We start from the raw sequence: 41,158 nt of genomic DNA on the forward strand, positions 1-41,158 counted from the left end.
TGCGAGGACAACGCAGATTGAGAAATGTGCAATTTCTGCGCAGCCTGAGTCAGGTTCCCTTGCCGGGCAACCTGCCAGAAGTAATAGAGGTGATGATAATTGAGTCTGCTCATTAGATTCCAACCATTCTGTAAAACAGAACGTTTTTTTATTTAATATATATTTTACTTAATTTAAACAACATTCCAAAATACGGCTACTGTCAATTATGTGAGATCTATCATGTTTTCTTTATTCCTGGTCACACCGCTCAAACTGATGCTGCTGGGATTGATAGCCATTCTGGGTATCACTATCGTGCGTTACAGTTGGGTGGCGTTCAGTGGAGAAAGTGAACGGGGCCGCTTCTTGCGCGCGTTACTCATGACCATCACCGCAGTTGTTGTGGTGATCATCAGTAACCACTTACTCCTGTTTTGGGCCGCCTGGGTGAGTGTCAGCCTGTGTCTGCATCGCCTGATTTTGTTCTACCCGCAGCGCCCCAGGGCACAACTGGCGGCACATAAAAAATTTCTGCTTGCCCGCCTGAGTGAACTGCTGCTTGCTGGCGCTTTTATAGCCCTGTACAGCCAGTTCCACACTGCCACTATCAGTGAAATTGTATACCGTGCCAGCGAAAGCGCTGGCAGTGTTCAGCTCACTATTGCTGCACTATTACTGTCTATGGTGGCGCTGATTAAATGCGCGCAGCTGCCGGTTCATGGCTGGCTGATTCAGGTTGTAGAAGCACCCACGCCAGTTTCTGCACTGTTGCACGCCGGTATCGTTAACCTTGGCGGTATCCTGCTACTGTTTTTTTCCCCTGTCCTGGCTGCAAGCCCGGCTGCATGCTGGTTTCTGGTGATTCTGGCCGGAGTCAGCACCACTATTACCGGCCTGGTGAGCACCACACGCATCAGCATAAAGGTGAAGCTTGCCTGGTCTACCAGCTCGCAAATGGGGCTGATGCTGGTGGAGATTGGTCTCGGATTATATGAAATGGCGCTGTTACACCTGTTTGCGCACTCGTTTTATAAATCGTTTTCCTTTCTCAATAGCGGAAATACCGTTAACCACTACCTGGCGGCAAAACTGGCGGGTGGCGTTAAGCCCCGGGTGCGGCACTGGGTACTGGCGCTCACTTTCGCACTTATCCTGATTGGTATCGCACAGTGGCAATTCGCCATGATGACCAGCCTGGCGGCTACAGTGCTGATTTGGTTTGCGCTCAGTGCGTTGGTTCTGCCAAGCGTCAGCCGCTGGGACGCAGGTAGCCTGCCGCGTATCGCCATCTCTCTGGCCTTCGCCGCAGGGCTACTGACCCTCTATACCACAGCAAAACACCACTTAAGCACACTGGTGGGGATGGACGCGCCACTGAATATTTACGCAGACAGTTTTGTCGCCCTGCTGTTCTTCAGCCTGTTTGCCCTCTCTATTGCCTTACAGTACTGGCCCCATATCAGTTGGGTTAAACGCTTGTTTATCTGGCTCAATGCCGGTGCTTACCTTGATGAATGGGCAACCCGCCTGACACTGAAATTATGGCCGAGTGAGTCACTGATTAAACTTCAGAATGCGCAATGGCAGCAGGTAAAAACGGAGGCCAAATAATGACTGAACAATCAACTGAACTGGCCTGGTCAGATATCGCCCTGAAGGTTGCCGCATCTATTGCGCCCGCCTGGCCACTGGACCAGTCTGTCGCCGTCAACCCCTGGTGGCAACAACGCCATAGCAATATCGCTCAGATTTTTGCGAAGCAGGCGGTTATTTGCGGCATTACCGGGCTGATGAACAAAAGCTACTACCGCAAGTTGTGGGGTAAACAAATCACCCCACAGCATTTATCTCAGGCGCTGGCAGAACTGCACAGCCCACTGACGCCGGCACAACTGGAAGAAGACCTGCAGCATAATGATACTGAGCTGACTTTCCGCTGGAAAACACTGGCTATGTTGATGGATGAGGTTATCCCTTCGCAGCAAGGTCATAGCTGGGCTCAGGAAATCGTTCAGCAGGTGAGCCAGTTTATTGCGCTCTACCACCAGTACCCGGAGCGGTTTGATTCAACCGGGAAAAATGGCGAGCATCTTTACCAAAGCTGGTTAGAAGTGGTGGCACGGGATAAGGGCATCAAAACCTTGTTAGGCGTGGATTTGCTGGCTGGTTTCCGTGCACTGCCAAAGACAATTAACGGGTTATTTGAGGAAGCAGGCAACCGCTGGCAAAACACCTGGGAAAACAGTGCAGGGGCTGAAGCATTTATGCTGGCATCGTTGCACCAGTTATCGGGCTGGGCAGGCTGGCAGTCCTGGCTCGACTGGCAGGCAGGCCTTGAAAACCAGCACATTGATGTGCCACACACACTCGGGTTAAGCGCCATACTGCTGGCCTGGGATACCGTATTAATGCAGTGGTTACGCCAGCACCATGGGAATACTGCCGCAACTATTCGCCAGGCGATTCACCACCAGGCGAGCCATATTGGTGCGTCTTACCTCCTTGCACAACAACAACTGGCGCCGCTTTGGGTGTGGCAGCGAGCACTGGAGCTTAGCGTACAATGCCCCTGGATTGCGCAAATTAAAGCAGCAAAACCGGTTCGCGAACTGGACAGGCCAGAATTACAGGCAATTTTTTGTATTGATGTACGTTCAGAGCCCATGCGTCGGGCGCTGGAAAGCCAGAGCAGCGGGATTGAAACATTAGGCTTCGCCGGGTTCTTTGGTATTCCTGTTCGTTACCAAACCTGGGATGGCAGCCTTTCCCGGCCACAATTACCAGGTTTACTGGCTCCCAATTTAGTCGCCCGCCAAACTCACAAACAGCCAGAGCGTATTTTGCGCCTGACCAAACTCGGCTGGCAAAATAGCCTGGAAAAACCCTCTTCCAACCTGGGTATGGTTGAAGCGGGTGGTTTACTGAAGCTTATCAGTTTGTTTAAGCGTGTTGTGTTGCAGCACGGTACAGAAAACCCCGTCAACCGCGATGTTCGCAATAATGCGCAGTGGGATTTGGAGCGCAATCAGCAGCCATTAACCGCCAGTGAAAAAGCTGAGTTGGGTGCCGGTATTCTGAAAGCGATGGGGATAAGTAAGCGGCTGGCAAAAGTGGTTCTGCTGAGCGGGCATGGCAGCCAAACCTGCAATAACCATACGTCATCCAGCCTTGATTGTGGTGCCTGTGGTGGCCAGACTGGCGAAGTGAATGTCAAAGTGCTGGCCTGGTTGTTAAATGACCCGGCTGTCAGAGCAGAAATGCCTGCATTTGGTGTAACGGTGCCTGCGGATACGCATTTCTACGCAGCCATGCACAACACCACAACCGATGACCTGAATGTGTTTGATGCACCAGACGCTCCCTGGAACACCTGGATTAACCAAGCCAGTAACCAGGCAAGGATTACCCGGGCAGCGCAGTTCGCCGTTCCTGATGCGCCTGATGCGCCTGATGCGGCACAAGCCCACCGGTTCTTTAAACAGCGTGCGACTAACTGGGCTCAAATGCGGCCAGAGTGGGGGTTGTGTAATAACGCCGGGGTGTTTATTGCGCCCCGCAGCCTGACACGCAACCTGAACTTTTCCGGGCGGGCGTTTTTGCACGAATACCATGTCAGTGAAGACCCGGAATTCACCCAACTGGAAAAAATTATGACTGCGCCCCTGTTGGTGATGAACTGGATCAACCTGCAATATTACGCCTCGGTTACGGCACCAGAGAAATATGGCAGTGGGAATAAGCTGCTGCACAATGTCGTTGGCGGCCATATTGGGGTGTTTGAAGGGAACGGCGGGGATTTGCGGATTGGTTTATCGAACCAGTCGGTTCATGACGGGAAACAGTATCGCCACCAGCCCGTACGGTTAAGTGCTTTTATTCAGGCTCCGCAGGCGGCAATTGAAGCGATTATGTTGCGCCACCAGGTTGTTGCGGACCTGGTGAATAACGGCTGGTTGTTTCTGTACCAGTTGGATGAACACCAGCAAGTGTGGCAGTACCACCAGCACCAGTGGGTGGCGAAGTAAAAATAACGGCGAGTGAATCATGATGTCAGATTCACTCGCCGTGAAGAAAACCGCAGCTTATAAGCCCCGAAATTACTCTTTCGGGTCTTTACCCGCCAGCAACTTATCCAGTTCGTCGCCGCCAACATGGCGGAAATCCTGGCCTTTAACGAAATAGAAGATAAATTCGCAAATATTCTGGCAACGGTCGCCAATACGCTCAATGGAACGTGCGCAGAACAACGCTGTCAGAACGCTGGGGATCGTGCGTGAATCTTCCATCATGTAGGTCATCAGTTGGCGCACGATGCCTTCGTATTCCTGATCCACTTTTTTATCTTCACGGTAAATACGCACCGCTTCGTCGATATCCATACGGGCAAAGGCATCCAGAACATCGTGAAGCATTTGCACGGTATGGCGACCTAACGACTCCAGGCTAACCAGCAAAGGCTGGTGCTGCTGGGAAAATTTCTCCAGCGCCGTGCGGCAGATTTTGTCAGCCACATCACCAATACGTTCCAGTTCAGCAATCGTTTTAATGATGGCCATCACCAGGCGTAAGTCACTGGCGGCTGGCTGGCGTTTGGCGATGATGCGCACGCAGGCTTCATCTATCTCCACTTCCATCATGTTGACTTTTTTGTCGCCGTCTACCACGCTTTTTGCCAGTTCGCTGTCCTGGTTATGCATTGCAGTAATGGCATCGGAGAGCTGTTGTTCAACCAGCCCACCCATCGCCATCACCTGGGTGCGGATATGTTCCAGCTCGGCATTAAACTGACCAGAAATATGTTTGTTGAGATTGAGGTTATCCATTCAGAACTCCTTTATGCCCGACAGGCTTTGTCAGATTGCAACACACTTGCTTTACAGCAAAGCGGTGATAACACCGCCAAATGGGTTGCTTTTTCAGTTTCAACACTGCCAGACACATCAACCATAACGGCCAGTGATGTAGTCTTCGGTTTGTTTCTTCTGCGGTGTGGTAAACAGATTATCGGTATTACTGAATTCGATAAGCTCACCCAGGTACATAAACGCTGTGTAGTCAGAACAACGTGCAGCCTGCTGCATGTTGTGGGTAACAATCACTACGGTATAGTCCTGCTTGAGCTCGGTAATCAGCTCTTCAATACGCCCGGTGGAGATAGGGTCCAGTGCGGAGCAGGGTTCATCCAGCAGCAGCACTTCCGGGCGAATGGCGATACCACGCGCTATACACAGACGTTGCTGCTGACCACCAGATAAAGAGTAGCCGCTCTGGTGCAGTTTATCTTTGGTTTCCGTCCACAGGGCCGCTTTGGTCAGGGCCCACTGCACACGCTCGTCCATATCTGCGCGGGATAATTTTTCAAACAGGCGCACACCAAACGCGATGTTATCGTAGATGGACATCGGAAACGGAGTGGGTTTCTGGAACACCATACCAACTTTGGCACGCAACAATGCAATATCCTGCCGGTTGGTGAGAATATTGTCGCCATCTAACAGAATCTCCCCTTCAGCACGCTGTTCAGGGTAAAGCTCGAACATTTTGTTGAAGGTGCGCAGCAGCGTGGATTTACCGCAACCAGACGGGCCGATAAATGCCGTTACCTGGTTCTGAGCTATGTCCAGGTTGATGTTTTTCAGGGCATGGAATTTCCCGTAATAGAAGTCCAGATTACGCACCTGAATTTTGCCCGGGTTGTTGTCAGCCATACTCATGTATCTCTTTTCCTTATTCGCTGCCGCAAAGTTAGCCTCTGCGACAACGCTAAAAATGAATTAACCGTGTTTACGCTTCGCGAACAGCACGCGAGCCAAAATATTCAGTAACAGGACGCACAGTGTGATAATCAGAACCCCGGCCCAGGCCAGTTGCTGCCATTCAGCAAAGGGGCTCATGGCGAACTTAAAGATAGTGACAGGTAAGTTCGCCAGCGGTTGCATCATATCGGTGCTCCAGAACTGGTTGGACAGCGCGGTAAACAGCAATGGCGCGGTTTCACCAGCAATACGGGCTACGGCCAACAACACCCCGGTAATAATCCCGGAGACAGACGCTTTCAGGGTAATAGCCCCAATCATTTTCCACTTAGGTGTGCCCAGTGCATAAGCCGCTTCACGCAGGCTGTCCGGCACCAGTTTCAGCATGTTTTCCGTAGTACGAATAACAATAGGCACCTGCAGCAACGCCAGGGCAATCACACCCGCCCAACCGGAGAAGTGCTGCATTTGCGCCACCACAATGGTGTACACAAACAGGCCGACCACAATAGAAGGCGCAGAGAGCAGGATGTCGTTGATAAAACGAATAACCTCAGCAAGGACAGACTTACGCCCATATTCCGCCAGGTAAACCCCCGCCAGAATGCCCAAAGGTGTGCCAACTGCTGTTGCCCAGAGGATCAATAAGCCACTACCGGCAAGGGCGTTAGCTAACCCGCCGCCAGGTGTGTTAGGTGGCGGCGTCATCTGGGTAAACAGTGCCAGCGACATACCGTCTATCCCGCGGGTAACGGTCGAGAACAGGATCCAGATAAGCCAGAACAAACCAAACGCCATGGTCGCCATGGACATGGTAAGAGCAATGCGATTTTTAAAGCGGCGGCGAGCCTGCATTTTGCGGCGGGTTTCCGCCAGTGCCTGGGCATTTTGCATTTCTAACGTTGCCATTAGCGTGCCCCCTCGTTCTTCGACAGCCGCATAATCATGAGCTTAGAAATCGCCAGTACAATAAAGGTGATAACAAACAGAATCAGGCCCAGTTCCATCAATGCTGCAACGTGCAGGCCAGACTCTGCTTCAGCAAATTCGTTGGCCAGCGCAGAAGTAATACTGTTGCCAGGCATATACAGAGAAACGCTGTCCAGTTGGTAGGTATTACCAATAATAAAGGTGACAGCCATGGTTTCACCCAGGGCGCGCCCGAGCCCCAGCATCACCCCGCCAATTACCCCATTTTTGGTAAATGGCAGAACAATACGCCAGATAACTTCCCAGGTTGTGCAGCCAATACCATAGGCTGACTCTTTCATTAACGTAGGAGTCTGTTCGAACACATCACGCATAACAGCCGCGATGTAAGGGATAATCATGATGGCCAGAATCACACCTGCGGCCAGGATCCCGATACCGAAAGCCGGGCCAGAAAACAGTGCGCCAACAAAAGGTATAGCAGAGAGGATATCGCCCACGGGTGCCTGGAAATAGGTCGCGAACAGGGGCGCGAAGATGAACAACCCCCACATGCCATAAACGATACTGGGGATAGCAGCCAGCAATTCAATGGCAATACCCAGCGGGCGGCGCAACCAGCCAGGAGCGAGTTCAGTAAGAAATAACGCAATACCGAAACTCACTGGCACCGCAATCAGCAGAGCAATAAACGATGTCACTAATGTGCCGTAAATAGGCACCAGCGCACCGTAAATATCATTCGGCGCATCCCAGTCTTTGGTCCACAGGAATGAAAAGCCGAACTTCTGGATACTTGGCCATGAGGAAAAGATAAGGGAGACAATAATGCCACCCAGCAGAAATAACACAATCAGCGCAGCCAGTCTGACCAGTGCGCTGAAGATCATATCGCCCTTTTTGCCTGGGGGATTAAACGCAGGCTTTGTTGCAGCCATATATTACTCTTCTGATTGAGCCCGGAAAGCCAGCTATTATGCTGATTTTCCGGGAAAGGTAACATCCAAATTACTGATACAACGGTTTACCGTCGCTGTCTTTTACGCTGGTTTTCCATGCCGCGCGAACCTGCTCGACAACGCTGTCAGGTAAGGTTGCATAGTCCAGGTCTGTAGCCTCTTTACCACCTTGCTTATAAGCCCAGTCAAAGAACTTCAGCACTTCGATACCGCTTTCGGGTTTCTTCTGCTCTTTGTGAACCAAAATAAAGGTAGTAGAGGTGACAGGCCACGCATCAGCCCCTTTTTGATTAGTCAAATCCTGTGCAAAGGATTTGCTCCAGTCAGCCCCTTTCGCCGCATTGGAGAAACTTTCTTCCGTTGGGCTAACAGGCTGGCCATCTGCTGACACCAGTTTGGTGTAAGCCAGATTGTTCTGTTTGGCGTATGCGTATTCCACATAACCAATCGCGCCAGGCAGGCGCTGTACGAAAGCAGCAATACCATCGTTACCTTTGCCGCCCAGGCCAGTTGGCCATTTCACGGTGGTTCCGGTGCCAACTTTCTCTTTCCACTCATCATTAACTTTTGCAAGGTAGCTGGTGAAAACAAAAGAGGTACCTGAACCGTCGGCACGGCGAACCACAGCGATATTCTGCGCAGGCAGTTTCATGCCAGGGTTGAGTTTGGCAATGGCCGGGTCATCCCACTTTTTAATATTGCCCAGATAGATATCGCCCAGTGTTTTGCCATCCAGCACCAGTTCGCCGGATTTCAAACCAGGCAAGTTAACGGCCAGAACAACACCACCAATCACTGTCGGGAACTGGAACAAACCTTCTTTTTCCAGCCTTTCATCAGACAATGGGGCGTCTGAGGCACCAAAATCAACGGTATGAGCAGTAATCTGTTTTACACCACCAGAAGAACCAATCCCCTGGTAATTTACTTTGTTGCCTGTTTCTTTCTGGTACGTGTCAGCCCATTTTGCGTAAACCGGTGCAGGAAATGTAGCCCCGGCTCCGGTCAGGCTGGCTGCTGCTAACGCAGAGAAAGCACTCAGAGATAAGGTCGCGGCGACAACAGTTGCGACGGTGGTACGCATAATGTTCATAATGTCTCCTGCAGAGGTAATGAGTCTGTCTTCTATTTAGAATGATTACGCTGTGCAAAATAGGACAAAGAGATGACAGTAAAATGTATTAAATATTACAGTTTTATGACAACAAGAGATTTACCTGTTTTTATCCTTATAGATCAAGGATAAACACTGTAATAAAAACATCACATTCTTGTCAGAGGAGTATAATTCATGCTCATCGCCCCTGCTGATTATCCTCGTAATTTTTGATTTAAGGACAAAAACAGGGGCTAAAAAACAGGTGGCAGATCAGGCTTGTTTGATTTCCGGCTCACATAAAACCGGGAAATTGAGTGAGTTAGCAATAAAGCAGTATTGATGCGCCTTATGATGCAGGCTGCGAGCGAGTTCCGCATCATCCTGCGCTCGAATCGTCACGCAGGGTTTTAACTGGATTTGAGTAAACCGCCCTTCTGGCTCTTCAACCATCGTACCTTCCGGGGTGTCTGTGTAGGACTGAACCACAATGCCGGCATCAGCACATAAATGCAGGTACCACAATTTATGGCAGGCAGATGTTGCCGCAACTAATAGTTCTTCCGGGTTCCAGCGGGTTGGGTCACCTAAAAAGGCAGGGTCTGCTGACCCGGCTATGGCGGCTTTATCTCCACCTCCGGCACTGATGATATGGTCACGGCTGTAGGTGCGGTAAGAGGATGTTCCTTCGCCGGTATTACCCGTCCATTCAACATTAACAGCGTAATGATGCTGTATACGTTTCATCACGTTCTCCTTTTCAGACTCTTTTGTGTGTTTAAAAGATAGTGTCTGGCGCGTAAAAAAGCCCATCTGAAGATGGGCTTTAATTTACAGGTAAGGCAGAACGAATAAATAATTATTCGACGGTAACGGATTTTGCCAGGTTACGCGGCTGATCCACATCGGTGCCTTTAATCAGGGCTACGTGGTAAGCCAACAGCTGCAACGGCACGGTGTAGAAGATAGGGGCAATCACCTCTTCAACGTGTGGCAGAGAAATAATGTGCATGTTGTCGCTGCTGGCAAAACCAGCATCCTGATCAGCAAACACATACAACTGGCCGCCACGGGCACGCACTTCTTCGATGTTGGATTTTAATTTTTCCAACAGATCGTTATTGGGTGCCACAACAATAACCGGCATATCTGCGTCAATCAGCGCCAGCGGGCCATGTTTGAGTTCACCAGCCGCATAAGCTTCAGCGTGAATATAGGAGATCTCTTTCAGTTTAAGCGCGCCTTCCAGCGCAATCGGGTACTGATCACCACGCCCAAGGAACAGCGCATGGTGCTTGTCTGAGAAATTCTCCGCCAGTGCTTCAATACGCTTGTCCTGAGAGAGCATTTGTTCAATGCGGTTTGGCAGTGCCTGCAAACCATGCACGATATCCTGCTCAACAGAAGCATCCAGGCCTTTCAGACGGGAGAGTTTACCCACCAGCATCAGTAAAACTGTTAGCTGTGTAGTAAACGCTTTGGTGGATGCCACACCAATTTCGGTGCCTGCTTTGGTCATTAACGCCAGGTCAGACTCACGCACCAGAGAAGAGCCAGGTACGTTACAAATGGCCAGTGACCCCAGGTAGCCCAGTTCTTTTGATAGACGCAATGCAGCCAGCGTATCAGCAGTTTCACCAGACTGAGAAAGAGTGATCATCAGGCTGTTATGGCGTACAGCTGATTTGCGGTAACGGAATTCAGAGGCAATTTCGACATCGCAAGGAATACCTGCCAGCGACTCAAACCAGTAACGAGAAACCATCCCGGAGTTATAGGATGTGCCACAGGCGATGATTTGAATGTGCTCAACCTTAGCAAGCAGTGCGTCGCCCTGCGGCCCCAGTTCGCTAAAATCAATGGCATTATGCGCAATACGGCCAGTCAGTGTGCTTTTGATAGCATTGGGCTGTTCGTAGATCTCTTTTTGCATGTAATGGCGGTAAACGCCTTTATCACCGGCGTCATATTGCAGGCTGGATTCGATATCCGGGCGGGTTACTTCTTTACCTGTGGTATCAAAAATCGTCACACTGCGGCGCGTTACTTCAGCAATATCGCCCTCTTCCAGGAAGATAAAACGGCGGGTCACCGGCAACAGTGCCAGTTGGTCTGAAGCGATAAAGTTTTCGCCCATACCCAGGCCAATCACCAGCGGGCTGCCAGAACGGGCTGCCAGAAGGGTGTCTGGGTGACGAATATCCATAATGACCGTGCCATAAGCACCACGGAGTTGCGGAATTGCCCGCATAACCGCATCACGCAATGAACCACCCTGCTGCATTTCCCAGTGGACCAGGTGAGCGATAACTTCGGTATCTGTTTCGGAGACAAAAACATAACCACGGGATACCAGCAATTCACGCAAAGGTTCGTGGTTTTCAATGATGCCGTTGTGAACCACTACAATGTAATCAGAAACATGCGGGTGCGCATTGCTTTCTGAAGGTTCACCATGGGTTGCCCAACGGGTGTGAGCAATACCGGTACCACCATGCAACGGGTGTTCTTCCGCAGCCTGTGCCAGCATTTGTACTTTCCCCAGGCGACGCAGACGCGTCATGTGCCCTTCGTTATCCACCACAGCCAGACCGGCTGAGTCATACCCGCGGTATTCGAGACGACGTAATCCTTCAAGAAGGATTTCAGCAATATCACGTTGCGCGACCGCGCCAACAATTCCACACATAGTTTTTAGTCCTGATAATGGCATTACGCCATGCGTTGTCGCTGACCTGTATACCCGGTTTCCCGGCCCCCGAGCCTTGTAGAGAGTGGGGTTATAGTTTTATTGCACGCATTTTGCGTGCGGGCGGGTTGTTTTTTATCCTCGCCCTTTCACAGTGAGCCGGAGCCCGCTGCAAAGAATACTGTTATTACTTCTTCTTAACCGGGCGTGACCAGCCAGCAATATGCCTCTGTGGTACCCGGGTTATTACCAGTTCATTTTCGCCAACATTGCGCGTAACCGTAGTACCTGCGCCAATGGTTGCGCCTTTCGCGACACTAACAGGTGCCACCAGCTGAGTATCTGAACCGACAAACACATCGTCGCCAATGAGTGTCTGGTGCTTATTGGCACCATCGTAATTACAGGTGATGGTACCCGCGCCAATATTAACGTTGTTACCGATATCCGCATCGCCAAGGTAAGCCAGATGGCCCGCTTTTGAGCCTTTACCCAGGCGCGCTTTTTTCATTTCAACAAAGTTACCAACATGCGCGCCTTCGCCCAGCTCAGCCCCCGGACGCAGGCGGGCAAATGGGCCAACAGTACAGGCTGGTGCCAGTTGCGCGTCTTCTATTACCGTGTACGGGCTGAGTTCGCAATCATCACCAATCACGCTGTTTTTAATAATACAACCCGCACCAATTTTTACCCGGTTACCCAGTTTAACCTGGCCTTCGATGATAACACCCGGGTCAATTTCTACATCGCGCCCATGCTCAAGGCTGCCACGCAAGTCAAAACGAGCCGGATCCCGCAGCATCACCCCAGCCAGCAGTAAACGCTCTGCATTTTCAGTTTGGTATACCCGCTCAAGGCGAGCCAGTTGCAGGCGGTTATTAACCCCTTCAACTTCACTCAGGCGAGCCGGGTGCACTGCGGTAATCATGCGCCCTTCGGACCATGCCATAGCGATAATATCGGTAATATAATATTCGCCCTGGGCATTGTTATTGCTGAGATTAGCCAGCCAGCGTTTCAGATCTCGGCCACTGGCAACCAGAATCCCGGTGTTTATTTCCTGAATCTTCAGTTGTTCTTCACTGGCATCTTTTTGCTCAACAATACCGGTCACGTTACCGTTTTCGCGAGTAATCCGCCCGTAACCAGTAGGGTTATCCAGAGTCACCGTTAACAGGCCAATCCCACCTTCTGGTTTTGCTTCACACAGTTTTTGCAGTGTTTCCACACTAATCAGCGGAACATCCCCGTACAACATCAGGATATCTTCATCGTCCGCAAAAGCGGGGGCAGCTTGCTGCATTGCATGGCCCGTACCCAGTTGCTCCGCCTGTAATACCCAGTTCAACCGGGGTTCGGTGAGCGTTTGCCTGAGTAAATCACCGCCATGGCCATAAACCAGGTGAACCTGATTTGCCCCAATTTGGGTCGCGGCGTCGATAACATGCTGCACCATTGGCTTTCCAGCCAGGTTATGCAGAACTTTCGGGAGGTCGGAATACATGCGGGTGCCTTTGCCTGCGGCAAGGATAACCACGCTCATCGAACGATTTAACATAGGCGTCCTGACTAGTTACGATGAAAGAAGTAAAACGATTTAGCGTTATAAATGCTACATATTTTGCATCATAAAACACATTGTTGCTAAATCCGCCATGGTTTTCCTCTTATTGCACAATATCGGCTTTATTACCCGGTTAATTGCGTTAAAACGCTGTAAAAATCAGCAGTAACATGATGGTTTAACACTTATTTTTAGTTTCAAAATAAACAACCACATTCTGACCAATAAAACAGCATTTCAAAAATCAACCTTTGTGATAAACATAAAAGAAACAGCGTTTCATTTTAGTGATAATGCGGGCAAATCAATACGGAGAGACAACAGTGTCAAAACTTCCTTTTGCCCTAACACTTTGTGGTACGGTGCTTTCTGCACAGGTTTGCGCCCAACAACAACCGCATATCTGGCATGCCATTACTTTTGGGCAATCCACAGATGTGAATTTTTCCTCTAATGTTCTGCCTGAAAAAGTGGGAGTGAATGATGTCACTATTGCGGGCAAAAAACTGGATACCACCAGCAAAGCGGATTTATCCCAGCCGGTAACCATTGAAAGCCGTGGTGGGAAAATTGCCAACTCCCACGATGGACTGACCTTTTTCTATACCCAACTCCCGGCAGATCAAAATTTCTCGTTGCAGGCCACTGTTACTGTAAATCAATTTGGCCCGGAAAATGGTGCCAAACCCGCAGCTCAGGAAGGCGCCGGTTTACTGGTGCGCGATATTCTGGGTAACCCACGCCAGAACCCATTAAAACCCGGGTATGAAGAGTTTCCTTCGGCGTCTAATATGGTTATGAACGCTATTATGACGCAGGACCGCAAAGATGCTGACCAGGTAAAAATGCAGGCAATGTACCGCCAGGGTGTATCCCAGCCATGGGGTAATGCTGGCGCGGCCATCACTAAGAAAAGTTACAAAGAACAAATCAGCCTGGCGAAAAACGGGACTTTTCGCCTTAAATTACAGCGCACTAATGATGGCTATATTACCTCCTGGGCACCAGCAGGAAGTGATGACTGGGTGAGCCAGCAGGTAAAAGGCGCAGACAGCGTAACAGTGCAGGATAAGCAACATTATTACGTGGGGTTCTTTGCTTCGCGTAATGCCAAAATCACTATTTCAGATGCCACGCTGACAACCACACCCGCAGAAACCAAAGCGTCTCCGGCCTGGGTGGCAAAACCCTGGCCTGTCGTGGCGCAAATTGCATCTTCTGATAAATCGGCCAGCAATGACTATGTCGTTCAGGCCCGGGCAAATTACGACGGCACCTGGTCAGTTACACAAAATGAAGTGGTGATCGGGGCTAATAAAACTGTTAAAGCCGGGGAGATGATGACTCAACCCGCTTCTCTAGCGAACGGCAACCAGTTTTCCCTGGACTTCACACCTGCAAATGCACCAGACAAACCCGTGGTCCAAAAGCTGGTGGTAGAAAAAATCGCCGCCAGTTCCAGTGAGCGTATTTATGCTGGCCCTCAGGGGAAAGCAGATAACGCAGGGACATCAGCTGCACCGCTGGATTTAACCTCTGCAGTTCATATGCTGCCGCCAGGTGGCACGCTTGTGCTGTTGCCGGGTGATTATGCCGGTATCACTATTCCGCTTTCAGCCAGTGGGCTGGCAGATAAGCACAAAACGCTGGTGGCAGAAGGCAAAGCGGTTATTCATGGAGTGTTGCTGGAAGCCAGTTACTGGAACATTAAAGGTATTGATGTTACGGACAAGAGCCTGCGCATTACGGGTAGCCATAACCTGGTTGAGAATGTAACGGCTTACCATAATGATGACACGGGTATTCAAATTTCTTCGCCAGATAAGATTGGCCGCCCTCTGTGGGCCAGTTATAACCGTATCGTTAACTCTGAATCATGGGGCAACGAAGACCCGGGTAAAATCAATGCGGATGGATTCGCAGTGAAAATGCGTGTAGGGGAAGGGAACCGCCTGGACGGTTGTTACGCCCACAATAACGTGGATGATGGCTTTGATTTATTTAACAAAATTGAAGACGGCCCGAACGGCGTTGTGGTGATCGAGAATTCCATTGCCCGTAACAACACCAGTAACGGTTTCAAACTCGGCGGTGAAGGCCAGCCAGTCGCCCACCAAATTCGCAACAGTATTGCTATTGGCAACCACCTGGACGGTTTTACCGATAACTTTAACCCTGGGCGCTTAGTCGTTGAAAACAATACCGCGGTGGATAACCAGCGCTTTAACTTTATCTTCCGGCCAAGCCCTTACGGTGGACCGGAAACTCAGGGAATATTCAAAGGCAACAAATCACTGCGCACCACACCAGCTAAGTATGACGATGCAGTTACTGGTGACGTGGACAAATCAAATTACTTTATCCATAAAGGGAAAAGTGTGAACAGTGCGGGTAAGGAGATTAAGGCAACAGATTTTTCGTCACTGACGATGCCTGAACCACTGTTACGTAAGCCGAATGGTACGTTTGATTTTGGGTCATTCCTGCAGAAAAAATAAGCCTGTTTAATACATGCAAAAGGTCGCCACCAGGGCGACCTTTTTTTATCCGGATATCTTCGCAAGGGCTATGTTTCAGCGATCTAGCGAAGAACAACTATCACAGATGGAAAGTACCAAATGAGAAACTCATGTTATTAAAAATAGCGATGATTTTGTTAATCAGTTTCATGGTGGCATCCTAATCGGTGAATTAAATTTTGTGACTCAGCTCACAAAAAGAAGTGTACGCTTCTTGTTCGACCTGATCAAGATTTTTGAGACATAGATCACATAAAAAAGAAAAAGCGTTTTATTTTCAATATTCACCCGACTTCAGTTTGCAATAAAAAAAGCCAGCCGGGTTGCCCTGGCTGGCTTTTTACGTGCTTCAAGCCGGTGTTACATCGCTTTTTTGGTCAATTCAATAACACGCAGTTTCGCGATGGCTTTCGCCAGCTCAGCAGAAGCTTGTGCGTAATCCACGTCACCGTGAGAATTACGAATGTGATCTTCTGCTCTGCGTTTCGATTCCATGGCTCTGGCTTCATCCAGATCCTGGCCGCGAATTGCCGTATCAGCCAGCACGGTTACTGTGCCAGGCTGTACTTCCAGAATGCCGCCAGAAAGATAGATAAACTCTTCATGGCCATGCTGTTTAACGATGCGGATCATACCAGGCTTAATGGCAGTAAGCAGCGGAGCGTGACCCGGGTAAATACCCAGTTCACCTTCACTACCTGTAACCTGGATTTTCTCAACCAGACCAGTAAACATCTGCTGTTCTGCGCTGACGACATCCAGGTGGTAAGTCATAGCCATATCACCCTCCGATTACGGCGTTAAAGTTTCTTGGCTTTTTCCACGGCTTCGTCGATGGAACCAACCATGTAGAACGCTTGTTCCGGCAGGTGATCGTATTCACCGTCCATAATGCCTTTAAAGCCACGGATGGTATCTTTCAGCGAAACGTATTTACCCGGAGAACCAGTAAAGACTTCTGCTACGAAGAACGGCTGAGACAGGAAGCGCTGAATTTTACGAGCGCGAGCTACCACCAGCTTATCTTCTTCTGACAGTTCATCCATCCCCAGGATGGCGATGATGTCTTTCAGTTCCTGGTAACGTTGCAGAATAGACTGCACGCCACGGGCAACATCATAGTGTTCCTGACCAACAACCAGCGGGTCCAGCTGACGGCTGGTGGAATCCAGCGGGTCAACTGCCGGGTAGATACCCAGAGAAGCAATCTGACGGCTCAGTACCACGGTTGCGTCAAGGTGCGCAAAGGTGGTGGCTGGTGACGGGTCAGTCAAGTCATCCGCAGGTACGTATACCGCCTGTACGGAGGTAATAGAACCCGTTTTGGTTGAAGTGATACGTTCCTGAAGAACACCCATTTCTTCTGCCAGTGTTGGCTGATAACCTACCGCGGAAGGCATACGACCCAGCAGAGCGGATACTTCAGTACCGGCCAGGGTATAACGATAGATGTTATCGACGAACAGCAGAACGTCACGGCCTTCGTCACGGAATTTCTCAGCCATGGTCAGGCCGGTCAGTGCAACGCGCAGACGGTTTCCCGGCGGCTCGTTCATCTGGCCGTAAACCAGGGATACTTTATCCAGAACGTTGGAATCGGTCATTTCGTGGTAGAAGTCGTTACCTTCACGGGTACGTTCACCAACGCCCGCAAACACTGAGTAACCGGAGTGTTCGATCGCGATGTTACGGATCAGCTCCATCATGTTTACGGTTTTACCTACACCAGCACCACCGAACAGACCAACTTTACCGCCTTTTGCAAACGGGCAAATCAGGTCGATAACTTTGATACCAGTTTCCAGCAGATCCTGGGAGTTAGCCAGGTCTTCGTAACTCGGTGCTTCACGGTGAATAGCCCAACGTTCTTCTTCGCCGATGTCGCCTTTCATGTCGACCGGCTCACCCAGTACGTTCATGATACGGCCAAGTGTTGCTTTACCAACCGGGACTTCAATCGGGTGTTCCAGATCTTTCGCATCCAGGCCACGACGCAGACCGTCGGAAGAACCCATTGCGATAGTACGAACAACACCACCACCCAGCTGCTGCTGAACTTCCAGCACCAGGCGCTCTTTACCATTCATTACCTCAAGGGCATCGTACACTCTTGGTACGGCATCCTGAGGAAACTCGACGTCCACCACGGCGCCGATTACCTGGATAATCTTTCCAGTTGCCATCTTGAATCCTCTACGTAATTCGTAAACCTGGTTAAACCGCGGCGGCCCCCGAGACAATCTCGGTGAGTTCCTGAGTAATGCTGGCCTGACGAGCTTTGTTGTAAACCAACTGCAGCTCTTTGATCAGGTTGCCGCCATTATCGGTTGCAGCTTTCATCGCAACCATACGTGCGGCCTGTTCGCTGGCCAGGTTTTCTACCACGCCCTGATAAACCTGCGATTCGACATAACGGCGCAACAGGGTATCCAGCAGCGCTTTCGGATCAGGTTCGTACAGGTAATCCCAGGATTTACGTTTTAAATCATCATCTTCTGATGCCGGTAAAGGCAGCAGCTGAGTGATGGTCGGAACCTGAGACATGGTGTTAATAAATTTGTTGCTGACAACGTAAAGCTTGTCCAGACGGCCTTCATCGTAGGCCTGCAACATCACCTTAACCGGACCAATCAGTTCTGACAGAGCAGGGGAATCCCCCATGCCTGTTACCTGTGCAACGACACTGCCGCCAACAGAATTAAAGAAAGAAACACCTTTAGAGCCAATCAGTGCTAAATCACTCTGAATGCCTTTCTCAGACAATTCTTTCATTTCGTTGAGCAACTTTTTGAACAAGTTAATGTTCAGGCCGCCACACAGACCACGGTCAGTCGACACTACCAGAAAACCCACGCGTTTTACGTCGCGCTCTTCCAGGTAAGGGTGCTTGTATTCCAGATTACCATTAGCAAGGTGACCAATCACTTTGCGCATGGTCTCTGCATAAGGACGGCTGGACGCCATGCGCTCCTGCGATTTACGCATTTTGGAAGCGGCGACCATCTCCATCGCTTTAGTGATCTTCTGCGTGTTCTGGACGCTTGCGATCTTACTACGTATCTCTTTTGCGCCGGCCATGAGCTTCTCCTCAATGCCTAACGGCTTGCCCCGAGAGACAAGCCGCAGACGTTACCAGGACTGGGTTGCTTTGAAGGAATCGAGGATGCCTTTCAGCTTGCCTTCGATTTCATCGTTGTAAGACCCAGTTTGGTCGATTTCTTGCATCAGCGGAGCGTGCTCACGGTCAACGTATGCCAGCAGTGCAGCTTCGAAGCTACCGACTTTCGCCAGCTCGACATCACTGAGGTAACCACGTTCAGCCGCAAACAGAACCAGAGACTGCTGCGCAACGGACATCGGCGCATACTGTTTCTGTTTCAGCAACTCGGTTACTTTCTGACCGTGATCCAACTGCTTACGCGTTGCATCATCAAGGTCAGAAGCAAACTGGGAGAACGCTGCCAGTTCACGATACTGTGCCAGAGCGGTACGGATACCACCGGACAGTTTTTTCATGATCTTGGTCTGCGCTGAACCACCCACACGGGATACGGAGATACCCGGGTTAACTGCCGGACGAATACCGGAGTTGAACAGGTTGGTTTCCAGGAAGATCTGACCATCGGTAATAGAAATTACGTTGGTCGGAACGAACGCGGAAACGTCACCCGCCTGGGTTTCGATAATCGGCAATGCGGTCAGTGAACCGGTTTTCCCTTTAACTTCACCTTTAGTGAAGGCTTCAACGTATTCAGCGTTTACACGCGCAGCACGTTCCAGCAGACGGGAGTGCAGATAGAATACGTCGCCAGGGAATGCTTCACGTCCTGGCGGACGACGAAGCAGCAGAGAAATCTGACGGTAAGCGACAGCCTGTTTGGACAGGTCATCATAAACAATCAGGGAGTCTTCGCCGCGGTCACGGAAGTATTCACCCATTGCACAACCGGCATAAGGTGCCAGGTATTGCAGTGCAGCGGATTCAGACGCAGAAGCAACAACCACAACGGTGTTTTTCAGTGCGCCATGCTCTTCCAGTTTACGAACCACGTTAGCAATGGTGGACGCTTTCTGGCCGATAGCCACGTACACACATTTGATACCGGAATCACGCTGGTTGATGATGGCATCGACAGCCAGAGCGGTTTTACCAGTCTGACGGTCGCCGATGATCAACTCACGCTGACCACGACCGATTGGAATCATGGCATCGACAGATTTATAACCGGTCTGTACAGGCTGGTCGACAGACTGACGTTCGATAACGCCAGGCGCGATAGCTTCAACAGCTGAGAAGCCATCGTGTTCAACCGGGCCTTTACCATCAATAGGTTCACCCAGGGTGTTAACAACACGACCCAGCAGGCCATTACCTACCGGTACTTCAAGAATACGGCCAGTACACTTAACTTTCATGCCTTCGGCAAGGTCAGCATACGGACCCATCACAACTGCACCTACGGAGTCGCGCTCCAGGTTCAGTGCGATAGCGTAACGGTTACCCGGCAGAGAGATCATTTCACCCTGCATTACCTCGGCCAGGCCGTGGATACGGATAACACCGTCACTTACAGAAACAATAGTACCTTCGTTGTGAGCTTCACTCACCACGTTGAACTGAGCAATGCGCTGCTTGATCAGTTCGCTGATTTCGGTGGAATTCAGTTGCATGCTCCAGTCCCCTTAAGACTGCAAGACGTCTGCCAGGCGTTCAAGACGACCACGGACGCTACCGTCAATGACCATATCGCCCGCACGAATGACAATACCTGCCATTACAGACTTATCAATTTTGCAATTCAGCTTCACTTTGCGAGACAGACGTTTTTCCATCGCGGCGCTAATTTTCGAAAGCTGTTCTTCGCTTAACGCGCTGGCTGAAGTCACATCAACTTCAACGGTGGCCTCGAGGGCTGCGCGCAACAGAACAAACTGCTCAAGAACATCAGGAAGAACCGACAGACGCCCATTTTCAGCCATAACCTTAATCAGGTTCTGGCCATGGGTATCTACCTGGTCACCACAAATAGCGATAAACGACGCAGCCAACGTTTCAGGTGCCAGTGCACCTGAAATCAGCTCAGCCACCTGTTCGTTCTTGGACACCTCTGCGGCAAACGCCAGCATTTCCTGCCAGCGATCCACATTCTGGTGTTCAACCGCAAAGTCAAAAGCTGCTTTGGCGTAGGGGCGAGCTACAGTAACAAATTCAGACATCAGCCCCTCCCTCCTTACAGTTCAGCGACCAGTTTATCAACGATGTCGCTGTTAGCAGCTTCATCCACGGAACGTTCAATAATCTTCTCGGCACCAACGATAGCCAGTTGAGCGACTTGCTTACGCAGTTCCTCGCGGGCACGTTTACGTTCAGCGTCGATTTCGGCCTGAGCCTGTGCCACGATTTTGTTACGTTCCTGTTCTGCTTCCGCTTTTGCTTCTTCCAGAATCTGAGAACGGCGCTTGTTCGCCTGCTCAACAATGACCTGAGCTTCAGCTTTCGCTTTTTTCAGCTGGTCGGTCGCGTTGGCCTGTGCAAGGTCAAGGTCCTTTTTAGCTCGTTCGGCTGAAGCAAGTCCGTCAGCAATTTCTTTTTGACGTTTTTCAATGGCAGCCATTAACGGCGGCCAGACATACTTCATGCAGAACAGAACAAACAGGACAAACGCGATGGCCTGGCCGAGGATTGTTGCGTTAAGATTCACAGCACAATGCCTCTTATCTAGTTAATGTTCTGATATTGCTTTAGTTTTAAAGCAATGCTCACTACGCGACGGCGAACATCACGTACAGACCCAGACCCACAGCGATCATCGGGATAGCATCCACAAGACCCATAACGATAAAGAACTGTGTACGCAGCAGAGGAATCAGATCAGGCTGGCGTGCAGCGCCTTCCAGAAATTTACCCCCGAGGATGCCGATACCGATCGCAGCACCGATTGCCGCCAGACCCATCATCACAGCGGCAGCCATGTACAGCAGATCCATATTCAGGTTTTCCATGACAGTCTCCAGTTTGTTTCAGTTAAAACGCAGTAGTAGTGTTAGTAAATTAATGTTCTTCAGATGCCATCGACAGATAGACAATCGTCAGAACCATGAAAATGAAGGCTTGCAGCGTAATGATCAGGATGTGGAAGATTGCCCACGGAACGTTAAGCAACCACTGTGACCACCACGGCAACAGACCAGCAATCAGAATGAAAATCAGCTCACCCGCATACATGTTACCGAACAGTCGCAAACCAAGAGAAACAGGTTTGGACAATAAACTGACCCCTTCCAGAATCAGGTTCACGGGAATAAACACCGGATGATTGAACGGCTGGAGCGTCAACTCTTTCGCGAAGCCACCAACGCCTTTCATTTTGATGCTGTAGAAAAGAATAAGAACGAAGACACCCAATGCCATGGACAAAGTGACGTTCACATCAGCAGACGGAACAACACGCAACGCTGGCAGACCAAATACATGCTCGCCAATAAATGGCAGCAAGTCGATTGGCAGCAAGTCCATCAGGTTCATCAGGAAGACCCAAACAAAAATCGTCAGGGCCAACGGTGCAATAACCTTGCTTTTGCCATGGTACATGTCTTTGACACTGCCATGAACAAAACCAACGATTAATTCAACCGCTGTCTGGAATTTGCCTGGCACGCCCGTCGTTGCACGTTTCGCAACACGGTGGAAAATAACCAGGAACAACAAACCCAGAACCACTGAGAAAAACATGGAGTCAATATTCAGCGTCCAGAATGTGGCCGGGGGGTTTTGCGGATCCACCATTGAGAATGTACGCAGGTCAATCTGTAAGTTATGCAGATGGTGACCTATGTATTCCTGCGGTGTAGAGATTTCTCCTGCAGACATGATGCCTCTTACCCTTTGTTGTTAATTACAGCTGGCGCCAGTATCTGTACAACCAGCACCAATAACCATGTCACTATAAGCGGCAGCCAAACCGCCTTAAATACGCCCAACGCCACAACCAGAATAGCAAACGTTGCCACTATTTTTACGCCTTCGCCAATTGCGAACGACCAGGCCATACGACCTTTAGTGAATGTTTGCGCCTGATGACGCCAGGCAAAAATCATAAAAAATACGTTAGGCAGCCAAACCGCCACACCTCCACCAAGAGCGGAAGCTCCCCATACGGGGTCTTTGAGGCAAAAAAGCAATCCACTTGCTATCAAAGCCAAAAATTGAACGAACAGAAGCTTAAGCGCTACGTTTCTACTCATGAGCGACACTGACATAACGTGAATAACTCCTGCTCCCTTTGAGGTATGTCGCGAGTCGTATAAAACTGTCTTTATGGCTCAGAGTCAAGTTCCAAAAAGCGAGCAAATTATACGGGGCGGACACGTGAATTCAAACAATAAGTAGCAAAAAGGTGAACAAATGTTTAAATAATTTTCTGTGCGCCTTTTTTCTAAAGTTTTGTTCAAACCTCAATCAGTTCACCAAAATTACCAATTAAGTGGTAACCATGTAGTTAAAAGCGTGCCACTGATCACAAATCCAACAATTTTCTGCTTATCAATTTAAGAATAAACTGGAAAACGAAAAACCTATCCTTATGAAAAATAAGTGCATTATTTAAATATTTTTAGAAAAAAGCCTAAAACACAATAAAAACCTTTTATTGACATTTAACTAAAAAATTTAACTTTTGCTCTTTTTCACCAGCGAGTATCTTTTGCCCGCTCATATTTTCCATGTTTACTATTTATAAAGTTAACAAAAAGAGTGACGTTAATTATCGGAAAATAACTGGTAAAAAACTTGTGACATGTAACCAACTATTACGCTGATTTAGCACGGCTTTTTTAACGATTAAGAAACAACTGTATTTCCACTTTTTTTGATAAATATTAATTTTTTTTTGGTCGAATAATCACCAGATGCCGTTCACCTTCCAGTTCAGGTACAGCCAGGTGAATGACTTTTTCCACCGCCAGTTCTGGTGGCAGGCAGTCTATCTCATCCTGCGGTAACACGCCTTTCAGGGCGTAGAACAAACCGTTCTCAGCAGGAAGGTGATGGCACCACGTCACCATGTCGGTCAGTGATGCGAAGGCGCGGCTAAGAACACCATCAAATGCCGGGTCCGCAGGAAAATCTTCTACCCGGCTTTGCACTGGTGTGATGTTCTCCAGTTTAAGCTCATGCTGAACCTGGCGCAGAAACCGCACGCGCTTACCCAGGCTGTCGAGCAGGGTAAAGTGTGAATCCGGGCAGACAATTGCCAGAGGTATACCAGGCAGCCCCGGGCCGGTTCCTACATCGATAAAACGCTGCCCTGACAGATGCGGTGCAACCACAATACTGTCCATGATATGGCGCACCAGCATTTCCTGTGGGTCGCGCACGGAAGTCAGGTTATATGCCTTATTCCATTTGTTGAGCAGTTCAACATAAGCCAGTAACTGGCTTTTCTGGTGAGAGGACAGCGTAATCCCCGCGTCATCCAACAGATGAGATAGTTTATTCAGCATATTGAGCACAAAGTTACCTATAAAAAAATGGCCAGGTTAACCCTGGCCAGACGGTTATCTGTATCTTATCAGCATCAGGCCGTGCGACGAAGCAGCCCTTGTTTTTTCAGCCATACCAACAAAATGGAAATGGCGGCAGGTGTAACACCTGAAATGCGGGAAGCCTGGCCAATGGATGACGGTTTATGGTCATTCAGTTTCGCAGTAACCTCATTGGACAAACCAGAAACCTGACGGTAATCCAGCGTGGCAGGAAGTACCGTATTCTCGTTGCGCAGTTGTTTTTCGATTTCATCCTGCTGACGGGCAATATAGCCTTCGTATTTAACCTGAATCTCAACTTGCTCAGCAGCCTGTTCGTTTGGCAGTGCCGGTGCAAACTGAGAAAGCGAGGTTAACTGCTGGTACGTCATTTCCGGGCGCCGCAGTAAATCTTCACCACTTGCTTCACGGGTTAATGGCGTTTTGAGCAGAGAATTCACCTCAGTTGCATGTTCAGATGCCGGGTGAACCCAGGTTTCTTTCAGGCGCTGGCGTTCACGCTCAATGTGTTCCAGTTTCTGGTTAAAGTGCGCCCAGCGCTCATCGTCCACCAGCCCAAGCTCGCGCCCAGCCTCGGTTAAACGTAAGTCTGCGTTATCTTCCCTCAACATCAGGCGGTATTCAGCCCGGGAAGTAAACATGCGGTAAGGCTCTTTGGTACCCAGCGTGCACAGATCATCAACCAGCACACCTAAATAGGCCTGATCGCGGCGTGGTGACCACCCTTCCTGGTCTGCGGAATAACGCCCGGCATTAAGCCCGGCCAGCAACCCCTGAGCTGCCGCTTCTTCGTAACCTGTTGTGCCGTTTATTTGCCCGGCAAAGAACAGACCATGGATATACTTGCTTTCCAGTGTAGGTTTGAGATCGCGCGGATCGAAGAAATCATACTCAATGGCATACCCGGGGCGAACGATCTTCGCATTCGCCATCCCGTCCATAGAGCGAACAATTTGCATCTGCACGTCAAACGGCAGGCTGGTGGATATCCCGTTAGGATAAATTTCGTTGCTGGTCAGCCCTTCCGGCTCCAGGAAGATCTGGTGCGCGTTGCGATCAGCAAAACGCATGACTTTGTCTTCAATCGATGGGCAATAACGTGGGCCAATGCCTTCAATGACGCCTGCGTACATTGGGCTGCGGTCCAGATTATTACGAATCACGTCGTGAGTGCGTTCGTTGGTATGCGTGATATAGCAAGGAACCTGCTGAGGGTGTTGGCTTGCTGAACCCAGGAAAGAGAACACTGGCATTGGGTTATCCCCATGCTGTTGAGCCAGCACAGAGAAATCGATAGTCCGGGCATCAATACGCGGCGGTGTTCCTGTTTTCAGGCGGCTGACGCGCAAAGGCAATTCACGCAGGCGGCGAGAAAGCGGTATGGACGGCGGATCGCCAGCACGACCACCACTGTAGTTGTCCAGACCAATATGGATTTTGCCGTCAAGGAATGTCCCGACAGTCAGCACTACTGCTTTTGCACGGAATTTCAGGCCCATTTGGGTAACAGCACCAACAACCTGGTCGTTTTCGACAATCAGATCTTCAACTGCCTGTTGGAAGATCATCAGGTTTGGCTGGTTTTCCAAAGCTGTGCGTACTGCCTGCCGGTAAAGAACACGGTCAGCCTGAGCACGGGTTGCTCTGACAGCGGGGCCTTTGCTGGCGTTTAGTATCCTAAACTGGATACCAGCCTGATCGATAGCTTTTGCCATCAGGCCACCAAGCGCATCCACTTCCTTAACCAAATGTCCTTTGCCAATACCGCCAATAGCCGGGTTACAGGACATCTGCCCCAGAGTGTCGATATTGTGTGTCAGTAAAAGGGTCTGTTGGCCCATTCGGGCTGCAGCCATTGCTGCTTCAGTCCCTGCGTGACCCCCGCCAATGATTATGACGTCAAAAGGATCTGGATAAAACATGGTTACTAAGCCTCGTTGTTGCGAATTTGCGAAAGAGGATTTATTGCCCCGGGCCGGGGATTCTACTCAACTTTAGTCGATTGAGAAAGCACCAGGATCGAAGGTATTAAAAAGAAGATCTTTATATAGAGATCTGTTTTATTATGATCTCTTATTATGATCGCATCATGCTGTGGATAAGTGATTTTTCACCTTTCAATACAGGTGATTAGGCCAGATCATTTGCTGTGAATGATCGGTGATCCCATACCGTATAAGCTGGGATCAGTTTAGCGACTTACTCACACCCCAAAAAACGCATGATCGTTGTACATTGGATAACTACTGGTTGATCCAAGCTTTTGCGCAGAGTTATCCACAACCAACTGCGCGATCTTTACACTATTGGGAGTAAATTTTTCCAGGAAAGCAGCCATTCTTCTGCCGGATCTTCCGGAATTTCATGATCAAGAATGTTTATTTTTAGTGGTTCGCCAAGAGTACGGGCACCACAAGCCTGTAACAGGCTGCTTAGTTTGTCTATTGCTTCGCAGAATGTGTCGTACTCACGGCTGCCAATACCTATTGCACCGAATTGTATGCCGCTTAAATCAGGCTTACCTGCTTCAATGGCATCAAATAGAGGCTGAAGGTTATCGGGTAGATCACCTGCTCCATGAGTTGATGTTACGACCAGCCAGTAACCAGATTGATTGAGTGCTTCCAGTTCCGGACCATGAAGTGTCTGAGTGGTAAACCCGTCTGCATCCAGCAATGAAGCCAGATGTTCTGCGACATATTCAGCACTTCCCAGCGTACTGCCTGTTATCAACGTTATTTCTGCCATGGTTCCTGCCTTCAACAAACCGTGGCGTATTGTACGCTGTGAATCGCATGGGATCTACCTGTGGATAATATGGGTATTTGTTTGTATGAATTATGGAGTGATCGTCCGCATGATGGGATTCTGTAAGGAGATCAGCGTTTCCGTAGACTGTATCTCATCAATGGTCTGAATTTTGTTGATAAGTACTTGCTGTAGTGCATCAATAGATTTGCACATCACTTTAATGAAGATACTGTAATGCCCTGTGGTGTAATAGGCTTCTGTCACCTCTTCAAGGCTTTCCAGCCGGGCCAGCGCGGAAGGGTAATCTTTGGCGCTCTTTAAAATAATGCCAATAAAGCAGCACACGTCGTAACCCAGCTGTTTTGGGCTGATATCAACCCGGGTTCCGGTGATGATCCCGGCTTGCTTCATTTTTTCAACCCGTACATGAATTGTCCCTGCGCTTACGCCAAATTGTTTGGCCAGCTCGGCATAAGCCGTACGGGCGTTAGCCATTAAGGCCTTGAGGATGTCGCGATCCAGATTATCGAGAGAGTAATTTTCCATGAGCAATTCCAGCCGGGATAAGCTTTATTGATGTTAGCTACAGGCATAATAAAGAAAGTGAGGGTGTTCGGGTATGCCTGTGCTATCAGAAATGGCGTTTGAACTGGCGGGCCAGACGAGTGCCTGGGCCGGTATCAAACCGCCAGATATGGTCGAAAATACGCATGATGCCGGGTTTACCATGAGGTGACATTGCGACGGCATGGAAACAGTGGTGGTGCTGGTTTTGCAACAGTCTGACTTTGTTTATCACTTCTTCCGGCAGGCGCTGAGCAATAAAATCCGAGATGATCACTGCATCGGCATCAGCCCAGTGCGCCGTTTGCATATGTTTCACTACTTCTTCAAAGCACCCGGCAAGATCAGTACCTCCACGGAACCGCTGGCTGAGAAAACGTATTGCCTGCTGCAGGCCATCTTCTGCGGTGAGTTCATAACTGACAATTTCACTGGAAAATAGCATGATGTAGCATCGGCGGTCTTCTCTTAGCGCAATGCGCATCAACGCAAGGCAGAATGCTTTCGCGCATTGCTCATTAAACCCGCCCATAGAGCCTGAGGTATCGACACAGGCAATAAATGGCCCTTTGGGTTGCTCATCCATTTCTTGTTGGTGTGAAGGGCGCTGGACGATTTTTTCCCGCCATGCATCGCCCTGAAGGCGGTAGGTCATCAATTGCTTTTCAAGCAACCTGCGGTAAAACTCATATTCCAGTTCGGTTATCCCCAGTGCTGCCAGTTCCGGCGGCAGTAACCGCAGAATATCATCGCTCTGATGAAGTCCTTCTATTTGTTCTGGTACGGTGGCCGGTTCACGTACCATAACCCGGGTCATCTCTGGTGGTGCATTTTCTTTAGGGACACTTTTTGCGGCGTTTGCCCGGCCAAGCTGTTCCGCCAGGCGCATTAATTCAGGCTGGGTATTTAAGAACTCACTGTACTGAATCAGCTGGTTGATATTCTCTGTGGCAAGATTACTGGTGCTCATATCCCATAAACGGCCTGATGTACGGTCATTATCGCTGAGTAAAGGATCCAGTTGCCGGGTGAGTTGCAGGCGTTTAAGCAACTCTGCCATCAGGCGTTCCTGCTCTTCCGCCAGTAATTGGTGGTTAAGTGTTGTTGCCTGCATGATCAGGCTGACACGCCAGCGTTGTAAAAAGAGGGTATGCAATGCTGGTGTGACAGGCGGAGCTTCTGCCAGAAGACTCACACCCTGAGCGGAAAATGATGAATCCAGTTCTGTAAGTTGCCGGGCGATGTCGTGGCATTGTTGGCTGAATTGCGCCGTGGAGAGTGGCTGAACTGCCCTGAATAGCATCACTTCTTGTTCGAGTTGCTTTGGCAATAATGTACTGTTTAACCTTGACTTAAGTTCATCCTTCCAGCGGGGAAGATCGTTTTTTACTGCTTTTTTTAAGTGCGGGTATTTTTCAAAAAACGCAAGTAACTGTGGTGCCGCCAGAAGCGTCACTATCAGTTCTTCCACCAGCCCGGTTTCACTAATGGCCAGCATGGTATCCAGTGCGGAAAGCGTCAGCATTGGCGAGCCTGTTTTATTTGCGCGCCTACATCCTGCAGGCTGGCCTCGATTTGCCCCAACCAGTCACTTTCAATGAACAGGCATTTTTGTTGCTCATTAAACAGCGCATGCTGCTTACGCCAACGGGTTTCGAGGTCATCCAGTTGTTGCCTGATATCGTCGGGAAGACCTTGTTGTGGTTTCCCGGGGAGAGCCAACGTGGTGCCCTGCATGCTGACATCACGAATAACCAGGTGTTGTTTATTATCGACCTCAAGCTGCAAAGGTTGAGCAAAACCTATTCCATTCAGCTTGCCACGAATTTCACCGCCTTTCTGTAGCCACTGATCCATTGCCATACGGTCCAGTGTGATATGAATGACGTTCATATCATGCAGCCTGAGTGATTTTTGGAGCACCAGTGTCAGCGTTGTTGCTTCCAGCCCCTCGGGAAGTGAATAACTTTGGCGCCGTCCAAAAAATGTATTTTGTTGTTTTATCAGGGTCAGCGCATTGTATTCACTTTGTTTTTGTTGCTGTGCCAGCCGCTGTTGCTGGATAGCACTGAGTTCGTTCAGCAATGTGTTTTGTTGCCATGCTGACCCGGTCATCAAAAGCGTAATTTGCTGTTGGACCATTTTGAGACTGTCCATATCGTGCCACAGGCAATCTTTAAGCAGGATAAGGTCGATAGGGGCCAACTGTTCCCGCCCACTAAAGAAGGCACAGGCTTGCAATAAACGTAAGGCTTTTTTCCAGCGACGGTCTGAAATATAAGGGGACTCAGGCTGTTGTTCGAGCTGCTGGCGAAGCTGAAACAGCAACTCGAAAACGTTGTCCGGCAGGGTGACTTTGGTAATCGCTTTTTGCCATTCGGCAAACTCTTCGTCTGAGACTTGCAGGCCTTCTGCTACCGGGTTTTCATGCTCATCCTGATGACTTATCAGCATGGAACGGAAGTTGTTTTTTTCCTGTACCTTATCGAGCCACAGGCGAATAAGCATACGGTCGTACAGTGCTTCCAGGCTGTTATCCGCTTCAGGGAGTTCGTTAGAGGCAGTAACCAGAAGACGCATAGGTATGGCGGCTTCACTGGCACCATTACGAAACCGCCGTTCGTTAATCGCTGTGAGTAATGTATTCAGTATCGCCGGACCTGCTTTCCAAATTTCATCCAGAAACACAATCTCTGCATCGGGCAGATACCCTTGAGTAAGACGTTCATAGCGCCCTTCATCTTTCAATGCCTGGATTGATAACGGGCCAAAAACTTCTTCCGGGGTAGAAAAACGGGTCATCAGGTATTCAAAAGCGCGGGCATGGCGGAATGCGAACTTCAGGCGGCGTGCTATCAGGCTTTTGGCAATACCCGGTGGGCCTAACAGAAAAACACTTTCACCACTGAGTGCTGCGAGCAGGCACAACCTGATGGCATGCTGACGTTCATATAAGCCTTTTTCCAGTGCCTGGCTTAGGCGCGAAATTCTTTCTGCCAGTAAATGTGCTTGAGCCATAATTTATCTGTTTCTCACCCGATTAATGCGATGTATCGGAAGTATATACGCTTCGCTCTGTATGCTGCAGTATTGCCAGGTTTTCGTTGTGTTATTCGTGATAAACGTTTTTTCACTAAGACAAGGCAGAGACTGCGTGGTTTTTCATCATGGTTGTTACGTCCGGCCCGGGTTATTCACTACATCATTCAGACCTTACTGAGATGATGTGGCCTATAGCTGTTTCTTATAGATACTAAAATAAGCCTGGAATCAGTGTATAAGTTATTTGCGCTAAATTAACTGGATACGATTTAGGGGTACGATTTTTTTCACAATCGTGCATACTGAGCGCTTTTTGTGGGCCAAGGGACTAAGCGCACGAGTTAAATCTAAACGAAAAGATTAGTCTATGAGCACTGAAAATAAGCAGGCTTTGCCAGCGGTCACACTGGCGGCTATCGGGGTGGTTTACGGCGATATAGGTACCAGTCCGCTTTATACGCTGCGTGAATGTCTCTCCGGTCAGTTCGGTTTTGGCGTTGAATATGGCGCGGTATTGGGTTTTTTATCACTGATTTTTTGGTTACTGGTTTTTGTTGTTTCCATTAAGTATCTGACTTTTGTTATGCGTGCCGATAACGCAGGCGAAGGGGGGATACTGACATTAATGTCGCTTGCCGGGCGCAATACTACGGCTAAAATGACGTCAGTTCTGGTTATTATGGGGCTGATTGGCGGCAGTTTTTTCTATGGGGAAGTCGTTATCACCCCGGCAATTTCGGTTATGTCCGCCATTGAAGGTCTGGAAATTGCGGCTCCGTCACTGGATGCCTATATCGTTCCACTTTCTATTATTGTCCTGACACTACTGTTCATGATTCAAAAGCATGGGACAGGAATGGTTGGCAAACTTTTTGCGCCAATTATGCTGGCCTGGTTTGCCGTACTTGCCGTGTTAGGTGCCAGAAGTATTATGGCTAATCCGGAAGTTCTTAATGCAATTAATCCCATTTGGGCTGTGCGTTTCTTTATTGAGCATAAAGAAGTGTCGTTCCTGGCGTTGGGTGCGGTTGTGCTTTCTATTACCGGTGTTGAAGCGTTGTATGCCGACATGGGGCATTTTGGCAAACTGCCGATTCGTATAGCCTGGTTTGCGGTGGTGCTACCGTCTTTGATATTGAACTACTTTGGTCAGGGGGCTTTATTACTGAAAAACCCTGAAACCATCAAGAACCCCTTCTTCTTGTTAGCGCCTGACTGGGCACTGATTCCGTTGTTAATTCTGGCAACGCTGGCAACAGTTATCGCCTCCCAGGCTGTTATTTCCGGGGTTTTTTCATTAACCCGGCAGGCTGTGCGCCTGGGTTACCTGTCGCCCATGAAGATTATTCATACCTCAGAGCGAGAGTCCGGGCAGATTTATATCCCGGTTATTAACTGGATGCTCTATTTCGCAGTTGTGCTGGTGATTATTGGGTTTGAACACTCCAGTAACCTGGCGGCTGCTTATGGGATAGCTGTTACCGGGACAATGGTGCTGACTTCCATACTTGCCTGTACCGTGGCGCGCAAAAACTGGCACTGGAACAAAGTTGTGGTGGGTATCATTTTGGTGACACTACTGTGTATCGACATTCCTTTATTCTCCGCTAACTTGCAGAAGGTGTTGTCTGGTGGTTGGTTGCCGCTAACCCTTGGCTTGCTGATGTTTATTGTTATGACAACCTGGAAAAGCGAGCGTTTTCGCCTGCTGCGCCGGATGCATGAACATGGCAACTCTCTGGAAGCTATGATTGCCTCCCTGGAGAAATCGCCGCCGGTGCGAGTTCCGGGTACTGCGGTATATATGTCTCGGGCACTTAATGTGATTCCATTCGCTCTGCTGCATAACCTTAAACACAATAAGGTACTGCATGAACGCGTGATTTTACTTACCCTGCGTACTGAAGATGCACCCTATGTTCACAATGTGCGTCGTGTCTCCATTGAACAGCTTTCCCCCACGTTTTGGCGGGTGGTTGCCAGTTATGGGTGGCGTGAAACGCCAAATGTTGAAGAAGTATTCCACCGTTGCGGCCTGGAAGGATTAACCTGCCGAATGATGGAAACCTCTTTCTTTATGTCGCATGAGTCTTTGATTATTGGCGGAAAAAGGCCGTGGTATCTGCGGTTGCGTGGCAAGTTGTTTATTTTGTTGCAGCGTAATGCCTTGCGGGCACCAGACCAATTTGAAATTCCTCCTAACCGAGTTATCGAACTGGGTACTCAGGTCGAAATCTAACGCGCCTATTCTGATGCTGGCAAGGACGCCAGTGTTTGCCTTCCTTTCCCTGTCACTTGCTTCATTTTGCTCCGTAGTCAAAACCAGCGAAACGTTTCGATAGCGATCACATTTCTTTAACTCATCTGTTGTTGAACCCACTTTCAGGACGCTAAACTCTTTTCAGCGAAACGTTTCGCTGATGGAGTGTAAAGATGAAAAAAGGCACTGTACTGAACGCTGACATTTCTTCTGTTATTTCCCGTCTGGGGCATACAGATACTATCGCCATTGGTGATGCCGGGCTTCCAGTTCCAGCATCAACCCAACGTATTGATCTGGCATTGACTCATGGTGTGCCTGGCTTTTTGCAAGTTTTTGGCGTGGTAATACAAGAAATGCAGGTTGAGGCAGTGACTCTGGCTGAAGAAATTAAGCAGCACAATCCCACTCTTCATGAAACGTTGCTTGAGCAAATCAGGCAGCTGCAGCAACACCAGGGGAATCAAATAGAAGTGACCTATGTCCTTCATGAAAAATTTAAAAAACAAACCGCAGATTGTAAGGCGGTCATTCGCAGCGGGGAGTGTTCCCCGTATGCGAATATTATTCTTCACGCAGGCGTGACCTTTTAGGGGTTTCTATGGACGCGTTACTGCAACTCAAAGGGATCGATAAAGCGTTCCCGGGCGTAAAAGCCTTATCAGGTGCTTCATTAAATGTCTGGCCGGGCCGGGTTATGGCGCTGGTGGGCGAAAATGGTGCGGGTAAATCCACCATGATGAAAGTGCTTACAGGTATCTATTCCCGTGATGCCGGAGAACTTCTTTGGCTGGGAAAAGAGACAACATTCAGCGGGCCTAAAGCTTCCCAGGAAGCGGGTATTGGCATTATTCACCAGGAACTTAACCTTATCCCGCAACTGACTGTAGCTGAGAATATTTTTCTTGGCCGCGAGTTTGTTAACCGGGTTGGGCGTATTGACTGGAAACGTATGTATCGCGAAGCCGATGCACTGCTTAAGCACCTGAATTTACGTTTTACCAGTGACTACCTGGTGGGTGACTTATCTATCGGCGACCAGCAAATGGTTGAAATCGCCAAGGTGCTGAGTTTTGAATCCCGCGTCATCATTATGGATGAACCAACGGATGCCCTGACTGATACCGAAACTGAGTCGTTGTTCCATGTCATTCGTGAGCTGAAAGCTCAGGGGCGTGGCATTGTTTATATTTCGCATCGTATGAAAGAGATCTTTGAAATTTGCGACGATGTGACCGTGTTTCGTGACGGGCAATTTATTGCCGAACGTGAAGTCAGCTCGCTTACAGAAGACAGCCTGATAGAAATGATGGTTGGTCGTAAACTCGAAGAGCAGTATCCGCATATTGATAACCTGCCTGGCGATATTCGCCTGAAAGTGGATAACCTGTGCGGGCCAGGTGTGCATGACATTAGTTTTACGTTACGTAAAGGCGAAATCCTGGGCGTTTCAGGGCTGATGGGCGCTGGGCGAACCGAGCTTATGAAAGTGCTATATGGTGCGCTGCAGCGTACCAGTGGTTATGTCACGCTTGATGGGCATGAGGTTGTTACTCACTCTCCACAAGATGGCCTGGCGAACGGCATCGTTTATATCTCGGAAGACCGAAAAAAAGACGGCCTGGTGCTGGGGATGTCCGTTAAAGAGAATATGTCTTTGACTGCCCTGCGCTACTTCAGCCATGGCGGTGGCAGCCTGAAACATAAAGATGAACAACAGGCCGTCAGTGATTTTATCCGCCTGTTTAATATCAAAACCCCCTCTATGAACCAGGTTATTGGTTTCTTATCCGGGGGGAATCAGCAAAAAGTGGCGATTGCCCGCGGCCTGATGACCCGTCCTAAAGTCCTTATCCTTGATGAACCGACTCGTGGTGTGGATGTCGGGGCAAAAAAAGAGATCTATCAGCTTATTAACCAGTTTAAGGCAGAAGGGCTGAGCATCATTCTGGTCTCATCTGAAATGCCTGAAGTGCTTGGTATGAGTGATCGCATTATGGTGATGCATGAAGGGCATCATGGTGGTGAATTTACACGCGAGCAGGCCACTCAGGAAGTCCTGATGGCAGCCGCCGTTGGCAAGCTTACCCGTGTGTAACAGGAGCAAAAAATGAGTACCCAGTCTATTCCATCCCGTCGCTGGTTCAGTAAAGCCTGGCTGATGGAGCAAAAATCGTTGATTGCGCTCCTGGTGTTGATTGCCATTGTATCTACAATGAGCCCTAATTTTTTCACAGTAAACAACCTGTTTAATATTCTCCAGCAAACCTCCGTGAACGCCATTATGGCCGTCGGGATGACGCTGGTTATCCTCACTTCTGGCATTGATTTGTCCGTTGGTTCATTACTGGCGCTAACGGGCGCTGTGGCAGCATCCATTGTGGGGATTGAAGTCAATTCACTGGTTGCCATCGCTGCTGCTCTGGCACTGGGTGCGGCTATTGGTGGCGTTACCGGGGTGATTGTTGCGAAAGGGCGGGTGCAGGCGTTTATTGCCACACTGGTCATGATGCTGTTACTGCGCGGGGTGACCATGGTGTACACCAACGGTAGCCCGGTTAACACGGGGTTTTCCGATAACGCAGACTTGTTTGGCTGGTTTGGTATTGGTCGCCCACTGGGTATCCCAACACCAGTATGGATTATGGCAATCGTGTTCGCTGCTGCATGGTATATGTTGCACCATACGCGCCTGGGCCGTTACATCTATGCGCTGGGTGGTAATGAAGCCGCAACCCGTCTGTCCGGGATTAGTGTTGATAAAGTAAAGATTATTGTCTATTCCCTGTGTGGCCTGCTGGCTTCTCTGGCTGGCATTATTGAGGTCGCGCGTCTTTCTTCTGCTCAACCTACTGCCGGGACGGGGTATGAATTAGATGCGATTGCCGCTGTGGTGCTCGGTGGAACCAGCCTTGCTGGCGGGAAAGGGCGCATTATGGGAACGCTTATCGGTGCGCTGATTTTGGGCTTCCTGAATAATGGTTTGAATTTATTAGGTGTTTCTTCCTATTACCAGATGATCGTCAAAGCGGTTGTAATTTTGTTGGCGGTGCTGGTGGACAACAAAAAGCAGTAATTCATTACTCTACAGGACATCTTGATATGAATATGAAAAAACTGGCAACCCTCGTTTCTGCTGTTGCTTTGAGCGCGACAGTGAGTGCAAATGCCATGGCAAAAGATACCATCGCACTGGTTATTTCTACTCTGAATAACCCCTTCTTTGTTTCCCTGAAAGACGGTGCTCAAAAAGAGGCGAATAAACTGGGTTATAACCTGGTGATTCTGGATTCTCAAAACAACCCGGCGAAAGAGTTAGCTAACGTACAGGATCTGACAGTCCGTGGCACTAAACTGATGCTGATTAACCCAACTGATTCCGATGCTGTGGGCAACGCAGTTAAAATGGCTAATCAGGCTAAAATCCCGGTTATCACACTTGATCGTGTGGCAAACCAGGGCACTGTTGTCAGCCACATCGCTTCTGATAACGTTGCTGGTGGGAAAATGGCGGGTGACTTTATTGCGAAAAAACTTGGCGATAACGCCAAAGTTATTGAGTTACAGGGGATTGCCGGGACTTCTGCTGCGCGTGAACGCGGCGAAGGTTTTGCCCAGGCAGTTGCTGCCCATAAATTTAATGTTCTTGCCAGCCAGCCTGCAGACTTCGACCGGACAAAAGGCCTGAACGTTATGCAAAACCTGCTGACTGCGCATCCTGATGTGCAGGCCGTGTTTGCGCAGAATGATGAAATGGCATTGGGTGCGTTACGTGCTTTGCAAACCGCCGGGAAATCAGGCGTATTAGTTGTTGGCTTTGATGGCACAGATGACGGTATCAAAGCGGTTGAAAGTGGAAAAATGGGTGCCACAGTTGCCCAGCAGCCTGAGCAAATTGGCGTTATCGGCGTTGAAACGGCAGATAAAGTGCTTAAAGGCGAAAAAGTTGAAGCAAAAATCCCGGTGGATTTGAAACTGGTTACCAAATAATTCGACATTAAGAAAAGCATGGCAGCGCCACCAGTTATGGTGGCGCACTAAAAAGGACATCCTGATAATGAAGACCACTGAGAAGCTTGTTGTTCTGGGGAGTATCAATGCGGACCATATTCTTAACCTTGCACAATTTCCGACTCCGGGGGAAACGGTAACAGGTCAGCATTATCAGGTTGCCTTTGGTGGCAAAGGTGCCAACCAGGCTGTTGCAGCCGGCCGTAGTGGCGCAAATATCTCTTTTATCGCTTGTGTTGGGAGCGATGATATTGGCCAGCAAGTACGTCGGCAGTTAGCCAGCGACAACATTGATGTCTCGCCTGTCGATTCTGTTGATGGGGAATCAACCGGGGTAGCGCTTATTTTCGTTAACCAGGAAGGCGAGAACGTTATTGGTATTCATGCGGGCGCCAATAGCGCACTAACGCCTGAGCGGGTAGAAAAGCACAGTACACTGATTGCCAGTGCATCAGCATTATTGATGCAACTGGAGTCCCCAGTGGAAAGCGTACTTGCTGCGGCCCGTATTGCTCATCAGAACGATACCACTGTTATTCTCAACCCAGCTCCAGCCTGCCCACTTTCCGATGAATTACTGGCTCTGGTCGATATCATTACCCCTAATGAAACGGAAGCAGAGAAATTAACCGGTATTCGCGTTGAAACAGAAGCTGATGCCGCCAAAGCCGCACAAAAATTACATGAGAAAGGTATTGGTATTGTCATGATAACCATGGGAAGCCGTGGTGTGTGGGTAAGTGACGGAAGTATTAATGAGCGTATTGCCGGGTTCAAAGTTAAAGCAGTGGATACGATTGCCGCTGGTGATACGTTTAATGGCGCGCTGGTTACTGCACTGATTGAAGGGAAACCGTTGCGGGACGCCATTCGTTTTGGCCATGCCGCTGCTGCCATTGCGGTAACCCGCAAAGGGGCTCAGCCATCTGTACCATGGCGTGAAGAGATTGACCGTTTTCTTTCTGAGCAAGGATAGTTTTTGTGGCGACAATGAAAGATGTGGCGCGGCTGGCGGGGGTTTCCACATCAACGGTTTCTCATGTCATCAATAATGACCGCTATGTCAGTGACCCGGTACGTGAAAAGGTCGAGTCGGCTGTTAAACAGCTTAACTACGCGCCTTCGGCACTAGCCAGAAGCCTGAAGTTGAACCAGACCCGTACTATTGGAATGCTGATTACCGCCAGTACCAACCCATTTTATTCGGAACTGGTTCGTGGTGTGGAACGGAGTTGTTTCGAACGGGGCTACAGCCTGGTGCTGTGTAATACCGAAGGTGATGAACAGCGTATGAACCGCAATCTGGAAACATTGCTGCAAAAGCGTGTTGATGGGCTGCTGTTATTGTGTACGGAGACTCATCAGCCTTCTCCCGCCATTATTGCGCGTTACCCGGCAATTCCTATTGTGATGATGGACTGGGAGCCATTTAGTGGCCCCAGTGATCTGATTCAGGATAACTCATTACTGGGAGGCGACATGGCCACTCAGTACCTTATTGACAAAGGCTACCAGCGTATCGCTTGTATTACAGGTCCATTAGATAAAACACCTTCCCGCCTCCGTCTTGACGGTTACCGTGCTGCCATGTCCCGTGCTGGGTTAACTATCCCTGAAGGGTATGAAATTACCGGTAATTTTGAGTTTTCGGGGGGGTACCAGGCCATGCAGTCATTACTTGCGTTACCTGAGCGGCCTGACGCTGTTTTTGCCGGTAATGATGCGATGGCTGTTGGCGCATATCAGGCTCTGTATCAGGCTGGAGTATCTGTGCCTCAGGATATGGCTGTTATTGGCTATGATGACATTGAACTGGCACAGTATATGACACCGCCACTCACCACTATTCATCAACCAAAAGATGAATTGGGTGAGTTGGCAATTGATGTGCTTATTCATCGTATGGCTGAACCAGCACAGCAGCAGCAGCGTTTACAGCTTACGCCAGAACTCATCATCAGAGGTTCCGCCTAGTCATGCATTTTTCTGGCAATTAAATTTCTCCCGTCTTTCTTCTTCAACATTAAAAAGACGGCGCCAGACAGCATCGTGATTAATCCCATCGTAATAAACGTATGGTGGAATTGCGCAACAGTATCAAGATGCGGAAATCCGGCATAGAACCGTAAAATTACAGCACTTACTGCCACACCAAGGCTTATGGATAATTGTTGTGTAACGGCCAGAACACTGTTCCCGCTACTGGCATTTTCATCAGACAGGTCGGCAAGTGTAATGGTGTTCATGGATGTAAACTGTGTGGACATTGCCATGCCTAAAATGAACAGCGGTAAAATCAGTTCCCACAGTGGCATGCCGGGGGATTGCAGGGCGAACTGAGCAATCATCAGACCAATAAAAGCGGTAATTCCCACCAGCGTGGTGCGGTAGCCGAATTTCCTTAGCACTTGTGTCACTGTCGATTTTGCCAGAATCGACCCAACAGCTGTTGGTGCCATCATGCAACCTGCTATAAACGCCGGGAAACCAAAACCCACCTGAAGCATTAACGGCATCAGGAAAGGAATGCACCCTGTACCAAGGCGGGAGGCTATATTGCCTAAAATACCTACCGAGAATGTGCGTGTTTTGAATAGAGGTAGGGCAATCAGTGGAGCCGGATGGTTATGAGCATGAGCCACATACCCCAGCAGCAAGGCGATTCCTCCCAGCGTAATACTTCCAGCCAGCCAGGGCTCAACAATCTTTTCACCAAATAACTCAACACCACTGGAGATAAGAACCAGACTCAGGCCAAATAACAAAAATCCTGGTAGATCAAAATGCCTTGGGGGTGTCGTGAAATTGGGCATGTACTTTCTGGCATAAAGCAGCCCCATAATTCCTATCGGAATATTAATGAGAAATATCCAGTGCCAGCTCGCCCATGTAACAAGAACTCCTCCCAGTAAAGGCCCTAAAATCGGGCCCACCAGGCCGGGCATAGTGACAAAGTTTAAAACCGGAAGCAGTTCACTGCGTGGGTAAGCACGCAATAGTGCAAGCCTGGCCACGGGCATCATCATTGCCCCACCAACCCCTTGAATGACACGGAAGATGACCAGTTGGCCCAGAGACCCGGATAGCGCACATGCCAGAGAGCCTAGTGTAAACAAGGTGACAGCAATCATGAAAACCCGGCGTGTACCGAATCTGTCTGCCAGCCACCCGCTAACAGGAATCAACATGGCGACAGTCAGCGTGTAACTGATAATCGCCGATTGCATTGCCAGGGGAGAACGATTCAGGCTGTGAGCAATAGCCGGAAGCGCTGTGTTTAAGATAGTTGCGTCAAGCGCCTGCATAAAGAAAGCCATCGCGGCTATCCATGGCAGGCCAGACATGCTTCGGGCTTTATGGAGCATACCAATCCTGTTTGTACGCCTGGTGTGTGGTTATTTATCTTCAGCCAGCAATGCCTGGCAGGCAATGAACGCCTGTTGGCTGTCGCCTTTTATGATTGCATCGACAATAGCCTGATGGCTGTCGAGCTTGATAACTTCATTGTTAGCAATAGAAGAAAAATAGTTGTAATAAACAGACCTGAACAGGTTCGCAAAAGAAGAAAGAAATGGATTTCCGCTCATGATGTAAATTTGTTCGTGGTAAGTAGTATCTATATCTACCCATATTTCGCGATCATATTTAGTTCGTAGTGCTTTCATATCTTCCATTGTTGATGCCAGGCGGGCTTTTTGCTCACCGCTACCATTACTTGCCGCCAGCGCACAGGCCTGGGGTTCAAGGCTATTACGCATTATCAGGAAGTAATTAACTATTTCACTGAAGTTATCCTGGGTCATCCACCAGGTGAGTAATTCTTTATCGAGGAAGTTCCAGTTGCTGCGGGGCATAACTCGCGTACCAATGCGTGGTCTGGGAAGCACCATCCCTTTTGCCGCCAGGGTTTTTACAGCTTCACGCACCGCCGTTCGGCTGACGCTGTACAGTTCACCTAACTCCATTTCGCCAGGTAAAATAGACCCAGACTCATACTCACCAGTCAGTATTTTGCGGGCTAATTTCTCGGCCAGTACCCAGGAAAGGTTCTTTTGGGCCGCCAGTTGTTGTGCATTCAGTGACATGCGGGGTAATCCTCAGGCGTTTTGACTGCTTTAGTATGCCACTCGCGACTCTTTCATGGTGTTTAATTCAGCAAATAACAGCATATTTGTTGAATTTACCATCGGTATGGTGAAAAAAAATGCGGTTAGTAAATTTTTTTAAATTTTTACTTGCCTGTCTGAGAAGAGTCCCTATAATGCGCCTCCACTGACACGGCGCAACGGCAAACAAACCGGCCTGTCAGGCAAAGTTAAGTGAAAATAAATGCTTGACTCTGCAGCGGGAAAGCGTAATATACGCAGCCCGCGCCACCCGGAAATACGGTGGCAACGCTCTTTAACAATTTATCAGACAATCTGTGTGGGCACTCATAAGCACTGATATCTTAACGTCGAAAGACGCTAAAAATTATCAAGTCTTAAAGAG

General features: G+C 49.3%; 36 protein-coding genes (1 of these 36 running past the window's edge). 10 read left to right on the forward strand and 26 right to left on the reverse strand.

Going from position 1 to position 41,158, the window contains the following annotated elements; translation table 11 throughout:
• Positions 1–113, reverse strand: partial view of a LysR family transcriptional regulator gene (locus DES37_RS21195; RefSeq protein WP_036113967.1) — the beginning only. It extends 769 nt beyond the left edge of the window; only the first 113 of its 882 coding nucleotides appear in the window; its start codon is at positions 111–113; the stop codon falls past the left edge of the window.
• A gap of 109 nt (positions 114–222) precedes the next feature.
• Between DES37_RS21195 and DES37_RS21200 the strand changes: the two genes are divergently transcribed.
• A complete protein-coding gene (locus tag DES37_RS21200; RefSeq protein WP_110027790.1) occupies positions 223–1,593 on the forward strand; it encodes an NADH-quinone oxidoreductase subunit L in 1,371 nt (456 codons plus the stop codon).
• Positions 1,593–4,007 carry a putative inorganic carbon transporter subunit DabA gene (locus DES37_RS21205; protein WP_110027791.1) on the forward strand — a complete coding sequence of 805 codons (2,415 nt, stop codon included), beginning with the start codon at positions 1,593–1,595 and terminating at the stop codon, positions 4,005–4,007. The genes DES37_RS21200 and DES37_RS21205 overlap by 1 nt, the downstream gene beginning before the upstream one ends.
• 72 nt (positions 4,008–4,079) lie before the next feature.
• Here DES37_RS21205 and phoU read toward each other — a convergent pair whose 3' ends face one another.
• From phoU to glmU, 8 genes are all read right to left on the reverse strand, one after another.
• A complete protein-coding gene (phoU, locus tag DES37_RS21210; protein WP_110027792.1) occupies positions 4,080–4,805 on the reverse strand; it encodes a phosphate signaling complex protein PhoU in 726 nt (241 codons plus the stop codon).
• 117 nt (positions 4,806–4,922) lie between these two features.
• Positions 4,923–5,696 carry a phosphate ABC transporter ATP-binding protein PstB gene (pstB, locus tag DES37_RS21215; RefSeq protein ID WP_036113974.1) on the reverse strand — a complete coding sequence of 258 codons (774 nt, stop codon included), beginning with the start codon at positions 5,694–5,696 and terminating at the stop codon, positions 4,923–4,925.
• Positions 5,697–5,756: 60 nt separating this feature from the next.
• Positions 5,757–6,647, reverse strand: a complete 891-nt coding sequence (gene pstA / locus DES37_RS21220; protein ID WP_036113977.1) for a phosphate ABC transporter permease PstA — start codon at positions 6,645–6,647, stop codon at positions 5,757–5,759.
• Positions 6,647–7,606: a phosphate ABC transporter permease PstC gene (gene pstC / locus DES37_RS21225; RefSeq protein WP_036113982.1), complete on the reverse strand. Its 960-nt coding sequence runs from the start codon at positions 7,604–7,606 to the stop codon at positions 6,647–6,649. Before pstC ends, pstA begins: the two co-directional genes overlap by 1 nt.
• 70 nt (positions 7,607–7,676) lie before the next feature.
• Positions 7,677–8,720, reverse strand: coding sequence for a phosphate ABC transporter substrate-binding protein PstS (pstS, locus tag DES37_RS21230; protein WP_036113986.1), 1,044 nt, complete (start codon positions 8,718–8,720; stop codon positions 7,677–7,679).
• Between the two features lie 276 nt (positions 8,721–8,996).
• Entirely contained in the window at positions 8,997–9,470 is a 474-nt protein-coding gene (locus DES37_RS21235; protein ID WP_110027794.1) for an OsmC family protein, read from the reverse strand.
• Positions 9,471–9,582: 112 nt separating this feature from the next.
• On the reverse strand, positions 9,583–11,412 hold the full coding sequence (gene glmS, locus DES37_RS21240; protein WP_036113988.1) for a glutamine--fructose-6-phosphate transaminase (isomerizing): 1,830 nt from the start codon (positions 11,410–11,412) through the stop codon (positions 9,583–9,585).
• A 187-nt stretch (positions 11,413–11,599) separates the two neighbouring features.
• On the reverse strand, positions 11,600–12,970 hold the full coding sequence (gene glmU, locus DES37_RS21245) for a bifunctional UDP-N-acetylglucosamine diphosphorylase/glucosamine-1-phosphate N-acetyltransferase GlmU (RefSeq protein WP_110027796.1): 1,371 nt from the start codon (positions 12,968–12,970) through the stop codon (positions 11,600–11,602).
• Positions 12,971–13,299: 329 nt separating this feature from the next.
• On the opposite strand from glmU, the gene DES37_RS21250 reads away from it, so the two are divergent.
• Complete coding sequence (locus tag DES37_RS21250) at positions 13,300–15,474, forward strand: right-handed parallel beta-helix repeat-containing protein (protein ID WP_425451731.1); 2,175 nt, start codon at positions 13,300–13,302, stop codon at positions 15,472–15,474.
• 381 nt (positions 15,475–15,855) lie between these two features.
• Here DES37_RS21250 and DES37_RS21255 read toward each other — a convergent pair whose 3' ends face one another.
• The 15 genes from DES37_RS21255 to ravA form a co-directional block, all read right to left on the reverse strand.
• Positions 15,856–16,275 (reverse strand): F0F1 ATP synthase subunit epsilon, encoded by a 420-nt coding sequence (locus DES37_RS21255; RefSeq protein ID WP_036113995.1) that lies wholly within the window; start codon positions 16,273–16,275, stop codon positions 15,856–15,858.
• A gap of 20 nt (positions 16,276–16,295) precedes the next feature.
• The gene (atpD, locus tag DES37_RS21260; protein ID WP_110027800.1) at positions 16,296–17,678 is read right to left on the reverse strand and encodes a F0F1 ATP synthase subunit beta; all 1,383 of its coding nucleotides are present in this window, start codon (positions 17,676–17,678) and stop codon (positions 16,296–16,298) included.
• A gap of 31 nt (positions 17,679–17,709) precedes the next feature.
• Positions 17,710–18,573: a F0F1 ATP synthase subunit gamma gene (gene atpG, locus DES37_RS21265; protein WP_110027801.1), complete on the reverse strand. Its 864-nt coding sequence runs from the start codon at positions 18,571–18,573 to the stop codon at positions 17,710–17,712.
• A gap of 51 nt (positions 18,574–18,624) precedes the next feature.
• Positions 18,625–20,166 (reverse strand): F0F1 ATP synthase subunit alpha, encoded by a 1,542-nt coding sequence (gene atpA / locus DES37_RS21270; protein WP_110027803.1) that lies wholly within the window; start codon positions 20,164–20,166, stop codon positions 18,625–18,627.
• 12 nt (positions 20,167–20,178) lie between these two features.
• The gene (gene atpH / locus DES37_RS21275; RefSeq protein ID WP_036114007.1) at positions 20,179–20,712 is read right to left on the reverse strand and encodes a F0F1 ATP synthase subunit delta; all 534 of its coding nucleotides are present in this window, start codon (positions 20,710–20,712) and stop codon (positions 20,179–20,181) included.
• Positions 20,713–20,726: 14 nt separating this feature from the next.
• Positions 20,727–21,197, reverse strand: a complete 471-nt coding sequence (gene atpF, locus DES37_RS21280; RefSeq protein ID WP_036114010.1) for a F0F1 ATP synthase subunit B — start codon at positions 21,195–21,197, stop codon at positions 20,727–20,729.
• A gap of 61 nt (positions 21,198–21,258) precedes the next feature.
• On the reverse strand, positions 21,259–21,498 hold the full coding sequence (atpE, locus tag DES37_RS21285) for a F0F1 ATP synthase subunit C (RefSeq protein WP_000429386.1): 240 nt from the start codon (positions 21,496–21,498) through the stop codon (positions 21,259–21,261).
• Between the two features lie 49 nt (positions 21,499–21,547).
• A complete protein-coding gene (gene atpB / locus DES37_RS21290; RefSeq protein ID WP_036114019.1) occupies positions 21,548–22,366 on the reverse strand; it encodes a F0F1 ATP synthase subunit A in 819 nt (272 codons plus the stop codon).
• 8 nt (positions 22,367–22,374) lie between these two features.
• Positions 22,375–22,755 (reverse strand): F0F1 ATP synthase subunit I, encoded by a 381-nt coding sequence (atpI, locus tag DES37_RS21295; protein ID WP_036114022.1) that lies wholly within the window; start codon positions 22,753–22,755, stop codon positions 22,375–22,377.
• 618 nt (positions 22,756–23,373) lie between these two features.
• Positions 23,374–23,997, reverse strand: coding sequence for a 16S rRNA (guanine(527)-N(7))-methyltransferase RsmG (gene rsmG / locus DES37_RS21300; protein WP_110027825.1), 624 nt, complete (start codon positions 23,995–23,997; stop codon positions 23,374–23,376).
• Between the two features lie 74 nt (positions 23,998–24,071).
• Positions 24,072–25,961 carry a tRNA uridine-5-carboxymethylaminomethyl(34) synthesis enzyme MnmG gene (gene mnmG, locus DES37_RS21305; protein WP_110027805.1) on the reverse strand — a complete coding sequence of 630 codons (1,890 nt, stop codon included), beginning with the start codon at positions 25,959–25,961 and terminating at the stop codon, positions 24,072–24,074.
• A 376-nt stretch (positions 25,962–26,337) separates the two neighbouring features.
• Positions 26,338–26,787 (reverse strand): FMN-binding protein MioC, encoded by a 450-nt coding sequence (gene mioC, locus DES37_RS21310; protein ID WP_110027807.1) that lies wholly within the window; start codon positions 26,785–26,787, stop codon positions 26,338–26,340.
• Between the two features lie 90 nt (positions 26,788–26,877).
• Positions 26,878–27,336 carry a transcriptional regulator AsnC gene (gene asnC, locus DES37_RS21315; protein ID WP_036114033.1) on the reverse strand — a complete coding sequence of 153 codons (459 nt, stop codon included), beginning with the start codon at positions 27,334–27,336 and terminating at the stop codon, positions 26,878–26,880.
• 85 nt (positions 27,337–27,421) lie between these two features.
• On the reverse strand, positions 27,422–28,879 hold the full coding sequence (viaA, locus tag DES37_RS21320) for an ATPase RavA stimulator ViaA (protein ID WP_110027808.1): 1,458 nt from the start codon (positions 28,877–28,879) through the stop codon (positions 27,422–27,424).
• Positions 28,873–30,372: an ATPase RavA gene (gene ravA, locus DES37_RS21325; protein ID WP_110027810.1), complete on the reverse strand. Its 1,500-nt coding sequence runs from the start codon at positions 30,370–30,372 to the stop codon at positions 28,873–28,875. Before ravA ends, viaA begins: the two co-directional genes overlap by 7 nt.
• A gap of 391 nt (positions 30,373–30,763) precedes the next feature.
• On the opposite strand from ravA, the gene kup reads away from it, so the two are divergent.
• From kup to rbsR, 7 genes are all read left to right on the forward strand, one after another.
• A complete protein-coding gene (kup, locus tag DES37_RS21330) occupies positions 30,764–32,635 on the forward strand; it encodes a low affinity potassium transporter Kup (protein WP_036114041.1) in 1,872 nt (623 codons plus the stop codon).
• A 194-nt stretch (positions 32,636–32,829) separates the two neighbouring features.
• Complete coding sequence (gene rbsD, locus DES37_RS21335) at positions 32,830–33,249, forward strand: D-ribose pyranase (protein ID WP_110027812.1); 420 nt, start codon at positions 32,830–32,832, stop codon at positions 33,247–33,249.
• A gap of 8 nt (positions 33,250–33,257) precedes the next feature.
• Positions 33,258–34,754, forward strand: a complete 1,497-nt coding sequence (gene rbsA, locus DES37_RS21340; protein WP_110027813.1) for a ribose ABC transporter ATP-binding protein RbsA — start codon at positions 33,258–33,260, stop codon at positions 34,752–34,754.
• Between the two features lie 12 nt (positions 34,755–34,766).
• Positions 34,767–35,732, forward strand: coding sequence for a ribose ABC transporter permease (gene rbsC, locus DES37_RS21345; RefSeq protein ID WP_036114049.1), 966 nt, complete (start codon positions 34,767–34,769; stop codon positions 35,730–35,732).
• A gap of 26 nt (positions 35,733–35,758) precedes the next feature.
• Positions 35,759–36,646, forward strand: coding sequence for a ribose ABC transporter substrate-binding protein RbsB (rbsB, locus tag DES37_RS21350; RefSeq protein ID WP_110027815.1), 888 nt, complete (start codon positions 35,759–35,761; stop codon positions 36,644–36,646).
• 67 nt (positions 36,647–36,713) lie between these two features.
• On the forward strand, positions 36,714–37,643 hold the full coding sequence (rbsK, locus tag DES37_RS21355; RefSeq protein ID WP_036114055.1) for a ribokinase: 930 nt from the start codon (positions 36,714–36,716) through the stop codon (positions 37,641–37,643).
• A gap of 14 nt (positions 37,644–37,657) precedes the next feature.
• Positions 37,658–38,641 carry a ribose operon transcriptional repressor RbsR gene (gene rbsR / locus DES37_RS21360; protein ID WP_170123805.1) on the forward strand — a complete coding sequence of 328 codons (984 nt, stop codon included), beginning with the start codon at positions 37,658–37,660 and terminating at the stop codon, positions 38,639–38,641.
• Here the strand turns inward: rbsR and mdtD are convergent.
• Positions 38,638–40,032: a multidrug transporter subunit MdtD gene (mdtD, locus tag DES37_RS21365; protein WP_110027818.1), complete on the reverse strand. Its 1,395-nt coding sequence runs from the start codon at positions 40,030–40,032 to the stop codon at positions 38,638–38,640. The genes rbsR and mdtD overlap by 4 nt on opposite strands.
• Before the next feature lie 30 nt (positions 40,033–40,062).
• Positions 40,063–40,752, reverse strand: a complete 690-nt coding sequence (locus DES37_RS21370) for a FadR/GntR family transcriptional regulator (RefSeq protein ID WP_110027820.1) — start codon at positions 40,750–40,752, stop codon at positions 40,063–40,065.
• Positions 40,753–41,158: the final 406 nt, after the last annotated feature.

The organism is Mangrovibacter plantisponsor (assembly GCF_003182475.1).
GTDB classification, from domain to species: domain Bacteria; phylum Pseudomonadota; class Gammaproteobacteria; order Enterobacterales; family Enterobacteriaceae; genus Mangrovibacter; species Mangrovibacter plantisponsor.

Excerpts from the sequence above, each read along its gene's own strand:
- mnmG (WP_110027805.1), bottom strand. The coding sequence starts at position 25,961 with ATGTTTTATCCAGATCCTTTTGACGTCATAATCATTGGCGGGGGTCAC.
- rbsC (WP_036114049.1), top strand. The coding sequence starts at position 34,767 with ATGAGTACCCAGTCTATTCCATCCCGTCGCTGGTTCAGTAAAGCCTGG.
- pstA (WP_036113977.1), bottom strand. The coding sequence starts at position 6,647 with ATGGCAACGTTAGAAATGCAAAATGCCCAGGCACTGGCGGAAACCCGC.
- glmS (WP_036113988.1), bottom strand. The coding sequence starts at position 11,412 with ATGTGTGGAATTGTTGGCGCGGTCGCGCAACGTGATATTGCTGAAATC.
- rbsK (WP_036114055.1), top strand. The coding sequence starts at position 36,714 with ATGAAGACCACTGAGAAGCTTGTTGTTCTGGGGAGTATCAATGCGGAC.
- atpA (WP_110027803.1), bottom strand. The coding sequence starts at position 20,166 with ATGCAACTGAATTCCACCGAAATCAGCGAACTGATCAAGCAGCGCATT.
- kup (WP_036114041.1), top strand. The coding sequence starts at position 30,764 with ATGAGCACTGAAAATAAGCAGGCTTTGCCAGCGGTCACACTGGCGGCT.
- mdtD (WP_110027818.1), bottom strand. The coding sequence starts at position 40,032 with ATGCTCCATAAAGCCCGAAGCATGTCTGGCCTGCCATGGATAGCCGCG.
- glmU (WP_110027796.1), bottom strand. The coding sequence starts at position 12,970 with ATGTTAAATCGTTCGATGAGCGTGGTTATCCTTGCCGCAGGCAAAGGC.
- pstS (WP_036113986.1), bottom strand. The coding sequence starts at position 8,720 with ATGAACATTATGCGTACCACCGTCGCAACTGTTGTCGCCGCGACCTTA.
- atpB (WP_036114019.1), bottom strand. The coding sequence starts at position 22,366 with ATGTCTGCAGGAGAAATCTCTACACCGCAGGAATACATAGGTCACCAT.
- rbsA (WP_110027813.1), top strand. The coding sequence starts at position 33,258 with ATGGACGCGTTACTGCAACTCAAAGGGATCGATAAAGCGTTCCCGGGC.
- atpE (WP_000429386.1), bottom strand. The coding sequence starts at position 21,498 with ATGGAAAACCTGAATATGGATCTGCTGTACATGGCTGCCGCTGTGATG.
- ravA (WP_110027810.1), bottom strand. The coding sequence starts at position 30,372 with ATGGCTCAAGCACATTTACTGGCAGAAAGAATTTCGCGCCTAAGCCAG.
- pstC (WP_036113982.1), bottom strand. The coding sequence starts at position 7,606 with ATGGCTGCAACAAAGCCTGCGTTTAATCCCCCAGGCAAAAAGGGCGAT.
- DES37_RS21255 (WP_036113995.1), bottom strand. The coding sequence starts at position 16,275 with ATGGCTATGACTTACCACCTGGATGTCGTCAGCGCAGAACAGCAGATG.
- atpI (WP_036114022.1), bottom strand. The coding sequence starts at position 22,755 with ATGTCAGTGTCGCTCATGAGTAGAAACGTAGCGCTTAAGCTTCTGTTC.
- atpG (WP_110027801.1), bottom strand. The coding sequence starts at position 18,573 with ATGGCCGGCGCAAAAGAGATACGTAGTAAGATCGCAAGCGTCCAGAAC.
- phoU (WP_110027792.1), bottom strand. The coding sequence starts at position 4,805 with ATGGATAACCTCAATCTCAACAAACATATTTCTGGTCAGTTTAATGCC.
- atpH (WP_036114007.1), bottom strand. The coding sequence starts at position 20,712 with ATGTCTGAATTTGTTACTGTAGCTCGCCCCTACGCCAAAGCAGCTTTT.
- viaA (WP_110027808.1), bottom strand. The coding sequence starts at position 28,879 with ATGCTGACGCTTTCCGCACTGGATACCATGCTGGCCATTAGTGAAACC.
- mioC (WP_110027807.1), bottom strand. The coding sequence starts at position 26,787 with ATGGCAGAAATAACGTTGATAACAGGCAGTACGCTGGGAAGTGCTGAA.
- pstB (WP_036113974.1), bottom strand. The coding sequence starts at position 5,696 with ATGAGTATGGCTGACAACAACCCGGGCAAAATTCAGGTGCGTAATCTG.
- rbsD (WP_110027812.1), top strand. The coding sequence starts at position 32,830 with ATGAAAAAAGGCACTGTACTGAACGCTGACATTTCTTCTGTTATTTCC.
- DES37_RS21205 (WP_110027791.1), top strand. The coding sequence starts at position 1,593 with ATGACTGAACAATCAACTGAACTGGCCTGGTCAGATATCGCCCTGAAG.
- DES37_RS21200 (WP_110027790.1), top strand. The coding sequence starts at position 223 with ATGTTTTCTTTATTCCTGGTCACACCGCTCAAACTGATGCTGCTGGGA.
- rbsR (WP_170123805.1), top strand. The coding sequence starts at position 37,658 with ATGAAAGATGTGGCGCGGCTGGCGGGGGTTTCCACATCAACGGTTTCT.
- rsmG (WP_110027825.1), bottom strand. The coding sequence starts at position 23,997 with ATGCTGAATAAACTATCTCATCTGTTGGATGACGCGGGGATTACGCTG.
- atpD (WP_110027800.1), bottom strand. The coding sequence starts at position 17,678 with ATGGCAACTGGAAAGATTATCCAGGTAATCGGCGCCGTGGTGGACGTC.
- DES37_RS21370 (WP_110027820.1), bottom strand. The coding sequence starts at position 40,752 with ATGTCACTGAATGCACAACAACTGGCGGCCCAAAAGAACCTTTCCTGG.
- rbsB (WP_110027815.1), top strand. The coding sequence starts at position 35,759 with ATGAATATGAAAAAACTGGCAACCCTCGTTTCTGCTGTTGCTTTGAGC.
- asnC (WP_036114033.1), bottom strand. The coding sequence starts at position 27,336 with ATGGAAAATTACTCTCTCGATAATCTGGATCGCGACATCCTCAAGGCC.
- DES37_RS21235 (WP_110027794.1), bottom strand. The coding sequence starts at position 9,470 with ATGAAACGTATACAGCATCATTACGCTGTTAATGTTGAATGGACGGGT.